The organism is Parabacteroides timonensis (assembly GCF_900128505.1).
Taxonomy (GTDB): domain Bacteria; phylum Bacteroidota; class Bacteroidia; order Bacteroidales; family Tannerellaceae; genus Parabacteroides; species Parabacteroides timonensis.
Genome location: NZ_LT669941.1, coordinates 2,229,441 through 2,287,111 on the forward strand (window position 1 = coordinate 2,229,441; position 57,671 = coordinate 2,287,111).

Sequence of the window (57,671 nt, forward strand, 5' to 3'; positions counted from 1 at the left end):
TATAAAAGAAGTTTACGAACCATAGATCCTTCATCCTTCACGCGACTTGGCTGGTTCAGGCTCTCGCCCATTGACCAATATTCCTCACTGCTGCCTCCCGTAGGAGTCTGGTCCGTGTCTCAGTACCAGTGTGGGGGACCTTCCTCTCAGAACCCCTATCCATCGCAGACTTGGTGAGCCGTTACCTCACCAACTATCTAATGGAACGCATGCCCATCTATCAGCAATAAATCTTTAACAAATATTCCCATGCGGGACCCCTGTTTTATGCGGTATTAGTCCGACTTTCGCCGGGTTATTCCCCTCTGATAGGTAGGTTGCATACGCGTTACTCACCCGTGCGCCGGTCGTCATCTCTGTATTGCTACATCATGTTACCCCTCGACTTGCATGTGTTAAGCCTGTCGCTAGCGTTCATCCTGAGCCAGGATCAAACTCTTCGTTGTTTAAATTGTTTTGTCTTGCTCAGAATTCGTCTTTATTTTCAAGTTTTTGACGGTATTAATTTTTAATACTTGTACTACTTGTTGATATGTAAATCTTTCAAAGAACTCTTGTTGTTACACTCGCTAGTTTTTTAGCGAACGTGGATGCAAAGATAAGAACTTTTATTTCATACTTCCAAATGTTTTAGGAAGTTTTTCTAAAAGTTTTTTTCATCATGTTTTGCAGTGCCGTTCTCTCTCGAATGCGGATGCAAAAGTAGTGCTTTACAACATACACTCCAAACTTTTCTTACTTTATTTTTTACTTAAAATCGTAGCAGAACCATTACACTTCTGAACGACTGAATGTTACAGTTGAAAAAAAAATGAGCCAAGTCTAATAACACAACGCCCCTTCAATTTCAGCCGCTATCGAATCACCAGCCACATCAAAAGCCTTTTTTCTATACATATTATATGAGAAAGGCCAGTTGGTACAACAAAGCCTTTCTCTTTCTTGTTTTAGTAGAAAAGTAAGGAGATTATTTATGACAGTAAAAAAAATAGAAAATATCATAGCCCCACCTGCTCCGCATATGGTTGGAGACGGATTCAGAGTACATAACTTCATACCACATCTGGAACAATTAAATAGAGAACGTATGAATCCATTCATCTTGTTAGATTACAATGCTAAAATGGAATTCTCACCGCGCAAAGAACCTAGAGGTGTCGGAGTGCATCCTCATCGCGGATTTGAAACTGTCACAATCGTATATAAAGGGAAAGTTGCCCATCATGACAGCAGAGGTAATAGCGGCGTGATCGGTCCGGGTGATATTCAATGGATGACAGCTGCCTCCGGGGTACTTCACAAGGAATACCATGAAGAAAGCTTCAGTCAGAAAGGAGGTGAATTCCATATTGTACAATTATGGATCAACCTTCCTGCCAAGGATAAAAAAGCTGATCCTAAATATCAGTCTATTGTAAACAGCCAGATTCCGAAAGTCGAACTGCCTGATAATGCCGGTCAGATCGAGGTCATTGCCGGTAAATACCTAGAGACAGACGGAATAGCATCCACCTTTACTCCTATGCATTTATTAAATGTCCAATTAAATAAAGGAGGAAGCACTGAATTCTCATTCCCGGCAGAATATAACACAGCAGCTTTAGTCGTTGAAGGTTCTGTAAAGATCAATAATAATGAACTGGTTCCGACCGACTATTTCGCGTTATTCGAAAATAAAGGAGAAACTTTCACCATCCAGGCAGTAAATAAGGCAACCGTACTTATCTTGAGTGGTGAACCGATCAAAGAACCTATTGCTGCATACGGCCCGTTCGTTATGAACAATGTGGCAGAGTTAAAACAAGCTTATATTGACCTGGGAGCAGGTAAGTTCGGTAAACTGGACGATTAAACCACTACAATCCTATAGCAGAAAAGCATTATCAGTTTTGAAACCATAAATATCATATTTATAAGTTTCAGGAACTGATAATGCTTTACTTTTGAAACCCTATTACAATTAATAACCTAAAGAAAAACTATCATGAGCACAAACAGGATTGTACTAAATGAGACCTCTTATTTCGGTCCGGGATCAAGAAGCGTTATTCCCGAAGAAGTTAAAAGGAGAAATCTAAAGAAAGCATTTATTGTTACAGACAATGATTTAGTGAAGTTCGGAGTTGTAAAACAAGTTACCGACGTATTGGATCAGGCTTCTATCCCTTACATCACTTTTGCAGAAGTAAAACAAAATCCAACTGTAACAAACGTAAAAGTAGGTGTAAAAGCATATGCAGCTTCCGGTGCCGATTTCATAATAGCTATCGGAGGCGGTTCTCCTACGGATACTGCCAAAGCCATAGGAATTATCACCAATAACCCAGAATTCTCTGATGTTGTTTCATTGGAAGGCGTTGCCAATACAAAAAACAAATCAGTTCCGGTAATTGCATTACCTACCACCGCCGGAACAGCAGCAGAAGTCACCATCAATTACGTAATTACCGACGAAGAAAATGTCAAGAAAATGGTCTGTGTAGACCCGAATGACATTCCAGTTTTAGCAATTGTCGATGCAGAACTAATGAGCTCCATGCCTAAATCGCTCACTGCCGCAACCGGAATGGATGCCCTGACTCATGCAATCGAAGGATATATCACCAAAGGTACCTGGGAAATGTCGGACATGTTCGAATTAAAAGCCATCGAAATGATTGCCCGTTATCTGCCTGCTGCCGTTGCCAACGGTCATGATATTGAAGCACGTAACGGTATGGCTGTAGCTCAATACATCGCAGGAATGGGGTTTAGCAATGTCGGATTAGGAGCCGTACACGGAATGGCCCATCCTTTGGGAGCTTTCTACAACATCCCCCACGGAGTTGCAAATGCCCTGTTGCTTCCTTATGTAATGGAGTACAACATGCCATCTTCCATCAAGAAATACAAACGTATAGCAGAAGCTATGGGATGTAACACCCAGGATATGAGTGACGAAACAGCTGCAATTGCCGCAGTGGAAGCAGTCAAACAACTCTCTCTGAAAATCGGTATACCCCAAAAACTAAGTGAAATCGGAGTAAAAGAAGAAGACCTGGAGCAACTGGCACGTTCTGCATATGCTGATGTCTGTACCCCGGGTAATCCAAGAGATACCACTGTTGAAGATCTTCTGACCCTCTACCGGAAAGCGTATATCTAACAGAATTGAAAAAATAATAAATAACTGTTTCAATTTAGTTTAGTATGAACAAACCCCCAGCAGCATTGTTTGAACAATACAAACGAGCATTATACTAAACTAAATTTTACAGTTATGGCAAAAGAAAGTGTTAAGATTCTACAGAAAAAACTAGATGTAGAAAGTTTATTATCACAGCTTAACGCTGCATTATCAGAAGAATGGTTAGCATACTATCAATATTGGGTAGGCGCTTTGGTTGCAGAAGGTGCTATGCGTGCAAACGTACAGGCTGAATTTGAAGAACATGCCAACGAAGAATTAGGCCACGCCAAGTTACTGGCCGACCGTATTATCGAATTGGAAGGCGTTCCTGTACTCGCCCCTAAGAAATGGTTCGAACTGGCAAGATGCAAATATGACGTACCTAACGATTTTGACGTAGTCAGCCTGTTGAACCAGAACGTTGCTTCCGAACGTTGTGCTATCGTCAGATACCAGCAAATCGCCGAATTCACAGATGGTAAAGACTTCACAACTTGCGAAATAGCAAAACACATCCTGAGTATGGAAGAAGAACATGAACAGGATTTGCAAGACTACCTGACAGATATTGCCAGAATGAAAAGTTCTTTTTTAAACAAGTAATACCCACTCCGGTATAAATTACTTAGAAAATAAGCCCACTCTCTTCTAAGGAGTGGGTTTATTTTATTATTGCGCCATCTGCTTAAGAATCTGCATATTACGAACTTTTACAACTTTTCGGTCGATGGATATAACACCCTCTTGCTCCATTTCTGCCAAAGCTCGTGCCAGAGAAGGACGGGTCACTCCAAACGAGTCGGCTATCTCCTGCTGAGTTTCAGTCAGATGAATAACATCTGCCGATGGCTCCGGTAATTTACGAAGCAAATAATCTGCAATCTTATTCTTTATATTCTTTAGTGATAAGAACATGATTTTATCGCTCAGGAAATGACTTCTGCCGGATATCAGCATCAGGAAGTTCTGAAGAAGCTGCTTGTTCAGCTGCATCCATTGGGTAAAATCATCCCGGTGAATAAATAATATCTCCGAAGGCTCCATTGCCAGAATGTTTACCGGAAGATTATTTTTCGGAGCATACAGGAAAGCCGGTGCCAATAACTGGGAGGCTTGTAACTCTTCAATAACAACAAGTTTACCGGCATCATTCACCATCTGCCCTTGTAGAAGCCCACTCAATACAATCATTAGATGATTGCATGGTGCTCCCTGAAGAGCGACAATATCTTTCGGACGATAAGCCACCACCCTGTAAGCTGCTGTTTCCAGCAATTCTGAAATCTCTGCATCAGAGATATTTCTAAACAGTACGGATTTAGAAAGTATTGCTATCATAGTCATTTATATATAAGGCAAATATAAGAAAAGAAACGACCGCATCTATCTAAAAATATTTGCGTTTGTAACATTTGGTACAATATAAGAAACCGGTCTGTCCTACTTTTGTTTTCAAAATAATATAAACCAATAAAATAATAGAATAGTATGGATGCAAAAATGTTTTGTTTTCAGTGTCAGGAAGCTGCGAAAGGAACCGGCTGTACGATTAAAGGAGTCTGTGGAAAAGACGATGAGACTGCTAACCGGATGGACTTGTTGTTATTCATCACCAAAGGAGTATCTGTTGTTGCCACTCAACTACGAAATGCGGGGGTAGAAATACCTGCACATATCAATCATTTCGTTGTGGATGCCCTTTTCTCTACAATCACGAATGCTAACTTCGATATAGAAAGTATTACCCGACGCATTGTCAAAGGTATAGAATTAAGAGATCAGTTAAAAGACCAAGCCGGTAAACGAGGTATTGAACTGCCCGTCATCGACGAACTGGTGTGGAAAGGCGATGAAAGTACTTTCGAAGGGAAAGCCCTGACGGTCGGTGTATTGCGCGAAGCAAATCCCGACATCCGTTCTTTGAAGGAACTGATCATTTACGGACTGAAAGGGATGGCCGCTTATGTGGAACATGCCGGAAACCTGGGATTTGAAGAAGCAGACCTACACCGGTTTATTCAGTTTGCGTTGGCAGAGACCTTACGGAAAGACCTTTCGGCTGAACAGTTAACGGCATTAGTGCTGGAAACCGGAAGCTACGGGGTGAAAGCAATGGCATTGCTGGATAAGGCAAATACAAATAGCTATGGCAATCCGGAGATCACGCAGGTAAATATCGGTGTACGCAACAATCCGGCCATTCTGATCAGCGGTCACGACCTGAAAGATATGGAAGAACTGCTTGCACAGACAGATGGAACCGGAGTAGATGTATATACACATAGCGAAATGTTACCCGCCAACTATTATCCGGCCTTCAAGAAATACAAACATTTCGTCGGCAACTATGGGAACGCCTGGTGGCAACAACGGGAAGAGTTCGAGAGCTTTAACGGTCCGATCCTGTTCACGACAAACTGTATCGTTCCGCCATTGGAAGGTGCTTCATACAAGGATCGCGTTTATACAACCAACTCGACCGGTTTTCCAGGATGGAAACATATCCCGTCAAGAGAAGACGGCAAGACCAAAGATTATTCAGAGATCATAGCCCATGCCAAACGCTGTGCCGCCCCGAAAGAGATAGAACACGGACAAATCACCGGAGGATTCGCTCATAATCAGGTAATGGCCTTAGCTGATAAAGTGGTCGATGCAGTAAAAAGCGGTGCCATCCGCAAATTCGTAGTGATGGCCGGATGCGACGGACGTATGAAAAGTCGTAACTATTATACGGAGTTCGCCAGCGAATTGCCATCCGATTGCGTTATCCTGACGGCCGGTTGTGCAAAATACCGTTACAACAAACTGCCGCTCGGTGATATAGGAGGCATTCCCCGCGTATTGGATGCCGGACAATGTAATGACAGTTATTCCCTGGCAGTGATCGCCATGAAGTTGCAGGAAGCATTCGGGTTGGAAGATATCAACCAGTTACCGATTGTCTACAATATTGCATGGTATGAACAGAAGGCAGTCATCGTCCTGTTGGCTCTATTGAGCCTTGGTGTTAAAAACATCCATCTAGGCCCGACATTACCGGCTTTCCTTTCGCCGAATGTTGCACAGGTATTGGTTGAAAACTTTGGGATAGGAACGATCAGCACACCGGACGAAGATATTGAAAAGTTAATTCTTGCCTGATTTTTAACAAAACATTGTATATTCGCAACCAAATACAAACGATTACGGTTATATCATAAAAAAGGCGAATATATATGGGGAAATTTTTACAAGAATTTAAGCAGTTTGCCATGCGCGGCAACGTTGTCGACATGGCTGTCGGTATCATCATCGGTGGTGCTTTCGGTAAGATAGTATCATCAGTCGTTGGCGATATCATTATGCCGGCAGTCGGATTACTGGTCGGCGGAGTGAACTTTACAGATTTGAAAATCGTATTGAAACACGCAGTGATGGAAGGTGACAAAGTGATTACCCCTGCCGTTACGATCAACTACGGGAATTTCTTACAGGTAACATTAGATTTCATCATCATTGCTTTTGCTATCTTTATGATGATAAAAGGAATGAATGCTCTGAATAAGAAAAAGACAGAGGAAGCCCCGGCTACACCTCCTGCTCCACCTGCCGATGTTCAATTATTGACTGAGATACGTGATTTACTGAAAGACAAAAAGTAAGAAACCAGAGATAAGTGTCAGTATCGACTGCTTTAAAAAGCAGTCGATACTGACTTTTTTGTGTCCATACACGAAGAGAACAATCGGTTGTTTAAAGCCTGCAAAGCCCTTACCTTATCCTCCGCTTTCATCACCAAAGAAACATTACTGCTACTTCCTCCGTATGAGATCATCCGGACAGGTATATCCTTCAATGCATTGACTATCTGAGCCTCAAACCCGACATTCTGCCACTCGAGGTCACCTACGACACATATTATCACCATGTTTCTTTCCACACAGATCGTTGCATATTCTTCCAAACATGAAATAATTTCGGACAGATGCTCAGGATTATCGGTTGTTACCGAAACACCCACATCAGAAGTCGTTACCATATCGACTGCCGTCTTATACGTTTCGAAAGTATTAAACACCAAGCTCAAAAACTTATGGGCAGGAAGAAGGTTCAACGATTTGATCTTAATATAAATGATATTATCCTTGGCTGCGACAGCTTTTATCCTTCCTTTTTCCGCCGTATTGGAAATCAATGTACCCGGTGCAGAAGGTTGCAACGAATTAAGTAAACGGACGGGGATATTGCTCTCTTTTGCCGGGCGGATACAACAGGGGTGAAGTATCTTTGCACCAAAATAGGCCAGCTTGGCAGCTTCTTCAAAATTCAACTGCCGCACGGGGACGGTATGATCGACTATACGAGGATCGTTATTATGCATTCCGTCGATGTCAGTCCATATCTGAATTTCCTCGGCAGAAATTGCCGCTCCTATCAGAGAAGCACTGAAATCACTACCTCCGCGTTGCAGGTTATCGATCTTGCCATAGGCATTCCGACAAATAAATCCCTGCGTGATAAACAGGTCGGCATTCGGATAAGAAGCAAGCTGTGCATACAACTTCTCCTTTATATACGACAAGTCCGGCTCCTGTTCTGCCGTGATACGCATAAAATCTAATGCCGGAAGTAAAACAGAGTTAACACCTTTTTCCTTCAGATAAAGATCCATCATTCCGGTGGAGATCAGTTCACCCTGAGCCAACACCACTTTTTCATCAAACGGAGTGAATGGAGCCTCCGCGAATGACCAGATATAACGAAAGCGGTCAGCCACCAATTCCAAAGCCTGTTCCTTATAAAGATCAGACTCATATAAACCATCGATACATACAGCATATACCTGCTCCAACCGACTGATTATCTTATTAACCTCATCTGTTTCTTTTCGATGAAAAGATCCGGAAATATCAACCAGTGCATTTGTCGTACCCGACATAGCGGACAAGACCACAATATTCTGTTCTCCATTACAGATAATGGACGCAACGTTCTTCATCCGCTGGGCTGAGCCAACGGATGTACCACCAAATTTCAATACTTTCATGATTATATTATACTATTCTTTTTATACGTTAAACCGGATAACAAATGTACTTCCTTTACCGATCTCGCTCTCCACATGAATCGTTCCACCGTGGGCTTCAACAAAGTCTTTACTGATCGCCAACCCGAGGCCGCTACCCTGCACTTTCGTACCGGGAACACGGAAATAACGATCGAAGATACTTTGGTGATAACGTGGGTCAATACCCTTACCAAAGTCTTTCACAAATATTTCCACGGTTTTATCTATCTGTCGGGCCCCAATAATGATACGCCCATTCTCCGGTGTGTAATGGATAGCGTTCGACAATAGGTTGGTCAACACCCAGGCTATCTTTTCACTGTCGACAAACAGCTTCGATATCTTTTCCGGATATTCGACTTCGACATGGCAACCGAAACGTTCGGCCTGCACACGGTTGGCCTTGATGGCATAGTCGATCAGTTCGACCGGTTTAGTGATCTTCGGGTTCAGTTGCAGTTTGCCCGTTTCCACCTGCGTCATTTTCAGGAGTTCGCCGGTGATATCCAATAAACGGTCGCTGCTATCTTTGATACTTTGTGACAGCGCCTTTTGCTCATCGTTCATTTCGCCTACCCGTTTATCTTCCAGAAGCTTCAGGCTCATCATAATGGCTGAGATCGGTGTCTTCAGTTCGTGGGAGATTGTAGAGATAAATGTAGTCTTAGCCGAGTCCAGCTCTTTAAACTCCGTAATATTCTTCAACAGGATCACATCGCCGACATACTGGTTCTCCTGCCCGTTCTCATCCGTCACACGGATCGGGATATATTTTGCCTGGAAATAACTTTCCTTATTATCAGCATATATTTTCAACGGTTCCTTTTTCTCGTCCGGTTGGATCAGTTCACGCACCAGACGACGAAGCAAGTCATTCTTTAAAGCCAGTTCGGCCGCAGATTTACCGATCACGACATCCCGTTTCAGGTTCAGGATAGTAAGAGCCTCATCATTGGCAAAAAGGATCGAACGATCGCCATCGAGACCGATAATGGGCTCCGTGATACTGTTGACAATCGCTTCAATATACTTTTTAGCCTGGATGATATCGGCCAAGGTACTTTTACGGTACTCGGTGAGCCGTTCAGCCATCCGGTTGAAAGAGTTCGCTACGGCCGAGAACTCCTGGTAATCCCCTAAGTCAAGCCGCTTCTCATAGTTATGGTTGGCAATCTCCATGATACCGTCGGTCAGCTTCCTTATCGGCGTATTGATCGAACGGGGCAAACGGATCAGGAAAGCAAAAGCAGTCAAAATACAGATAACAGCTATTATGCAGATCCACAACAATGCCTGGTCTGCCGTATGTCCGGCGATCTGGCTTTTGCGGTATATGGTAGCCATATTCAGGCTCATGATATCGTTGAGAGCCATGCGCACTCGTTGGATCGTCGTATCGTTCAGCTCTTTATGCATCGCTTCATATTGGGTAGCCAGATGAGTCGTAGCCACGTTCTCGTCCACTTCCGTGATATTCTTCTTCTGCAATTCGAGGTTTTTATCGAACTCCGCCTGCGCTACGGGGTCAGTCTTGATGCGTTCAAGGGCATTCAACATTCTTCTTGAATAAAGAAGAGAATTGTAATTATCCGCCAGGATATTCTGAGTGTCGACAGACATATTGTGGATATTCTTTACAGCCAGTCCTCCCAGCAACACAATCATAACGAACAACAAACCTATCCCATAGATAAGCTTCGTTTTAATCTTCAGACTAACAGACTTACTCATATCATGCTATTATTATTAAATCAATATTCAACTGCGACAAACTATTCAGTAATTTCCGGTAACGATACGAAGAAAACAACAAAGTACGCAAACTAAAGGAAGGCTTACCGATACAAAGCGTCGTTATCATTTTCTCCTTACACACCTGAACGATACTATCCGTCACCGACTCAGACTGTACCTGTATCACCTCTCCTCCCAGTTCTGTTGCCAGTTTGAAATGATTGGACAGATAACGCTGGTTGGCCAACGGTATCCGGTCGATGCTCTCCCGTGGAGTCTGCACATACAAAACAAAGAACTTCGTATTATAACGGGTAGCCAGACGGGCTGCTTTCCGGATCACCTTCCGCGGCGTACGCTCATTACTGCTAATGCAGGCTAGGAACTTCTCATGCCGAACACCGGCATTGACCGGAACCGAATTCTCCACCTTCTTCTCTACCCTCAAAGCCACTTCCTTCAAGGCCAGCTCGCGCAGCTGAAGGATGTTTTCCGACTTAAAGAAGTTATTCAGAGCGGTTTCCACCTTCTCCGGACGGTATATCTTTCCGGCTTTCAGGCGCTTCACCAGTTCGTCGGCAGTCAGGTCGATATTGACCACCTCATCGGCCTGTTCCAGCACGCTGTCCGGAATCCTTTCTTTCACTTCTATTCCGGCTATATCCTGCACCTCTTCGTTCAACCCTTCCAGATGCTGGATATTGACTGCCGTGATTACGCTGATGCCCGCTTCGAGGATATCCATTACATCCTGCCAGCGTTTTTCGTTCTTACTGCCTTCTACATTGGAATGGGCCAGCTCATCGACAATGACCACTTCGGGATGGACACTCAGGATGGCCTGCAAATCCATTTCCTCCACCTCTTTCCCTTTATAAAAGGATTTCCGGCGCGGAACCTGGGGCAATCCCTCCACCAACGCTTCCGTTTCGAGCCTGCCGTGTGTCTCTATATAGCCGATTTGTATATCGATGCCACTACGAAGCAACTCGTGTGCCTCCTGAAGCATACGGTACGATTTACCTACACCGGCAATCATACCGATGTAGATCTTGAAGTTACCACGGCGGGACTTTTTCAGTAAGTCCAAAAAGTGCTGTACACTCTGTTCTCTGTCCATCCGACTATCTATATTACGGTTTCAAAGTGAATCCGAAAACCAAATGAGCATCTTCGAGGCGAGGATTCCAAATGGCTTGTGCAAAAATAGGCAAAGAAAACGAATCGCTGAACTTTATTGCGGTCGTTCCTTTGAGCGCCACGTTCGTTACGGCAAAACTATTTGTCAGATACTGCGGCGCATTCCAAGGAGTGAAGCCACAGGTCACATTCAGGTCTACCATTTTAACACTGAACGGATAATTCATTTCCACATACGTAGAGTATGCCTGCTCATCATGGCTATTCTTATCCAGGCCGGCAAACATTGTGTACCAGGCAATTGATAAAGGAAACTTTTCTACCGGCAATGAATAAGCAATAGCACCTTCAAAATGATGAGCAGTTTCATGACTCTTAAAATTAAAATACTTTCCGGCTCCCTGTCCGGCCCACCACAGGTCGGCAACCGACAATGTCAATCCGGAGTTTCCGAATGTATAAGCCGCTGTCAAGTCGATCTCTTTAGCCCCCTGTCCGGAATTCTCGTTTACACCAGTAAAGTCGGTCGAACCCCAGGCAGTCAGAGAGAAGCCCCCTACGCTCAGGCCGAAAGTCGGCTGAAAGCTGGCACTCGTCTGATACATTCCACGCCATACATAAGAACTCACCAGGTCGCCCTGTACCGTAAACTTTACGCCAGCCTCATCCTCCTGGGCTTGCATTACAGAGAAAGAAGAGGCAGAGAAGATCATTGCCACAGCGGCAATCTTTTTAAGTATCGATTTCATATTATTGTTATATTGTTATATCGTTATTTGCTTGTTTAGTAAACTTGTTTAATCAATTATTTATCCAGGGCCTTTTCCACAGCCACATTCAATTTCAGGACATTCACCTTTTCCGTTCCGAAAAGTCCCAACAACGGTTTCTCTACATTGGCATTTACGATAGCCATCAATCTTTCCGGAGACACACCACGCGCTGCTGCCACCCGCTGTACCTGTACGTAAGCAGCCTTCGGTGAGATATGCGGATCGAGCCCGGAACCACTGGCGGTAACGATCTCGGCCGGAACCTCTTCGCGTTTCAGATACGGATGATGTACGAGGAAGGTATCGATACGCGCCTGCAAATCAGCCAGATACTCTTCATTGGATGGTCCCTTGTTGCTACCTGCGGAACTAGATGCATCATATCCGTCGCCTGCACAGGAAGGACGACCCCAGAAATAAATATCCTGCGTAAAGGATTGGCCTACATTAGCCGCTCCCACTACTTTTCCATTCAATTCCACTACTGCGGCATTCCCACTATTCGGAGTGGCAACCTGAGCAAAAGCCCATAAAACAAATATGTAACAAACACTGAACAATACACAGAAGGCTATTGTCAACTTTAACGATTTAATTAGATTTGATATCATGATTTCTATACTTTTAATTGATTACATAAACAAACTGACAACCAGGTCGATTAACTTGATCCCGACGAACGGTGCCACTATACCGCCTACTCCATAGATCAACAAGTTGCGGCGCAATAACGCGGAAGCTCCGATCGGCTTATAAGCAACCCCTTTCAATGCCAACGGAATCAGGATCGGAATAATGATCGCATTGAAAATAATCGCACTCAATATAGCACTTTCAGGACTATGCAGATGCATGATATTCAGTGTACCCAGTTGTGGAATAGCCACCATAAACAAAGCCGGGACAATAGCAAAATATTTAGCCACATCATTCGCAATACTGAACGTAGTCAACGTTCCGCGCGTCATCAATAACTGCTTACCGATCTCCACGATCTCGATCAGCTTGGTCGGGTCGTTATCGAGATCCACCATATTACCGGCTTCCTTAGCCGCCTGCGTACCGCTGTTCATAGCAACCCCGACGTTTGCCTGGGCCAGTGCCGGAGCATCGTTCGTACCGTCACCCATCATCGCAACCAGCTTACCGCTGTCCTGTTCCTTCTTGATATAGTTCATCTTATCTTCCGGCTTAGCTTCGGCGATATAATCGTCTACACCGGCTTTCTCGGCAATATATTTGGCAGTCAGCGGATTATCACCCGTTACCATTACTGTCTTTACACCCATCTTACGGAGACGTTCGAAACGTTCCTGGATACCCGGCTTGATAATATCCTGCAATTCAATCACACCGATAATAAAGTCATCCTGCGAAACCACCAGCGGCGTCCCCCCGTTACTCGTGATCTTCTGTACCAGGTCGGCCACCTCTTCCGGATATTTATTCCCGGCAGCCTCACTCATCTTGCGAATCGCATCGAAAGCCCCTTTACGGATACGGATACCGTCTTTCAGGTCGACACCCGAACATTTGGTTTCTGCGGTAAACTTAATCATCTTCGAACCCGAAGTACTCAGGTCGCGGATACGGATACCCCGTTCACGTCCCAGTTCGACAATCGATTTACCTTCAGGCGTTTCATCCGACAGGGAAGCCAACAGGCAAGCCTGCACGAATGCTTGTTCCTCGATACCGGATACCGGATAGAACTGCGTAGCTTTACGGTTACCGATCGTTATCGTTCCGGTTTTATCCAGTAATAAAGTATCTATATCACCGGCCGTTTCCACCGCCTTACCCGATTTGGTAATCACATTGGCACGCAAGGCACGATCCATACCGGCAATACCGATCGCCGACAGCAGACCGCCGATCGTTGTCGGGATCAGGCAGACAAACAAAGAAATGAAAGCCGCAATCGTGATCTGCGTATTCGAATAGTCGGCCATCGGTTTCAACGTACCGCAAACAACCACGAATACCAATGTAAAACCGGCTAGCAGGATCGTCAACGCGATCTCATTCGGTGTCTTTTTCCTTGAAGCACCTTCTACCAGAGCAATCATCTTATCGAGGAAGCTCTCGCCCGGCTGTGTGGTCACCACCACACGGATCTGGTCGGAAAGTACCTTCGTACCGCCGGTTACGGAACTCTTGTCGCCACCCGCTTCGCGGATCACCGGGGCCGACTCACCTGTAATGGCACTTTCGTCGATAGAGGCAAGCCCTTCGATGATCTCACCGTCGGACGGGATCGTATCACCGGCTTCACAAATAAAGACATCGCCTTTTTTCAACTTCGAACTGCTTACCGATGTGATAGAACCGCCAGCACCAATCAACTTGGCCGGTGTCTCTTCACGGGTTTTGCGCAAGCTGTCCGCCTGGGCTTTGCCACGTGCCTCGGCAATAGCTTCGGCAAAGTTGGCAAAGAGCAGGGTGAGAAACAACACAACAAAAACAAACAAGTTATATCCGAACGTTCCCTGGTTTTGCGCTCCGGTAGCGGCAGCCCAAATCGTAACGATCAACATCACAAACGTCACTATCTCGACAATGAACATGATCGGATTGCGAAACATCGTACGCGGGTCCAGTTTTGCGAACGACTGTTTCATGCTTTCTATGACAAGCTCCTTTGGAAACAAAGAAGCGGATTTATTCTCTTTCATCTTATTTCTTTCTTAACTATCAGCTAATTAGTAAATGCTAAAATATTCGGCAATCGGTCCCAGCGTCAGTGCGGGGAAGAAGGACAAGGCGGCAACGATAAAGATCACACTGAATGTCATTACAGCAAACGTCACCGTGTCGGTCTTCAATGTCCCTGCGCTTTCGGGGATAAACTTCTTCTGTGCCAGCAATCCTGCGATGGCCACCTGTCCCACGATCGGGAGGTAACGCGAAATAATCAATGCCAAGCCTGTCGTAAAGTTCCAGAACCAGGTATTATCTCCCAGTCCCTCGAAACCCGAACCGTTATTGGCTGAAGCAGAGGTATATTCGTAAAGCATTTCACTGAAACCATGGAAACCCGGATTATTCAACCATCCCCCTTCGCCCTCCACAAAGGCAGGGTGATAAACATAAATATAATTTGCAATAGCCGTAAAGATCAGGATCACGAACGGATGCGTCAGCGCCACGATCGTAGCGATCTTCATTTCACGCGCCTCCACTTTCTTTCCGAGGAATTCCGGCGTACGTCCAACCATCAGCCCGCTGATAAAGACAGCTATAATAAGGAAAGCATAATAGTTCATAAAACCGACTCCCACACCGCCGAACCAGGTATTGATCTGCATATTCAACATTTCCATCATGCCTGAAAGCGGCATCGTACTGTCGTGCATACCATTCACCGAACCGTTGGAAGTCACCGTTGTCGTACAACTCCAGAGTGCGGTAGCAGCCGGCCCCAGGCGCGTTTCCTTACCTTCCATCGCCCCACATGCCTGGTCGATACCCATTTCGGTAATTTTCGGGTTACCGTTCATTTCATAATACGTATTGATCGCCACGCTTGCCAGGTAAGCAAACAGCATCACGCCGAAAATCGTATACCCCAACTTCTTACGTTTCAGATAGAAGCCCAGTGCAAAAATCATCGCCATCGGCAGGATCAGGATCGACCAGCATTCCACCATATTGGACAGGTAAGTCGGGTTTTCCAGCGGATGCGAAGAGTTTACGCCGAAGTAACCTCCACCATTGGTTCCCAATTGTTTAATAGGAACGATAGCAGCTGTAGGTCCTTGCGAAACCATCTGTTCGGTACCTTCCATAGTGGTTACGGCCATCTTGCCGTCGAAGCCCATCGGGACACCTTGCAGGATAAGGATAAAACCTACCACGAGCGACAAAGGCAACAGGATACGTGTACAACTCTTTACCAGGTAATTCCAGAAGTTACCGATCGTCGTGGTGCTCTTTGCAGCCATCGCTTTGAAGATTCCGGCCAGTGCCGCCATACCGGTAGCCGCCGTAATAAACTGGAACAGCATGATAACAAACAACTGCGTGAAATAAGTCAACCCGCTCTCGCCGCTATAATGTTGCAGGTTACAGTTCACCATAAAACTGATACATGTATTGAATGCCAGGTCGGGGCTCTGGTTTGCATTACCGTCCGGGTTCAACGGCAAATACGCCTGTGTACAGAGGAGGATCATCCCCCAGAAAAACCAAAAAACATTGACAGTAAGAAGTGCTTTCAGGAAGCTCTTCCAACCCATTTCTTCTTTCGGATTAATACCGCAGAGTTTGTAAATCCATCTTTCAACCGGAGCCATGAAGTCTAACCAAGTCTTCTCCTCCTTATATACCTTCGCAATGTACATCCCCAGTGGGTAGGCCAAAACGACCATCAATACGATTTGCGCAATACTACCTATTAATTCAGTATTCATCTTTTCACCTTAAATTTACGATTAAAACTTCTCGGGTTTGATCAATACATACATCAGATACCCGAAGATCACTACGCAGAGTATAAATAAAGCTACAAACATATTTTCTCTCCTTTCTTAAATCTTTTCAAACCAATCCACACACTTAAAGAAAAACCAGTAGCAGGCCGCTCCCACCACACATAAAAATCCAAATCCTACAAATACGTTGTCTAACATACCTTTGTTTATTTAATAGTTAATACTAATCGTTTCGCTATTCTATATGCCAAAGGCGTGCCAAAAAAACGCACAGGATTGTTCTTAACTGAAATACAGCACTTTAATAAAGCCAGAAAGAAAACAGCTCCGGCAACAACCCTTCCATTTTGAAAAGGTTGCCTTTCCAAAACGACAATATCTTTCAAAATGAAAAGGTGAAGAAAAAAGAATCTGATAGGGCTGAATTGGAAAATATGAAGGAAATTAATCAACATGAAGGAAAGTCCTTTAATTTTTGCTTTTTTATTCATCTGTAAGGTTATCTGTTAGCTCATTTTATTCTAACACGCGACCTATCACCTTTTAACTCTGTTGTCCTATCTTTTTTTCCGTTTGTCAGTTATCGAACACTTGTTTGACATTTGTCAAACGCTTGTAGCACAGATATCGAATAAGCGTTTGACAGATGACAAACAATAAAAAGATTATAACTTTCGGAATTAGAAGTAATTGGTTAATCTATTATAGGCTTATTATTTAAGTTTTTACTTTGTACTGAAAGAGTAAGCCCAAACTTATTTCAGCTTTAAGAAGGAATATGAAGTAATTTTCCGGAAATAAGACTGTTTCCTTCATTCGATAAAAAATCATTCATATGTATATAGCAGTTAACCAGCGAATTATATCAGACATGAAGGAATGAAGGAATTATTTATGAAAACTTTTGTTGAGATTCATGCCTGATCTTCTTTTTAAAGATATTCTATGTAAACGAAATAGTTATCTTTGCAGCCTATCAATAATATTTAGTTTATATGGATACGCAACCTGTTTTTCCCAAGGGACACCTCATTAATTTTGAGAACTGGGAACGGAAAGACAATTACAATTTCTTTCGTGACTTTGAAAATCCAAGTATATCTATTACCTCCGAAGTGGAGTGCGCCGGAGCAAAAGAACGGGCAAAAAAGAACGGACAGTCCTTCTTTCTCCATTATCTGTATGCCATCCTGCGAGCGGCAAATGAAATAAAGGAGCTGCGTTTCAGGATAAAAAACAGCGGGGAGATAGTTTGTTATGAGACAGTCGATGTATTGTGTCCGATACGCATGCATCAAAACGGGAAGTTCTTTACGGTAAGGATACCGTGGATTGAAGATTTCGAAGCCTTTTACAAGGAAGCCCGCCATATCATCGACTCAATACCGGAAGACGGCAATCCGTACGAATCTGAAAATATAGCGACGGAAGACAGCCGGTACAGTGTTATACTCGTAAGTGCAACACCTGATCTTTATTTCACATCGATCACATATACGCAGGAACGGAAGAGCGGTTCGAGTTATCCCCTGCTGAATGTCGGGAAAGCTGTGACACGGGAAGGCCGGTTAGTTATGCCGGTTGCCATTTATGTGCATCATGGTTTTGTGGATGGGGCACACATCTCCGACTTTTTTCGGAAAACGGAGGAATATTTAAAGTAAAAGTCTGCATAAAAAGGAGAAGCTGTTTCAAAAGTAAAAAATAACTTTAGAAACAGCTTCTTCTAATCTAAATCCTCAACAGTAAACCTATTGCCGGATCATTCTAAAAAGGCTTCCGCTCTTCCCGGAGAGAACAATTCCCACAGAGAAGCAACTGTCCATCCGGGAGCAAAGATGTCATTATAATATCCCTTGCCATTCTTTCCGTAATCCCAATTGGTATGTTGTACAACTTCCGGATAATATCCCTTCTTGGCAACCCCACACATATGTCCTTCGTAAGGTAACAACTGGCGCATGGAGGTGCTGATTACCTCTGCGAAGGTGGAGAATCGATCTTCTTTATACTCTTTTGATAACCAATGGAGAACGTCTACAAAATCGAAAATAAAGACATCGATATGGTTGTTTTCGACAGAAACATTTCCCCATCCGCGGGTTTGCAGTCCTATGTCACCTAACATTTGTCCGGGAGCAAAAGGCACATCCCAGGTATAATACCATGACAGGGCGAAGTAAGCGGCTTTCTTTGCTAATCCTGCGTAATGAGCACGTTCAGCTCCTTTGGTAGCCAAGGCTAAGTAGTAAGCAGCCGTAGAAGCATACAGGGAAGCCTCTTTATCTTCACAATTGGCATCCAGCGTAGAAGAGAAATAATCAGACTTTGAGATCAGTTCATTTTCCAGATAATTGACTGAACGTTTGGCTGCTTCCAGATAACGTTTGTCTTTAAAGTATTTAGAAGCCATTACCAATGGTAAAGTAGCTGACGGCGTACTTCCACCACTTTTATCGACGAGGGAGAAATCATCTTTGAATTTGCGAGGGAAGCTACCGTCCTCGTTCTGCAAACGCAGGAAGCTGTCCAGCATACCTTTGATACGTTGCTCCCATTGCGGATGCTTACGACCCCGCTCTCTTTCGTAATTAAGATAATAAAGCACGGCGTATACTCCTTCCGACTGGCGACGGATACTATGCGTACCTTCTACTTCATCGCGTTGGTAATAGATAACCTCGTTAAAAAGTCCAGCATCGGAAAAGCCGTTGGTCAAGTATGTGTCAAAGATAGCGTTAGCGCTTTTAACCAATTCGGGACGCTGTTGTTGCTCGCCGTATTCAAGGGCATTAAATGCATTGAGCAGGGTACGGCCGACGAAACCGACTTCGGCAGTTCCGGTATTCTTGCAGGTAGCAGTTTCCATATGCACGCCGGAATAATAATGTGTCGGCTTATCGCTCACATAGCTTTCCACAAAAAAGTTACTCATTACCTCTTTCATTTTTTCGGGAGAATAGGCAATCTCCACCGGTTGCGGACAGTTAGTGTCGAAACTGTATTCCCAAGCCTGGCGAACGCATTCGGAAAAGTCGGAAGCGGCGAATTCGTTTACTTCCCAGGTCAACGAGATGCTTTCATCTTTACGGAGGAGCTGGAAGGCTTCTACTTCAGGAGCAAGGGTCAACTTACGGATGTATGTTTTCGGTGCTTCCCGGTATGGGAAACCGAAAGAGAGGGAAGCTATTCCTGATACATTTTCAAAACCGGTGAAACCAATCGATGTATTTCCGGAAAGGATCACTTCACCTTCTTTATGAGTCGTCAGAGCATCTGTTTCGAAATCATCGAGACGAATAACAGAGATCGTTTTCTGGTTACGGGCATCGAAGATGGCTGTGAGAGGTGTACTCAGACGGTCTTCCCGTACGATCCAACTATCGGATGTATGGAAAGAAGGCGCTTTCTCCGGTGAACGCAGGTTACGACGATACCAGAACCCCGGGAGATAGAACTGACAGTCATCGTGGTTGAACCCTGTCTTGATCTGTTCTGCATAGTTAAACCAAATGTCTTCAAATGCGGTGATACAAACTGTTATTTGTTGTTTGCCATCCTTATTCTCTACTTTCTGATAAATCGAAAGCGGAAGTTTACCAGCCGGAAGCAGTTGGTAATCGAAATAGTTATTTTGTAACTTCTGTAAAGTCAACGGATATTGTTCAGCATCATTTCCGGGGACTTTGAGAGCAATCGACGCTTTCACATTTTCCGGTGAGTAATTCACCGCCCCTCCACTGATCGTGCCGATCAGGAGCAGTAGGCAACAGGTTAGATTTTTAATCTTCATAATTATATTTATAAAAGTTATAATACAGTTTTTTGAGAATATATTTCTTATTGCATGGTATTAGGTTTCTGCCTGAAACTTTCGGTTACAAATGTATTTCTATCTATTAAAAAGAACTGCAACAATCTTTCCAATTAATGCAATTATATAATCAAAACCGCCCCAGAAAGAGTTATGGAGGTAGTTATTTCACAAAATCCTTAGGTAGAATACCAAACTGTTTCTGGAAACACTTGGCGAAATAAGAGGGGGTATTGAAGCCTACCATATAACATATCTCGTTCACTTTACATTCCCCCTCCTTCAATAATTGAGCTGCTTTTTTCAGTCGTTCCAAACGGATATAATCATTAGGAGTCATATCCAATAATCCTTTTATCTTACGGTTCAGACTTGAACGGCTCATGTTCAACAAACCTGCCATATCGTCCAGGCTAAAGTCCGGATTCTGCATATTAGCGAGAACAATATCATTCAAAGATTTCAGAAAAGCTTCGTCTGCCTTTGTCATCGCCATCGTATTTATCTGAACAAACGGAGACTGGGCAAATGCGGCATGCAGTTTTTCCCTATTTAACAGCAGGTTAGAGATGCAGACTTTCAGATATTCCACAGAAAAAGGTTTATCTATATAAGCATCTGCACCGGATTTCAGACCTTCTATTTTCGATTGCATAGTCGTCTTTGCCGTCAATAGGATAATAGGGATATGACTGTAACTCAAATTGGATTTGATATGATCACATAGCTCCAGACCATCCATTTCCGGCATCATTATATCTGAGACAATCAGACTTACAGCATTGTTTTCCAGGATCTTCAAGGCCTGCACTCCATTAGACGCTGTTAACACTGAGTATGTAGAAGATAATTGTTTTGTAACAAATGACAACATCTCCTGGTTATCTTCCACTATCAATACAGTGTAACGGTTTTGTTTGTTAGTTTGTAGAAGATCATCGCTTGAAGACTCTTTATTTTCCAGGTCATTATTTAATATAGCAATCGTTTGCTTCTGATTGGCCGGTAAAGTCAAAAGAAAACAGTTATGCTCCGTAGAATCATCCATACGTAATGTCCCATCGTGGAACTCAGCCAGTGAGCGTGCCAAAGCCAAGCCAATACCTGTACCTGACGCCATACGCGACATTCCATCTTTATACTGAACAAAAGGCTCAAAAATCTTTTCCCGCATTTCCTCAGGGATTACATCACCATCATTACAAACAGATAATACAAATATTCTATCTGTTTCATTCTCCGACAACTTAACGTGAATATACGTATCGGCATATTTTACCGCATTCGTAAGCAAATTACTTATTATTTTCGTCAATCCTTCACGATCTACCGAAGCATATAGTTTATCGGGGCTATCGATTGTAAATTCCAATCCTCTCTGACGGGCTAAAGGTGTAAAACGAGTATAAGTTTGCTGCAAAATATCCGAGACATTACAATCGACAAAGTTCAGTTTAAACCCTTGAGTTTCTGTTTTCCTGAAATCAAGCAGCTGATTAACCAGATCCAACAGGCGATTTGTGTTCAAGTCCATAATTTCCAGATCATCACGGATCTCACCAGATACATTCGGAGAGAATAAGACATTTTCTAACGGACTTTTTATTAATGTCAAAGGTGTACGAATCTCATGGGCTACATTTGTGAAAAAGTCGATCTTGGCAGTATATAACTCCCGTTCCTTTTCCCGCTCAAACTTTTCCATAGCTTGCTGATGCTTCTGTCGATTCCTTTTCCTGAAATACCTGATAATTCCTGCGACAGAAAAAAAGAACAATAACAAATATAATAGGTACGCCCAGGTTGATAAATAAAAAGGAGGCGATATATGAATCTTTAATACGCGCTCAGTTTCATTCCACAAGCCGTCACTATTCGATCCTTTCAGTCTAAACGTATAAGTTCCATAAGGCAAATTTGAATAATTGATCAATGCATTCCGTTCCACCGTGTACCACTCTTTATCAAATCCGTCCAATTTATAATGTAATTGGTTCATTTCAGGCGCCTGATAACTCAATGCCGCCACATGAAACGAGAATGAATTCTGGTCGGCATCCAGCTCAATCTTTTCTAAACAAGTGATACTTTTTTCTAAAGGAGAAGCATCACGGTTTACAGGTAGCCGCTTATTAAACAAAAAGAAATCTGTAATAACAACCGGTGGAATTATTTTATTCTCAGCAAATGTTGTCGGGTTAAATGTTATAAATCCATTTATACTACCGAAATAAAGATGTCCTTTCTCATCTTTATAACCGGACTGGTAATTGAACTGGTTGCTAAGCAAACCGTTCGATGTAGTATAAGTCCGCATATAATTTGTATCCGGATTAAAACAGATCAGTCCATTATTGGTTGTTAACCACAAATTTCCCTGATTATCTTCCAACATCTTATAGATAATATTGCAAGGAAAGCCTTTCGACATATCATAACGGGTAAAGTTTTCCGTTTGCGGATTGAAACAACAGAAGCCGGCTCCCTGAGTCATAAACCATAAACGTTTCTGGCTATCTTCATAAATATCGATAACCTTGTCATATGGTAAAGATGTTGTATCAGCACTGTTATTTATAAAGTTCTTCCATTCTTTCCGATTGATATCGTAACGGAAAACACCATTTGAATAAGTTGCCAACCATAAGTTTCCATGAAAATCTTCCTGGATCTTATAAACAAACACATTGGATAATTCGGGGATACGTGTGAAATTGTCTGTCGTTCGATTGTATTTTAATAACCCAGAGGTAGTACCGATCCATAAATTGCCGGTGGTAGCTCTACAAATAGAAAAAATATTATTTGCATCCAATGAGTATTCTTCAGTGCCTCTTTGATAATGTTTTAGCTGCTTCGTTTTCAGGTCTATACGATTTAAACCACCGGAAAAGGTTCCTACCCATAAGTAATCGCCATCCAGACATAACCCATGGATATTATTACAAATCAAAGGATGCAGAAACGGTTGTATAGATCCTGTTGCCGGATCGAAATTAAACAATCCCTTATCTTCCGTTCCAATCCATAAAGAACCATCATTGCTTCTACAAAACTCCCGAACACGACGTCCAAACGTCTTTAGACCTTCCCGCGGATAAAACTTTTCAAAATAAGTTCGCTGATAAGGATAATAATTGACTCCACCAAAAAAAGAGCCAATCCACATTCCTCCCTCATTATCGCGACATAAAGAATAAATCGCATTGTCGGCTAAAGCGTAAGTATCATTCTCTTCAGATGCAGCCAAATGAATTTCAGTTTCATTCTCCAGATCATAAATATATAAACCGGATTCTGTTCCTACCCACAATTCCCTATCCGATTTGAACTCTAAATCCCGAACGTAATATGACAATAGGCGACGTACTTTACCTGTAGTCATATTTATCTCTGTCAATCCATTAGAAGAACCGACGTATATACAGTTATGAGGACCAACCACCTGGGTATTAATTATATCTCCCTTAAACGGTTCATTACCATCTGTATCTTTAAAAGGTATAAGCTCCGTTTTAAAATTATTATCTGTATAATATAGGTTATCGTCGTATAAACCAACCCAACAAGTGTTTCCATTAAACCAGAAACGGGTTACATTAGGCAGCTTATTCTCATGTTTATCCTTTTGAAGGTAATTTGTCAGTTGTTTATGGCTGTAACAGAACAAGCCCTGATAATCGACGGAAATCCAGATTGCATTATTCTCATCCTCCGTAATCATCGTCACTGCCCGTTCAATGATATTCCCGGTATCGCTTATTACATCAAAATGAGTAAAAGCCTCCGATACCGGATCATATACAAATACACCGGCATCGGTTCCCACCCAAATGGAACCCTCCTTATCTTCATAAAGTGCCGTTATAAAATTATTTCCCAGATCGGACTCTTCCTTCTTGAATATACGAAAAGACAAACCATCAAAACGGTTTAAGCCGTCTTTAGTTCCAAACCACAAAAAACCCTGCTTATCCTGTAAAATAGCATTTACTGTATTTTGTGAAAGACCATCCTTTATATCTAATGTTTTAAAGTAATAGTTTATATTGTTCTGGGCATGAAGAGTAAAAACACACAGAATACACATATAAAAAATCAGCTTTAAAACAGAAGATATCCTCATACTATCATATTGGAATTAAATTTACAATTTGTATTCTTCTATCTTACGATACAAAGTTGTCAGACCAATTCCCAACAGACGGGATGTTTCGGTTTTGTTGCCATTTGTGTATTTCAAAACCTTTTGGATATGCACTTTTTCAACTCCACTCAAGTCGAAACCGGAATAAGAACCGGTACTTGTGATTTCAGGATGTTGCAAATTCAACGGGAGAGAGTCGGGCGTAAGCATATTGCCATCGGCGATAATCAAACTGCGTTCCACTACGTTGCGGAGTTCGCGCACATTACCTTTCCAGCTATGTTGCTTCAGGATATTAATATATTCCGGCGAAATCGTTTGAATCGCTTTTCCCATTTTCGTTGAAAGAGAATCTACAAACGATTTTATATGAAGTGGTATGTCTTCAATATGTTCACGGAGCGGTGGCAGGTGAATCTGAAAGACTGACAAACGATAGAATAAATCTTCACGGAAATGTCCTTCGGCAATCTCCTTTGACAAATCCCGGTTGGTAGCTGCTATTATACGTACATTTACCTTGATAGGACGCGTATCTCCTATTTTTATGAACTCACCGGTTTCGAGTATACGCAGTAACTTCGCCTGCAAATCGAAAGCCATTTCACCTATTTCATCCAAAAAGATCGTTCCGTTGTTCGCTTCTTCAAATAACCCTTTTGTATCCTTCATAGCACCGGTAAATGCTCCTGCTTTATGGCCAAACATTTCACTCTCCAATAAATCACGACTGAAAGATGAACAGTTGATTGCCACAAACGCTTTCCCCTGTCGACTGCTAGCCTGATGGATGGATTGTGCAAAGACTTCTTTACCAGTACCTGTTTCGCCAGTCAGCAAAACGGGAACATCGGTCTGAGCTACTTTTTGGGCTAATGCAATCGCTTCCTGAATAGCCGGAGACTTTCCAACAATTGTATTAAACGAATACTGTTGACCTACAGGGGATTTTGATACTTTTGCCAGACAATAGGCAGCCGTTGCTTTTTCCGTTGCCTTAGCGATCAAAGGAAGAATTTTATTATTGTCGTCGCCTTTAGTTATATAATCAAAAGCTCCGTTCTTTATGGCTTGCACGCCATCCGGTATATTTCCGTGTGCAGTCAATAAGATCACTTCGGAAAGAGGGCGCAACTTCTTCAATTCTGTAACCAACTCCACGCCACTTCCGTCGGGTAGTCGAACGTCACACAATACGACTTCCGGACTATACTGTTCCAGTTGTTTTAATCCTGCTTTGCAACAGGAAGCCTGAAGGACTTCATAACCCTCCAGTTCAATAATACGTGACAGTAAATTTAAAATCTGTTTCTCGTCGTCAATGATCAATACTTTTCCCATCTCGCTTAGTTTCTGAAAACAACGGCAAATGTACAATATTATTCGTTTCTGCAAGAAAGCTACATATATAATATGAAATCTAAAGCAGGCTGATCAAGGCTTGTTTATTCAATATTTTTACTTTTCCACGGGAAATACTGATAAAGTTACTATCGACCAGTTTACCTATTTCTTTGGATAGAGCCGGCCGCGTTACACCGAAATATTCAGCTAACTGCACTTGGTTGTGTTCCATATCCACTATATCTTCTCCCTCTTTCAGGTGATCCAATAAATAATAGATATAGCGGCTGCGGATTCCACGGAAAGACAAGACACGGAGACGAGTCATAGTACATTTATTACAACTCGTGCTTACACATAGGAAGTTATGGAGCAATAGAGGCATTGAATGCATCATCTTAAAAAAAGAGTCTTTGGCTATCTTCATCAGTACGACATCTTCCTCCACTGAGAATGTGGCAGGAAAGAGATTCTTTTCAGAAAAGACATGCGGTGTTGCAAAGGTTCGTGGGGCCTGGATCACCTCTACCCGAACTTCTACTCCGGACACATCGACAACATCAACGTTCAGTTTACCTTCCAGCAATACATGTATAGCCTGGCAGGGAGATCCCTGATGGATAATAGTTTTTCCTTTTGGGTAATTTTCCAGCGTATACTCAAGATTTTCAAGGAAGTCTTCCTGCATCTTCTGCGTAAAGTTCCTGAAGAGCGGTATTTTAAAGATATCGGTTATGTTCATTCAGCATCGATTTAGTGTCGGAAATGTTTACACAAAGTTAAGAACATTTCCGACACTGACAAATCACCATTTCGCCATAAATATGCGTGGGTTTATGTTTAATGACAACCAACCCCAGTCTTGCCAACTGTCTTTGCTGCCACCTTTAACAACTTCCATTGTTGAAGTTCCGAACATTGTTGAATATCCGGCGGATAGTTTGACATCTTTCATGATCTGCCAATCTACCTGAAGATCGATTTCAGAACCCAGACCACGATCCAACTTTACTTCATGATTTGTTAGAATATCGCTGGTAATTGAAAAATAATGATAAGCCAGTGATAAGTTTACTTTCGGAGAGGCTTTAAAGGCTGCTTTTATTTGATTATCCCACAGACCCGGATTAAGTCCATTTATAAAACCGGAAGCATAGAAATAGTCCATTGCACCATAGAATTTATGATGAGTTCCATACAACGGGTCGAAAGCTTTGTATTTGCTATCGGCTCCTGATGCATTGCTTTCACCGCTTAAGTAGTCACTTCCAATGCCAACACTCCAACGAGAGTCGATTTTATAAGCAGCATTTAATGCCCAAAGGAAGGCTGAGACATCACGGTCGGCTTTATTCTTTCCGAATTCATAGTAGAATGTACCGCCAAAAGTCCAGTCACCCGGTGTATAATACAGGTTTGTACCTAATAGCTGCATGTATTTTGTATCAGACTTTTGGGTTTTCTGATCGCCCGCTTCCAGTCCTAAGTTCATGAACATAAAAGAAGCGTTGAAGGCTTTGCTGCAAGTGTGTTGATACCACAGGGTTTGCATGTTCTTATAAGGTTGTCCTCCATCAGCATAGTACGTTCCGCCGATCGTTTTCTCATCATTCTGATTGAAGGCCAGGATCAAATGAAGTTTGTTCTGTTTATTTTCATATCCCAGTTTCAATGCATCATGATAACGGCCAGCAACGTTCCAGTCTAATCCTCCCAGAATACGCTCGTCGTCATAGATCAATGATTGGCGACCAAGTTTTGCAAAAATGCCGTAACCAAAATCAAGCTGAGCCCAGGCTTCATTCAATATAAAACGTCCATTCTTATCAATCTGAGGATCTTGTCCCCATACGCCGACATGTTGTGCGGAAAGACCGATCGACAAGCGTTCGCGTTCATAATTCATCGACAGACGGGCACGGTTATTGATAAACCCTGCTGCTTCCGCCCCTTCACTACGAGGGAATAAGACACCATTCCGATATTCTGCCCGTGGACGTATCTGGGCACTCATGGAGAATGTGTTCTCCTTATCTTTAGCTGTTTCATTTTCGTCAGCCTTCATCCATACCGAACCCAGTAATAGTAATCCGGACAATACAATCATGTGTGTTTTCATATTGATTATACTTTAAGTTTTTATAAGTTCAATATTATACTAATATACTTTTATTCCATATTATAGACATGTACACTGTTACCCTGTGCCGAAGGGAGGTAGTTCACGCCGAACCAACAAACTTGCAGCAGGACAAATGCAAATACCAATAATCCGAGAGCCGCCTTATATCGTGTATGCCGATGAAGCCGGAAATGAATGTATAATAGATTTCCCAGCCACGTAGCAGCAGCCCATGTTTCTTTCGGGTCCCAGCCCCAGTAATGTCCCCAAGCCTCTTTGGCCCAGAGCGCCCCGAAGAGCATTCCGATAGTAAGGAAAGCGGTTCCTACATATACCAGGTTATCGCATAGGCTCATCACATTCGGATCGATCGCAGTCTTCCTTGAACGAACCAATAAATAAATGGCAACGACAGCCGCAGCCCCTAGCATCGCATATGCAAACATATAGACAATAACGTGTGGAGCAAACCACGGACTTTGCAAAGCAGGCATCAACGTCTTGTTATGTATCTCCGGTTTAAAGATATTGATACAGATAAATACAAATGACAAAACCGTACTAAACGATAAAATCCATTTATACCGCCAACGTATATACGTTATGATCCCGGCTACCGGCAGAAAGAAAGAATACCATAAGCGCGTCTCCCCCATTGTACGGAGCGGTGGACGTTCGAGCGACAACCACATTCCGACAATAAATGTCATAAAGATTGCCAGCCCCAGGATTGTCCACAGAAGCACCAGCCCGGATCTATTCGGACGATATGCCATCGCTGCCCCTATCGACCAGCAAGCCACGGCGGGCAAAGCGAAATATATAAAATGACTCCATTCCATAATCACACAGTTTTTGTATCGTTAGCGGCCATTTTCCCCAGTTTGTTCCCGGGGGCTAAAACAAAGAGACAGACAGAACCAAGTAACATCATCAGGATACCGGCGTATACAACCGGAAGCCACGGGTCCCTGACCAGTTCGAAGATGCTCGTACGGCTCCATTTTCCTTTAGCCTCGTCATAACTAAGCTGATAGATTTTCCACCCTTCCATACTTAACGGCTTGTTCACTTCGATAAGTGCATCTGTCCGTTCCCCGCTTTGGGTATAAACAGTCACTTCGGAAGCAAAACGCTTGGGCTCGCGTTCCGGCATCACCAGGCTTACAGAATCACTTAAGGGCAGGGAAACATACGGAAACATGAAACTACCACAACTGACCCACCCGCTTTTCTCCGTTCCGTCCACCCTATTCCGGGCTTTTACCATTAAAGCAGTAGTAGCACCTTCGGAGTGGAAAGCGACAAAGTTTAAGGTATCGATACTACGTACACAAGCAGCCATCGGTAGCGAATGAGTGACTTCAATCTCCCAATCGAGTAAACTGCCGGAGAAGGGAGCATTTTCCACCAATACGTTTTCCGGATTGTTTTCCGGCAAGGCTTTACCTGTCGTATTATCTATCGCTAATAGTTTGGGAGGGTATTCGTCGATCGTAAATGACTTCAATTCGATAGCCAGAGGAAGTTCCACCATTTCGCCGGTTTCGTCGGTAGCTCGCCATTCGGGGCCATCGAGGGAGGCCGTCATGCGGAGACGTTGCAGGTCACCGTTACCGAGGATAGCAGCCAACAGCGTGATGAAGAGGCCGGCATGATTCAATATAAAGGGGGTATCTTTCCAACGGAAACGGCTGATCTTATGGATCGTGACCAGTCCCAATACAGACAGGAAATAAAGGAACAGCAACATAAAAGGCCATGAAACCGTCATTTGCATGAAACCCAACCCTGACAGTAGTCCTCCGTGAGTAACCGTTGCGGAAGGAGCCATCTGTCGGGTCAGTCCCATGATGATAACCAAAATCATCCAGGCCGTCAAAGACGTAATACTCGCCGTTAAGCTGTAAAACCATTGCAAGGCAACGGCTTTACGGCTCACGACATAAACCATTATCAAGAAAAACAAATACACTCCACCCGTTAAGGCATTGAGGGGATACTGGAAAAGCGTCGCATCCACCTTCCCGGTCGTCAGTTGCAGAACGACACCGGTAATAAACAGGCCGATACTAATAGCCCACCCTTCGGTATATCCCCACGGTTGTTTCCACATAATCAGCTCTTATCTGCTAAACGTTTGTTTGCTTTTGCTTCTTTAATCCATTCGGGCACGACAGTGTTCAGAAACTTTTCTTTTGCCTCGCGTTCGGCAGGGATATCCAAGCCGATATATTTCTGTGCCAACTCTTTTGTTGAGATGTCCGGCATAGGAACTTCATCCGTATAGCCTAATTTAGCCAATACTTTGGAAACTGCCAGACGAGCCTGCATCGTTCTATCCAGACCATTGCCCAGAATACGTTGTATTTCCTGCGGAGCATGGAAAGAAGCGCCGTGAGAAGCCACTCCGAAATCCCAACGCCATTGAGCCTGGCGGATCAACTGCAAGACAGGGGCCATTTGTGCTTCGGTAGCTCCCTTGTCCCAGGCAAACTTCGCTTCGATATGTGCTTTGGCTAGTTCTGCCTCCAGACGGTTACGCATTTCGTTTGCCTTGTTCTGCCGTTCGTAAACGTTGTTGCGCAAAGTCTCTTCACTTTCGCGGTGGCAAACCTGACAAGTACGGTCTATCATGGCAAGCGGGCTCATGATATGATGGTCGCTGTATTTCACACCACCTTCACTCTTGTACGGCATATGACAATCGGCACAGGATACACCACGCTGTCCGTGGATACCCATCATCGACAGTTCGTAATCAGGATGCTGTGCCTTCAGGATCGGCGCTTTGCTCAGTTTATGCGTATAATCGGCAAAGCCTTCTGCATCGTAATAAGCTTCCATATCTTCCACCGTGAAACCTTTATCCCAGGGGAAAGTCAGATATTTACCATCACCCTTGAAATAATATTCCACGTGGCACTGTGCACAAACCAACGAGCGCATTTCCTGCTGGGTCGCTTTGGTGATATCGCGTCCCTGCCGCTGGAAAGCTTCGATCAAAGCCGGACGGCTGATCTGCAGGTTCATTGTAGTCGGTTCGTGGCAATCGGCACAACCGATCGGGTTCACGATCTCGTCACCCATAGCAGCCCATTTCGCCTTATAGAAATTATCCACACCTACGGCCTGCATCATGCGGGGAACATCCGGGCTCTTACAAGTCCAGCAAGTTGCCGGCTGAGGGCCTTCGTCGGGTGTCATCGGGGAACCTACACGCAGTGTATGACGCATATCGTCGATAGCATGCATGTGTCCGCGGGGAGAAGAATAGTCCTTGGAGAAAGCATATCCGGCCCACAGGATCACCATTTCAGGACGTGCGGCCAGTACATCAACTGCCTGGTTACCGTTGTATTTACTCTGGAAAGACGTATCCATCGTCTGCGTCCATGTCTCGTATTCGCGCGGATAGTTCGGCTGGAACTTTTCGTTGACCGCCTCGATACCTTCTATCTCCACTTTCTTATTATTCATTACACTGGTGATTTCTGCCCTTCGTTCGTTGATGGAAGCAGCCAGTACACCCAGTACAAAAACGACAGCCATTGTCCCGATAAACAACACCCATCCTTGCCATGATTTAAGTTTCTTTTCCATATTCGTCGATTTTTTATTATTCGTCTTTATTTAAGCATGTCTTTCAGCCATTGCGGCGTGTTCGATTTAGGATAAGGCACGATGGCCGAGGGAGTCGACGAGAGGCTGTTAAGCCCTCCGTGAGGCACTTCCCGGTGACAGTCCCAGCAGGCTTTCCCTTCACCGGCCATAGCCATTTCGTGATCGATACGGCCGGTGTTCACAAATTCCGTATTCAGTTGCGTATGGCAACGGATACAATTGTTCATTATCACTTCCGCGCTTTCGTCTATCGCCTTAATCACCTGCGGTTCCCCTCGCACCATGAATACGGTGGCGTGCCGCATGCCGTCCATGCCTTTGAAGAACCATTTCTTGGCAGCATTTTCGTGTGGTACATGGCAATCGTTACAGGTGGCGTTCCGGCTATGCGAGCTATGACTCCAGGTGGCATAGTAAGGCCCCATGATATGGCAGTTCACACAGGTAGACGGCTCATCGGACAAGTAACTCCAGGCCCTCGACACATAGAATGTGTAAAAGCCCAAACCACAGATGGCTCCCCCGGCGATAATAGCAAACAGCTTGTGTCGTTTCGTGGGGAGAATCGTGTTTATGATCTCTTTTATCTTCATACAGCCTTAATTATAGTTTAATTCTTCGCAAATATCTTAATTCGGATACAAGTAAAGTGTAATATATATTACATTGCACAAAAATTATTTGTCAAATGAGAAAGTTGATATTCATAGCAGTCTCCGCACTGCTGATTTGCACATCATGTGTAACGAAAAAGAAATACTTAGAGGCTGAAAATGGGCGGCTGGAAGCCATCGGCCGCGGGAATGCTTTGCAGGAACAGCTTGTCGACTGCAAAGATACCGGTGACAAACTGAATGAACGGTTGGCCGCACTGCAACGGGACACGGCTCGGCTGGGTACCAACATCCGCAATTACCAGACGATGCTGAACTCGAACATGACGCAGCAGGACAAACTGAACAGTCTGCTAAGTCAGAAAATGGAGGAGTTGAACGAACGGGAACGGACGATCAACGAATTGCAGGATATGATTAATGCGCAGAATGAGAAGGTGCAGCGGTTATTAAGCAGTGTAAAGGATGCATTGTTAGGTTTCAGCAGCGACGAGTTGACGGTGACGGAAAAAGACGGCAAGGTATATGTCGCCATGTCCGACAAGCTATTGTTCGAATCGGGCAGCGCGCGTGTAGACAAGCGTGGCAAGGAAGCGCTGGCAAAGTTGGCGGAAGTCCTCAACAAGCAGTCGGATATAGACGTATATATCGAAGGGCATACGGACAGCAAGCCGATCAATACGGCACAGTTCAAGGACAACTGGGATTTGAGCGTGATACGTGCGACATCAGTAGTTCGTATCCTGACCAAAGACTATGGTGTGAACCCGTTGCAGATACAGCCTAGCGGACGCGGCGAGTATATGCCTGTTGCCGACAACGAATCTGCCGAAGGCCGCAGCAAGAACCGCCGTACGGAAATCATCATGGCTCCGAAGCTCGACAAGTTGTATCAGATGTTACAGTAATATATATTAATTAGACACTATATATATATAGATAGATAGATAGACGTATTGTAACTCATCCACATTATTCAAAATCAGCAAAGTCATCCGAAAATTCGGACACTTTGCTGATTTTTGTTTTAGTTATTATCAGAAATACCTATTTCAATATAATCTTTTGTCCGCATTGACCTTCCAACACAAGAAAATAAACACCGGAAGCAAAGCCTTCGATATAGGTATCGCCTGCCGGAAGCTGCCGGCTGAGAAGCAGGCGGCCGACAGTATCGGTCAGGTACAGGCGGGTAGCATGCGGCACTGTCACGCGAAAGACACCGTTTGTTATCGAGATACTGAAGCCCGAAGGTAACGGCATATTATCGGTTGCCTGATCTTTAACGATACCGGAGATTTCGATATTTATATCCTCACGAATATACTGAATGATATATTTTCCGTCAGACACACGTGGCGTTATCACATCACCATCAGCAGTTACTACCGGTACAGAGCTTTCGCGATAACCATCCTCTATTGCAAGATAGAAACCGAAGTCATCTCTTTCTTTTACCTCATGGCGACCGGCTGAAGGATTGGTTATTGCACCTTCAATAGCTGGAAGAGTAATGGTATAATAGACCGGAGTTGGATCAACGGGCTTTTCTTTAAACGTAGCTGTTACCGTTACATCACTTTCAGGCATAACGAATCTTTTATTAGCGATGGGAATAGTTGCTCCATCAGACAACTGAGCATAAGACAAAGACTCGAGTTCGTATCCACTAGCAGGATTAACCTTTAAGATAATGGTTTCTCCTTCGGTCGCTTTCTCTTTATCCGCTGTGACTGTACCGTTTACTATCGAAGAAGCGATAGTTATATTATGTAGCTCTTTGATGCTGAATGTCCAATCAGGATCGGTCAAGTCAGAACTTTTTATAGCATAGTTTGTAGAATAAATACTAATTGATACTGTATATGTTCCTAAATCTTTGGGTAAACCATATAGATTATTTTTATCAATATCATAATAAGTGATATAAATATAAACATTAGCCATATTTTTATCCCTCAATTCTACTTTAGCCTCTTTTCCCTCACCATCATAAATCAGATTTTCCGGAGGTATGAATATAAAATCCTTTGCATCTAAATAAGCTTTTTCTACATTTGGCCAAATATTTCTTATTACTTGATGTAGACTTTCATTATAGCCATTTATGTAGCTCCAATCATAATTTATATAATCTTTTATTTCATAATAAGCCGGATATCCATCCCAAGACCAAACTTCCGGTAGGGTATTTCCATCTTTCCACTTCCATCCATCAGTAATTTTTATCTCAGATAGCTTTACGCCATAGGTCACTGGCTCGGGCGATATAACTTTTGGGTCATCCAACTTGCTTACAAGTAAAGGATTCACAGTTACGGATAGATTTTTTGAAACCACCTTATAGTTCCTTATATCCGCAGGTGTAAAGATTGCGGCAAATGTATTCACTCCAACAGAGCCTACCTCTATCTCCGTGTCTGATTCATTCCATACCCAGCCCGTAGGTAATTGAATATCACTTAATTTATCTTTATAAGTCGCCGTTGGATCAGGATCTGTATATTCGGGAGCTTTAGTTCCTTCAGCCGGAATAATAGTCAATGGTACATCAACTTTGTCAGATGTCTTACTCTCACTACTTCCTCCATACTGAGCAGTTAATGTATAAGTACCTGCATTGAGTTTTTTTGTATCAAACTCAAATTCATATTCACCATCTGCAGTAACTTCTTTCTGATCAGACAATAAAACATTATTCTCTTTATCAGTTAACACCAGTTGCACGCTGTTCATAGCGGCACTACGGGTTCTTATTGCTTTATTTTTCACCGTTAATGTTACTTTTAGCTTATATGTGCCATAAATTATGTCATAATTGGATAAATTAAAAGCAACAGAAGAGTTATCAGTGGGTGTTGTTGAGGAACCGATATTAAATGTAAAATATCCTTTATTAGTTCCGTCGTTATCTACACCGTGCAATACATAAGTCGCGTTATAAGTCATAACATTACCATCACTTGTACGCACAGTTACAGTATGTCCAATTCCTGTCATATATAAATAAAGATTATCATCCTCATCTATATTCCGATCAATATAATAAGATTTACCATCTACTGAAACATCAGTTACATTTTGAACCTCCAATTTACCTAAATAAACAGGTTGATCATCAGTTGTTATTGGCTGACCACCAATAGTTCCTTTAATGGAACCTCCATATATTCTAGTTGTGCCATGATTATCTTGAAGACCACCACCGCCTCCTCTTCCTCCACCAATACCATGCCAGCCAGTAGCAACAACAGTTCCTCCATAAATTATTGTTGTACCCCCTTGACCACCCCAAGAATACCCATCTCCGCCACCGATACCGGCTCCCAAACTACCATTTGCAATAACATATCCTCCATATATTGTAACGTTATTTCCTCTTTGTGTATTATTTCCTCCAATGCCGGCGCTGTTTTGTCCACCAAAAGCTTTAACAATTCCTCCATAAATATAAACATTGGTACTGTTAATTGCTGTAATAAACTTAGTTGGTTCAAAAGTCCAATTACCATCATATATATAACAATCTGAACCTTTTATAAATGATGTACCGATAGATGAGCCATTATGTAAAAAGACTTTTCCATCAAAGATGCAATCATTAAATGTTCCATTTTTAACTGTTATCTCTCCAGTGAAAGTACAGTTTGTGAAGGTGCCACTTTTAATAATTACCTCCCTTCCAAAAGTACAGTCTGTTATTGTTACATCTTTAACTGTTACATTTCCGGTTATGTCAACTCCACTTCCTTTACCTTTAGCCGTTACACTTCCTCCCTTTATATGAACAATACCATTTATTCCATTTCCTCCATTATCTCCATTAGCCACTACACTCCCCCCGGAAATGTCAATCGTTAAATGACTCAATCCTTCTTTTGCATTTTTACCAATGCCATCACTAGGTTTACCAAACATTGCAGACGCTTCCCCACCATTGGCCATCACATTACCACCTTCTATCTTTAGTGTCGCATTGCCTTCTTCCTGAGGATTTCTACCGATACCGGCACCGGCATAGCCTTCCCAATCACTATTATCTCCCCCAGTCACCGTCAGCGAATGTCCATCCGATTCTGCTGTTATTATCAAATTACTACCATTCGATAGATGAATACCGGCTACTGCCTTTCCGCTGGTAAGTATACTTGTACCGGCAAGCGTCAAATTAAGCGTTGCATTTTCTTTCAGATCAATAGCTGATTTACCATCTACATTCGACAGGTTTATATTTATACTATTTAATACAATATTTGCCGTCACCCCTTTCTTTACAATAATATTATTCGTTGTAGTAGTCCCGGAGATTGTTAATTTTGTACTTGTCAGGATAGTACATGTGTTATTCTCATACTTGTAATCAGTTGCGGACGTTCCCCCTTCAATAGTAAAATCAGTCCCTCCTGCCGACAGAGATAGGGGCAGAAACAGGATTGTGAAACATAAAATAATCAATTTCATAATATTAAAGTATATAAAATAAAGTTCTTTCTATTTGTGTAACCGGATTGCCTTTTTTGTTGGAATGATAGCCACGGACAGCTTATTTCAACAAGATCTTCTTACCTTTCTGACCTTCAAAGATGATGACATAAACACCAACTGCAAACCCTTCAATATAAGTATCTCCTACCGAAAGCTGCCGGCTGAGAAGCAGGCGCCCAACAGTATCAGTCAGATACATGCGCGTTGCATACGGCACCGTCACACAAAGGATACCGTCGGATGTTGAAATACCGAAGCCTGAAGACAGTGAAGCATTCGCGGTATCATTATCTGGAATGATACCGGAGATTTCGATATTTATATCCTCACGAATATACTGAATGATATATTTTCCGTCAGACATACGCGGCGTTATCACATCACCATCAGCTGTAACTACCGGTACAGAGCTTTCGCGATAACCATCCTCTATTGCAAGATAGAAACCGAAGTCATCTCTTTCTTTTACCTCATGGCGATCAGCCGGAGGATTGGTTATTGCACCTTCAATAGCTGGAAGAGTAATGGTATAATAGACCGGAGTTGGATCAACAGACTTTTCTTTAAACATAGCTGTTACCGTTACATCACTTTCAGGCATAACGAATCTTTTATTAGTGATGGGAATAGTTGCTCCATCAGACAACTGAGTATAAAACAAAGACTCGAGTTCGTATCCACTAGCAGGATTAACCTTTAAGATAATGGTTTCTCCTTCGGTCGCTTTCTCTTTATCCGCTGTGACTGTACCGTTTACTATCGAAGAAGCGATAGTTATATTATGTTGCTCTTTGATGCTGAATGTCCAATCAGGATCGGTCAAGTCAGAACTTCTTATAGCATAGTTTAGAGAATAAAAACTAATTGATACTGTATATGTTCCCAAATCTTTGGGTAAACCATATACAGTATTTTTATCAATATCATAATAAGTGATATAAATATCAACATTAGCCATATTTTTATTCCTCACTTCTACTTTAGCCTCTTTTCCCTCACCATCATAAATCAGATTTTCCGGAGGTGTGAATATAAAATCCTTTGCATCTAAATAAGCTTTTTCTACATTTGGCCTAATATTTCTTATTACTTGATGTAGACTTTCATTATAGCCACTTATGTTGCTCCAATCATAATTTATATAATCTTTTATTTCATAATAAGCCGGATATCCATCCCAAAACCAAACTTCCGGTAGGGTATTTCCATCTTTCCACTCCCACCCATCAGTAATTTTTATCTCAGATAGCTTTACGCCATAAGTCACTAGCTCGGGCGATATCACTTTTGGGTCATCCAACTTACTTACAAGTAAAGGATTCACAGTTACGGATAGATTTTTTGAAACCACCTTATAGTTACTTATATCCGCAGGTGTAAAGATTGCGGCAAATGTATTCACACCGACAGAGCCTACCTCTATCTCTATGTCTGATTCATTCCATGTCCATCCCGTAGGTAATTGAATATCACTTAATTTATCTTTATAAGTCGCCGTTGGATCAGGATCTGTATATTCGGGAGCTTTAGTTCCTTCAGCCGGAATAATAGTCAATGGTACATCAACTTTGTCAGATGTCTTACTCTCACTACTTCCTCCATACTGAGCAGTTAATGTATAAGTACCTACATTGAGTTTATTTGCATCAAACACAAATTCATATTCACCATCTGCGATAACGTCTTTCTCGTCAGACAATAAAACAGTCTTCTCTTCATCTATTAATGTCAGTTGCACGCTGTTCATAGCGGCACTACGGGTTTTTGTTGCTTTATTTGTCACCGTTAATATTACTGTTAGATTGTCTGTACCGTAAATCATTTCATAATTAGATGAATTAAAAGCAACAGAAGAGTTCTTGTCGGGTGTTGATAAAGAACCACTATCAAATATAAAATATCCTTTACCAGCTCCATCGCCATCTACACCATCCGATTTATAAGTCGCTTGATAAGTCGTAATATTATTATCACTTGTACGCACTGTTATTGTATGATCTTCTCCTGTCATATAAAGATATAACTTATTATATCCATCATGATTTCCACTAATATAATAAGGTTTGCCATCTACCGAAACATCGGTTGCATTCGCAATATCAGGAGTTATGCCTAGAAGAACTCCATTTTCAATCGTTGCATTGATATCTCCACTTGTATATAATGATCCTCCTGCAATATTTAATGTTCCATTATTCTCATTCGCATATCCTCCACCTATTGAAGAACTTCCACCACTAGGTCCTTTTATTACTTTTATAGTACCCCCTTTAATAATAACAGTTCCACAGTCATTCTCTTTTCTTCCACCAATACCTGCACAATCTCTACCTCCTTCTATACATAAATATCCTCCTGTAATAGTCAGCGTATTATTTTTATGAACTTTAATACCTGCGCCTCCATTTGCATTATCGGGGTCTGAGCCTCCTTTAACATTAATATTTCCACCACTAATTAAAATATTTTCTCCTTCAATTGCAGAAGTTGTATTATTCTTTTGTGGTAGTTGAATCTCTATAGTTCCTCCTTGAATAGTTATATTTTTTGCTGATATATTATTTCCATCTGTATTATTAATCGTTCCTTTATTCATTAAAAAGCTCTTTCCGGAGAAAGTACTGTTTGTAAATGTTCCATCCAGAACAGTTGTCTCTCCACCAAAATAACTGTTTGTGAATGTTCCACTTTTAATAATTGCAACCCTTTCAAAACGACACTTTGTGAATGTTCCACCTTGAACAGTTGTCTCTCCATAGAAAGTACAGTTTGTGAATGTTCCGCTTTTAATAATTACCTCTACTCTAAAAACACAGTCTGTTATTGTTCCACCTTCAATCGTTACATTTCCGGTTATGTCAAATCCAGAGGATTTACCTCGAGCCGTTACACTTCCTCCCTTTATCCGAACAATACCATTTATTCCATTTCCTCCATAGCTAGTCCACAAACTATACCCTCCATTAGCTACTACACTTCCCCCGGTAATATCAATCGTTAAATGACTTAATCCTTCTTTTACATTTTTGCCAATACCATCACCTGATGTTCCCCTGTATCCTCTCGCTTCGCCTCCATTAGCTGTCACATTACCACCTTCTATTTTTAGGGTCGCATTACCTTCTTCCTGAGGATTTTTACCGATACCGGCACCGGAATAGCCATTATTATTACTATTATTTCCCCCAGTCACCGTCAGCGAATGTCCATCCGATTCTGCTGTTATTATCAAATTACTACCATTCGATAGATGAATACCGGCTACTGCATTTCCGCTGGTAAGTGTACTTGTACCGGTAAGCGTCAAATTAAGTGTTGCATTTTCTTTCAGATCAATGGCTGATTTACCATCCACATTCGACAGGCTTATATTTATACTATTTAATACTATATTTGCCGTAACCCCTTTCTTTATAATAATATTATCCGTTGTAGTCGTCCCGGAGATTGTTAATTTAGTACTTGTCAGGATAGTGCATGTGTCATTCTTATATTCGTAATCGCTTACGGGCGTTCCCCCTTCAATAGTAAAATCCGTTCCTTCTGCCGACAGTGATAACGGAAGAAACAAGATAGTGAAACATAAAATAATCAATTTCATAATATAAAGTATATAAAATAAAGTTCTTTCTATTTGTGTAGCTGAATAGACAAATGTAATGATTAAATAGGTTTTGGTTCGTGACAAATCGTATTCATTTTGTGACAAATCGTCACAGCCGTTGAATTATCATATTTAACAGAATGTCAAATTATTACGTTATAAATGTTTGATATCTATAAAGTCCAGTAACTTGAAGCATAAAATATGCGTTGCGTTAATAGTGGTACTGGATATTTTTTCGTCCTGGGCGGAGATAAATTACTCTTTATTTGTGTCGAACAATCGGCATTTCCAATAAATATCTTCCGGGGGATAAGGTAGCCACAAATTCATTTCTTCTCCTCCGACTTCTTTTGTTACATTGACGAAATAGGTCGAGACATTTCCGTATCTTTTATTTTCTGTTACATATCCCGACTGGATACATCCTTTTCCTGACAGTTCGGGATCTTTATATCCTTCCATCTCTGTATTCAGCGGGGAGGAAAAAAGGCAATCTTCTCCTAAAATTTCGGATGATTCGACAACAACCTTATAGATGATGTAAATATATTTCTTATCCAATCCAAATTCGGCGGCGATGGAATCCGGTAATTTACCTTTATGTTTATTGACAGAGGTACAGGTATTATATCCTTTAATATATAAGGTATCACCGTCTGTCGAAAATGTAATTTCCGGATTCGATTTGTAGATAATGTGTTCCTTTAATTCATCATCATCATTTGAACATGCTATTAATAGGAACATAAACAATAGGCTGAATACTAAAGATTTATTTTTCATATAATTTTTTTACTTAATAGTTATAGACAAGACTTTGAGTTATCCTGTTTTTTATTGCTTTTCTATCTGATTCTTATCCCATAAGTAAAATTTTAAAGAAAATTCCTCCGGTGGACATGGTATCCAACGGTCTTGTTCTCCGTCGGAACTATCTATGATGTGAATGAAATAGGAATATAACCGATAATAAGATATTCCATCTCTTACCGAAGGAGTTGACATGATTACTGACCTAGTTGATAATTCAAGATCATTATATCCTTGTTCTCCTGTATTTTCAGGAAAACTGCATAAATAATTTGATTCAATAGCAAATACTACCGAAACCTGATTAATCGTATAGACATACGTACCTTCAAGACCAAGGTCTTTAACCACATTCTCCGGGAAAGCTCCCCGATATTCATCCGTTGTATAATAGGTGTTGTATCCTTTGACATACAAACTATCATTCCTCGCCGATCTCGTAACGACCGGTTTCGACTCATTCACAACTCGCTCTTTCGGATCGTCATCATTTGAACATGAGGCTAAAGCAAATATCAATAACAGGCTAAACACAAAACAATGATTCTTCATATAATTTTTATCTATCGGTATTTTATAAAAAAACGTCAGACCTTATTTTATATTGTACGGATGAAATTTATTCTATATATTGACGTCTCAGCTTCTACCCTATTACTGACTTTTGATAGTAAAAGAAAAAATCTGCGCCCCCTGCCCCATAAGGAGTAGAGAAAAAGGTTTTAGTTAAGGGGCAGGGATAGGGCATGCGGCTCGCTTGCCGTCAGTACACTCCTTAGTCAGCGCAGATATGTATTTAGAACCTTCATTAAGGCCTTTATGTCAATAGGTTTCGACAAATGGTTGTTCATCCCGGCTTTGACGGCATGTAAAATGTCTTCCGAGAAAGCGTTCGCAGTCATAGCGACGATGGGAATACGAGTCATATTCAGGTGCGGAAGGAGACGGATCCTCCGTGTTGCCTCATAACCATCCATCACTGGCATCTGGATATCCATAAAGATCAGGTTGTAGTAGTCGATAGAGACATTGATCATTATTTCTAGCGCTTCGAGTCCATTCGTGGCGGTATCGACCGTAGCACCGGTAGACGAGAGGATCTCGACAGCTATCTCACGGTTCAACTCGTTATCTTCGACTAACAGGATACGCTTGCCGGAATAGTCGGCATCAGACAGTTTGAATACGTTATCCGGTGTCCCTTCCTTTTTCCTTTCGTGGGTAAAAGACTTTAATATACGGACCAACTTCGATTTATAGACCGGCTTTGTCATACAGACATCGACCTTCATGGCGCGTGCTTCTTCCTCATACTCTTCGATATCGTAGGAGGAAAGGATGATGATCGGGATATGTATTCCCGATATATGCCATATACGCCGGATTGTTTCCAGACCGTTCATGCCTGGCATTTTCAGATCGACAATGATAGCAAAATAATCTTTATCTTCCAGACAGTTCTGTTCGAGCTTTTCCAAAGCCTCGGGGCCGGAACAGACATATTCGCAGGGGACACCTATCTCGTCAAGATAGTGGCAGGTGGTGATACAAGCTAATTCATCATTGTCGATCACAAGGATACTTTTGTTGTTGGTATCGATCCATTCATCGGCTATCTGTTCCCTGTAAGATAAAGGAATACTGATCGTAAAACGCGATCCTTTACCGTATTCGCTTTCTATCTCTATATCTCCGCCCATCATTTTTATGATTTTGTAGCTGATAGACATCCCCAGGCCGGTACCCTGGATATTTGCAATTTTGTCATCGTTGGCGCGTTCGAAAGGGAGGAATATTTTGTCGAGAAATTCAGGCTTCATACCGATACCGTTGTCTTCAAAAATGAATTTGTACATTCCGGTTTTCCCATTCAGTTCCTCTTCCTCTACCATTATATTTATCAGGCCGTTTTCCGGAGTATATTTAATAGCGTTGGAGAGTATATTCATCAATATCTGGTTGATACGTTGCAAATCGCCCCACACATTTTCATGTTTAAAATGTTGCATATAGATATGCAGGGAATGCTGTTTGCTTCGGATTTGCGGCTGCATCATAACAATCAAATCCTCGAGCAAGACGCCGATATTGATATCCTGTTTCGACAATACCAGTTTACCACTTTCTATCTTCGACATATCCAGTACCTCGTTGATCAGGCTCAGAAGCAGTTTCGACGAACTTTCTATCTTACCCAGACAGTCGAGAACCTTTTCCCGATTGTTTATATGGGCTTTTGCAATCATTGTCATTCCCATGATCGCATTCATCGGAGTACGGATATCATGACTCATGTTGGAGAGGAAATCCGATTTGGTATTGTTGGCCTTCTCGGCCTGCCTCAACGCTTCCTGCAATTGTATAGATTGCAGTTTGAGCTGTTTCTGCAACTCAAACTGCTCCGTGATGTCGATGTAGACGAAGAGGTAAACAGGTTCGTCGCCTTCCCACCGGATACATCTTCCGTTGATCTGCATACAGGCTTTCATGCCATTCTTATCTTTCGTGTGAAACGTAAAGTAGACGGGCTCGCCTTGCTGCATGCGAAGGATATTTTGATTGAGTATGCTCTTCTCATCGTCCGATATGGAGGAAAAAGGGACGTAAGAGGTCACTGTCCTTTCATCCAGGCCGACGAAATCGGCAAACTTCTTGTTTGCTTCGAGCAGTACCAGACGTCCGTCGCGGCAGATTTTCTGTTGGGAAACAAATCCGGGAATACTTTCATAAGTGATCGATTTGATAAGTTGTTCCTGCATACTAGAGTCAATGTCGGTCATGACCGTATAGGCTATATTAGCACCGTCGACAAGCTGATCGGTGAACGTTGTGGCTATCTTTACCCATTTCATGCCGCCTTTTACCGGCATACGGACTACTACCTCGTAACCATTCGTCTGGTTTTCAATAGCATTGTAAATTTTATCGGTTATCATTTTAGCCGTTTCCGGACAATCAGCCAGATATAAATCCGGCTGATTGTGAAAAAGCGCTTCATATTCTTCTTTAGGGTATCCTATCAGTTTGTAATAGGAATCGTTTGCCCAAAGAAGGGTAAGATGTATATCCAGTAAATGAATACTTACGCTTACTCCCATCAATTTTGTCAATAGGGTATATTCTAATTCTGTGTTAGGTTGTAAATAGCTCATCCTCTATTTTTATATTATTATTTGCATTTATTTTTTGATTATCAATCGTTTTATTCTATTACGGGGCGGTCGTCGTCGCCACTGCCACTACCGGGAAATGGGATGTTGCTTTTACCTCCATCGAGTGTGCCTCCGGCGTTCTTGCCGTAACGGTCGGATAGCTTGATACGGTATTCATCAATCATGGCGTTCCACCAGACGAAGAGATTGAAATATTTGTCGTTGCCATTGCGGCGAGTGTAAGAATTTAGTTCGTCCACCAATTCCTCGTATGCCTTGCAGAGATCGATACGGGTAAGTTCCGGCTTGCGGGGACGGTTCCTTAACCCGGCCTGTGTGATCTTTTTATTGACAAATTCCGCACTTTCGGTATTGATTGTTTTAAGGGAGCCCAACTGATCGGTAAGTCCGAGTAGCGATACTTTTTCTTTATAGATATCCGATTCAAGCAGTTGAATGAAAAGATCGGTATCCTGCATCAGATGTTCGATTGAGAGATTACGGCATTTCCTAAAACCGCTGATTGCTGCCCACAAAGAAATTGCTGCCCTGCGTTTTTCGTCGATACGTGATTTTTTGTAACCGTCTACAACACGAAAAATGACGCTCCGGTTATCCACATTCTCACTTTTCAACTTCTTGACTTCTGCGGTATATTCATTTATAGAACGTTTGACGATGCTATATGCAAAATCATCCGTACAGGTACTAAAAACATCGAAAAACGATTTAACCGGCTCAACGACTCCGTCAGTATTATTCATTTTCAGAATGATTGCTTTTGCTGCATCTAATAATTCGCCGTTTCTTAAACGTGATTTCGGGAAAGACTGAATCTTAGCCATAATTGTATTCTTTTTAAGATTAATAAAATTGGTTATATGTGTTTCTCCGTAATATTACGGTTCAACTAATTTTGGTGAAAATTGCCGTCGTAGGGATACGAAGTAGCAAAAAAGATGGAATTGGCCATTTTGTACATCTACGGAGAGGCAAAAAATGCTGTTTAATACATTCCATAGGTCTACAGGAAAGCGAAAAATGCCGTTGAACATATTCCATATACCTACGGAACTGCAAAAATATGTTTTTAGCTTCGTCGTAGGCATACGATGAATATTTTATAATAAAACGACCATATCCGTAGAGGTTTGGCGAGCAATTTGGGGATAGATCAATTTCGTTGATCGACTTTTTCGCAAGATTATCATCGCGTAACTTCTGACCGTAGAACTTCGGCGAATATTGACTTAGGGTTGCAGCGGGATTTGCAAGGCGAAGGAATATTTGTTTTTGTGTTCTCTTTTGGTTGTTTATGTCGCTTATTTTCATCAGAGAGTTGTTAAATTGTCTTTACTGAGCCGGTGAAAAAATGGCGAGTAAAAACGGTCGTTTTTTTTAGTCATTCTAAGGGGAGTACAGGCGATGAAAATTTGAACGAAATTTCAAGCCCGAAAAAATTGATTATCAAGGATTATTTTTTCTTTAAAGCTATTGTATTTTAAAAGTTTCTCACTAGCTTTGCAGTGACTAAAAAAAACGACCCTTATTTTTAGTCATGCCAATTAACATTCGTGCCTTTTATTTTTCAAGTCACAAAGTACAATTTATCCACTATTTTTTAACAATTGTTTTTTTCTTTCTCCGGAGAATTGGAAAAAGAATGTTAAGGTTTTGATTCTCTATTTGGGACGTACCATATTGTATAAATTTATTTGCATTTAATAGCAAAATAAAGAATATAAAGGAAAGCAACCAGCGGTACAAAGAAACCGATTGCCATATTTTCCGCTCCAATATACCCCATCAACATAGGACTGAATGCGCCACCGGCAACTCCCATCACGATATAAGAAGAAGCCTTCTTGGTGTAGCCACCCATACCTTCCAGACCCAATGCGAAGATGGTCGGGAACATGATCGACATAAAGAAGAAAGAAAGATAAAGCGCATACAAAGAAACCGTTCCGGCCGAGACAACCACGAGGGCCATACAAACGGCATCCGCCAAAGCGAACCAGGTCAATAGCTTACCGGGCGACATCCATTTCATCGTGAAGCTACCCGACAGGCGACCGATCATAAACAACGCCATACCACCGAAAGCCAGGATACGTGAGGCCTCGATATTCGTCATTTGCGGGTCGAGCTCCGTTACATAGTTAATGAAGAAACTGAAAATCCCGGTCTGCGCCGCACAGTAGCAGAACTGGGCAACGACCGCACGCACGAACTGGCGGTGTTTCCAAATGCTGGTGGCAGGCAATTTCACATCCGCCGGGGTTTCTTCCTGATCCTCCGATTTCACTTCCGGCAGGCGGGTAAAGAAGAAGAGGACGGCAACCAGTAACACGATACTTCCTACGAGTATATAAGGCTTTGTCAATGCAAAAGCATCGCCCTCAGCACCTCCGAAGATTAATGCCCCGCCGACCAACGGCCCGAGTATCCACCCCAATCCGTTGAACGACTGCGAGAGGTTCAGACGCTGTGCGCCCGACTCCGACGGCCCCAGAATCGTGGAGTACGGATTTGCTGCCGTCTCCAATATACACAGTCCGCAGGCGATGATGAACAGCGCGACCAGGAAAGGCGTAGCCGAATGCAGGAACGCTGCCGGGATGAAAGCGAACGCGCCGGCTGCAAACAACAACAGGCCGAGGATGATACCTTTCTTATATCCGTAGCGTTTCATAAACATTCCCGCAGGAAGAGCCATCAGGAAATAGGCGATATAAGTAGAGAATTGCACCAATCCGCTTTCGGCCTTCGTCATGGTGAATGCGCCCTGGAAATGCTTGTTCAGTACGTCGAGCAATCCGTGAGCGAATCCCCACAAAAGGAACAGGCTGGTGATAAGTATAAAAGGCAGTAGATATGATTTACCGTTCGGGGCGGCGAATAAGCTTTGTTTGTTTTTCTTTTCCATCTGATTGTTTTTATTCGGGAAGTTTGAATATGCGATCCATAAGTTGCCATTTCTCGGCCGACGAAGCACCGGGGGCAACCTGCTGGTAACGGGCTACAAAGTCCTCCCATTCGGCCTGCCGGTCGAGAGTTGCGAGGCGGGCGAAGGCGGTGTCCCAGTCGAAGTCGTCGGGGGTTTCAAGGATCATGAACAAGCGGTTACCGAGGCGGTAAATCTGCATATCCAGTATGCCTACTTCGCGGATACCCTGGCCGATCTCCGGCCAAAAATTCTCAGGCGAGTGCCAATACATGTATTCCTGTATCAGTTTTTCGTCGTCTTTCAAGTCTAGTGTCTGACAATATCTCTTCATAACTATAATATTAAGGAAATGCAAAGGTACTATTTTCTGTTAATAAATGAATGCATAATCAAGGCGTCCGGAAATGCCGGACGCCTGACGGGTTATTTCTTTTGAAGGTAACAGGCCGGGGTCATGTAGGAAACCCGATAGGCCGAATCGGGCGAAGAGCGGTAGAGGCTGATCGTCTGGAAAACGAGCTTTGCCGAATCCATATCAAACTCAAGAAGAATGGGGAAAGCCTCTTCGGGAATGGTGTCGCCGGGCTGGATGCTTGCTTTGGAGAGCTGGTTATTCCAGAAGGTGGAGATATCTTCGCTGTAAATAGTCTCTTCTGCCTTGTTAAAAATATAAAATGTATCCCGCTCGATGGTCGTCCACATACTATTGGAACTTCTGTACCCGCTGATAGGTATCAATGTCCGGTAACCGGAAATATCGACTGGGGCATTGCCGTCGATCTCTATGAAGGAGCGGAAATCGTAGGTCGTTTCCTTCGGGGGATAATTGCCGCGCCGGGTTTGTGAGATCCGTTCGATATCTTCTGCCGTGATACCGGGTATATAGGTCACAGCAGACAGGAAAACGATAGCCAGGCATGCTGCATACAGGTAACGCCCCCACTGCCGGGTGAAAAACAGTGCGACAAGGCCGGTCAGGATGCCTCCGACCGCCACCAGGTAAACGCGCGGCTCCGTGAATCCGTACTGGTTGATGCGGTAGTAGACGCCGATCCAGTACATCACCAGTGCGGGCAGTACGGCAAAGCTGGCATAGCGGTAAAACCAGTCGTAATACCGTTTCGAAAGAAAGACCTGACATCCCTTCAAAATAAAGGTAGCCGAAACGAAGCTGACAACAATATAGGCAACCGCCCCTTTCGGTAGCGACCAGAGGATAGCAACCTTGATGAAGTAAAGATATAGGATCACCGCGTAAATCAACAGAGCCGGCGAAAGTACATAGTTCAGTAAAACCTCGAACAGGCGGTTGCGGCTCTCCTCCCCTTCCTCTTTCGCCTGGTTGAACATCAGGAACAACAGGGGCATGGCGCACATATATATAATGTAGGCGGCTTCGGTATAGAAACGCCGGTCGCTTCCCTGCCATATCTCGAAGATATATTGTATGGAGACGTAGATCGAAATAGCCAACAAGTATGCGATACCCGCTAACAGTCCGGCCGACAGCATCGCTTTCATATACCGGAGGGCGACGCGCACGAATTCATCATTCTCTTTCTTCCAGCCGCTCACTAGGTAGACAAGTTGCACGACGACAAGCGATACGAGGTACTGGGGCGTCCATATCCTCTCCATCGTCCACAAGAAAAAAGGCAGGCAGAAGAGGGCGGACAGGTAATAGATCCAGCGGTAAGATGTCCGCGAGAAGAGTCCGTTCAACATATATGTCGCCAGGAACAGGATGGGGAAATAGGCCAGTGGGGTTTCCAGAAACTTATATTCGTATCCGCTCTCGAAATGGAAACATCCCAACAGTGCGAAGGCAACCGATAGCAGTACCTCCACCGGATGTAAACGGATGGCCAGCCGTAACCGGGCTATCAGTATTTCTATTTTCTTTTTCATATACGATATATTTAGTTATAAAACGAAGATAAGGATTTCTTATTACATTAATATAAAGGATAATATATATCCGGTGCAACAAATCGTATTCTACCCGAACAAATTCGGAAGCTGTTTGTTTTATAAGTAAAACTATAAACATATATAAAACATACAGCTATGACTTTAAGTAGAAAATTATCCGATGCTCTTAACGAGCAGATCCTTGCAGAGATGTGGTCTTCCAACCTTTATCTGTCGATGTCCATTCATTTTGCCCAGTTGGGTTTGGACGGTTGCGCGCACTGGATGAAAAAGCAGTCGCAGGAAGAGTTGGAACATGCGTATTCGATGATAGATTATTCAATCAAACGGGGCGGACAGGTTAAACTGGACCAGATCAATGTGGTTCCGACAGCCTTCGGTACGCCTCAGGAAATATTCGAACATGTATATCAGCATGAAGTACATGTATCCGAGTTGATCGACAAACTGGTAGACGTGGCCGCAGCCGAGAAGGACAAGGCTACCCAGGATTTCCTGTGGGGTTTTGTGCGTGAACAGGTTGAAGAAGAAGCAACAGCCAAGAATATTGTAGAGAAGCTCAAGATGTATGGCGAACATCACATCGCCATTATGGATCATCACTTGGGTAAAAGATAAATATGGGCTATTAGTTATTATTGATTTTTTCTGTCAAAATCCGGCGTGTTGCTTTTCTGCCATTAAGCAGCATCCGGTAAAAATAAAAAATCCATCCGGAAGAGATTCGTTTCCCATCCGGATGGATATTTTTTGCCCATAGGCATTTCCTGATTAACCTATTCTCTATTCTAATGCTTTCATGATCGCTTTTCCCCAAAGCTGTCCTAAAACGGCTGCTCCCTTCTCATTGGGGTGAAGGTAGAAAGTTCCGGCATTCCCGTCTTCGGGGAAAAGATCGGTTTGATAATTCTCTTTGAAATAATCGAAGCCATCGGTATCTCCCATGAAAACCTGGCCGGGGAAACGTTTGCCGTAGTCCGCCACCAGCGATTGCAATACGGGATAATAGTTCTGCAAACGGTTCAATCCCTCTTTCAGGTACATCGCCCCGTTATAGGTGTTCGGGCTATACCATACCGGACGATGCAGGACAATCTTGCAATTCGGATATAACGCCAGCAACTGGTCGATGATCGCCTTCATGTTCTCTCCATATTTTTCCGGGGAAGCCGGGGCACCGTTCGGGCCGGTAATTGCGCTGTCGTTCGTTCCGAGCATAATGGAGAAGACCAGAGTGGCCCATGTTTCGTCTGCGAACTTGTCGGCGGCCGCTTTTGCTCTCGGGAAAAGTTTTTCCGTCCGGGGTAGGTAGTCGGTAGTCGTACAGCCGCTCACACCCTGGTTCGAATACTTTACCGAAGTGACGGAGGGTTGTTTGGTCAGGTACAAGGCAGCCTTGACGGGGGGAGCATCGTGCGTAGGTTTTTTGATCAACGCTCCCTCCGTTATACTGTTTCCTATAAATACGACATTCAGATTTTTCATATTCTCTCCTTTTATAAAAGGATTACCGATTGCCAGTGCCAGCAACAGGCATGTTATTTTCCCGATCAGTTTCATATTCGTTTTGCAGAGTTAATTGATTTGTTTGCGAAGATAAAAATAAATCAACTATTTCCGGATGCTTTTTCAACCAAACTTTCGCTCCTTCCAATTCGCGCATCGGATACTGTTCCATGATGTCCATAAGCTCACTCAACTGGTCGCCGGTGAACTTGAAGTTACGGAAGAACCGAGCCACGTCGGGATGTGTTTGTGAGAAGCCTTTGGTGGCAACGGCTGCAATATGTTCGGCATCCCCGTAAATTCCTTTGCTGTCTTCCAGAAACTTCAAATTATACCGCGAAAACATCCAATGGGGCATCCAGCCGGTGACGACGATCCATTCATTATGTTCGACCGACTTCTGCAAAAAAGCGGTCATGGTCGGCCCGCTCGACGGCATCAGCTTCAACGACAGGTCATATTCTTTGACGACCTCTTCCGTCAGGTTCATCAGGCTGGCACCGATATCGATACCGATAATTTCGTTGTTGAAACGTTCCTTATTCGTCTCCAATTCCTCTATCGTATTGATTGTTACGTAAGAAGGAACAGCCAAACCCAGACGGGCATTGTCGAACGGTACACCGACTGTTTCCAACCGGTCGCCGTATTGCCGCATGTAGTCGACATGCGTATTCGGAAGCCAGGCATCCAGGAAAAGGTCTACTTTTCCCGCAGCGACTGAAGTAAAGATAGGCGCGATGTCTGCATTTTTCAACGTGACTTTGTATCCCTGCTCCTCCAACATCGCTTTAGCCAGGTAGCTCATAGCAATCCCTTCCGACCAGTTCACGTAGCCGATCGAAATCTCTTTCGGACCTTTCTCCCGGCTACATCCGGACAGGAACATAATGACTGCCAAAAGCAGGACTAAACTGATAAGTATAACTAATCTTCTCATAAAAATTTCTTTTTTGTTAATCACTCGGAATTATCTCTTACGGACAAATCCTTGGGTTATACGATCGAGCACGATAGCCAGAATCACAACGGCTATACCTCCTTCGAAACCGAGCCCGATCTTCATCTGGGTAATTCCTTTCAATACGATCTCGCCCAAACCTCCGGCAGAAATCATCGCTGCGATCACTACCATCGACAAGGCCATCATGATCGTCTGGTTAACCCCGGTCATAATCGTCGGTAATGCCAGCGGCAACTGCACCTTAAACAACAACTGTCGCGAAGTCGCCCCAAACGACCGGGTCGCCTCCACAATATCCTCCGGAACCTGACGGATGCCCAGGTCTGTCAGGCGGACTACCGGCGGCATCGCAAAGATCACCGTAGCAAAAGCTCCAGGTACAGGCCCCAGCCCGAAGAACAATACAGCAGGAATCAGATAAACGAAGGCAGGCATTGTCTGCATCAAATCCATTAGCGGACGGATTATTTTGGCGGCAATGTTGTTGCGTGCCGTCCAGATCCCCAACGGTACACCCAAAACCAGGGCGATAACCGTAGAGGATAAGACCAGTGCTACCGTTTGCATCGTTTGTTCCCAGAAGCCCATCCCATAGATCAGGAATAGCCCCAGCAGGGTAAGTACCGCCGTACCTTTTCCCGCTTTAAACCAGGCTAAAACGGTCAGTGCCAGAATCATCACATAAAACGGTATCCATAATAAGCCGTGTTGGAAGCCGTCGATAAAGCTACCGATGCCATTATTTATTATATCAAAGAAAGGGGCCCAATGTTCTGTCAGCCAGTTGATGGCTATTTCTATATATTGTCCGATATTAATCATAAGTCTATTGCGTTTTGAATTATTTCTTCTATTTCTTTCTGGTCTTTCCCGGTCATTTCAATGATGATGGCGGAGGGGGAGACAACTCCGATCAGCCGGTTCTCGCCGTCGACAACAGGTAAAGCTTGCCGTACTTTCGGTAGTAACGGAAGCATATCCTCCACCGTCGTATTCTCCAATACAGAAGGAACTTCCTTGAGGACAATGGAAGCAACATCTTTACTTCCCTCTTTTCGCAACTTCAGGACATCCTTATATTGTATTTCACCGATGAACTGATCCTCATTTCCTATTACCGGCAAGGCATATAAACGTTTCTCGCGCATCTTGCGCAGGATAGTCTCAGGTCCTTCTTTCCGAAGCCTGACTACGACCGGCTGTTTCAACATGATCGAAGAAGCAGTGACGATACGTCCCCGATCTACGCTTTCTGTAAAACGAGTGACATAGGCGTTGGCCGGATCTGTAAGGATCTCTTCGGGGGTACCGATCTGTACGATCTCGCCGTCTTTCATAATTGCGATACGATCGCCGAGCTTGATCGCTTCGTCCAGGTCGTGGGTAATGAAGACGATCGTCCTTTTCATCTTTTCCTGCAACAGGAGCAACTCGTCCTGCATCTGTTCGCGGATAAGCGGGTCAAGGGCAGAGAAGGCTTCATCCATCAGAAGTACCTCCGGGTTGTTTGCCAGTGCACGAGCCAGTCCGACACGCTGTTGCATACCTCCCGATAATTCGTCTACCCGCTGCTTTTCGTATCCTTTCAGGCCGACAAGCAAAACACTTTCCTGTGCTTTCTTCTCCCGTTCTTCTTTAGGAACACCCTGCAACTCCAGGCCAAACGACACATTACTCAACACCGTACGGTGGGGTAACAGTCCAAAATGCTGGAAAACCATAGCCAGTTCTTTCCTGCGTATTTGTAATAACTCTTTATCGGATGAACGGGTGATATCGACGCCGTCCAGACGGATCTCCCCCATCGAAGGTTCGTTCAGCCGGTTAATGCATCTCAGTAATGTCGATTTTCCGCTACCGGACAATCCCATGATTACGAACATCTCTCCTTCTTCTATCTCCAGGTTGGCGTTACGTACAGCTACGGTACATCCTGTTGCCTTGAGGATTTCCTGTTTACTTTTTCCTTTTAAGATCATCTTTTTCGCTTTGGCCTTCTCAGGTCCGAAAAGGATGGATAAGTTTTTTATTTCAATTTTTGCCATATATATTTTTGGTTTATGATACAACGATCTTAGCTCCCCGAACGCATCGTTCAGACAAGTATTATTCTGTGCCGGATTCATCGTGTGAGTCCGGCAAATTTCTAACCGTAAAATTTTGAATTATTTTATCTCAGGCGGTGGCTTTTACCCTATGCCACATTAATAAAACAAGCAAACGTTGATTTAGTTCATTTAAAACGCATTTATAAATAAAAAGTTCTTATTGCATACTCTTTCAAATGCCACCAGGCAAATTGTATATTTCCACTAAATATCCAATACCAGACCAATAAAGGGTTTGCATTCGGATGGTTCTTTTCGGGGCAAATATCTATTAATTTCCAGTCCGAAGTGTTACCGGATAATAAATAAACATACCCATTTCTTAATAAGACTTCTAAACTACCTTGAAATTCAAGAATATGAATGACATCTGAAAAATATATGATATTTTTGCGGGAAGAAGTCTCCTGCAGGTTCGGGGTTATAGAATCGGAATAAAGAACCAGCCGGGAAGTCTCCGGCAAGATCAATGCAGTATCTGTGAAGTGTATCTGATGTATTGCTGCATAGGTCTGAACCTGCCAGCAAATTTCAAAAGGGCTAATCGGCTCCAGCTGTTTCAAAAAGTAAAGGGTTAATTTATCTTTGAGATCTTTTTTCAGAAACATACCATACATGATTCAAAGCTAACAAACTATCCATCAATTCCCCGACTGGATAAAACAAAAAAAGAAGCGTGGAAACTGTTTATATATAGACATTGAGGCTCTCGACAGGCCCCCCAACAATATATATAACAGTACCACGCTCTTATCCATATACACGAATCAATTTTAAACAATCCTATATTGTGCATAGATAGACAAGAACATCTGCATTTACTGCCTATTATTTGTTGGGAATGAAATTGTCGAGATTTCAATGCCAAATAATATTTAAAACGCTTATGTCCAATAAAAAGTGATGCGCATTGCAACTCCTTGCATTTCATGCGCGGGACAAAGATAAGCAGAAGATTTAAATAATCAATAGCTATCTATTCGGTAATTTGGAGATAAACATGTACATTTGCAATTTAAAGTATAAAATTAAATCTGTATCACAATGAAGACGCAATTATGCCAGAAATTGGTGGCTCTATTTCTTATAAGTATTTTTGTCAGTGGTTGTAATATCGGGACAAAAAAGACAGCGGATAATGATATAAAGTTCGACTCGATCAGTGTGGATAAAACCTATCACCTGCTTGAAAATCCGGAGAACCCGAATTGTAACCTTCAAATAAATTTCACCTATCCTGCCAAATACGACGATAAAGAGATCTTGAAAAAGATACAGCAGCAATTTGTGTCTGCATTCTTCGGGGACAGTTACGAAAAGTTATCTCCGGAAGAAGCAGTTGCCAAGTACACGGAGGATTATCTGAATAATTATAAAGACTTGGAAAACGAATATAAAGAAGAAGTAGCAAAAGCCGACGAAACGCCGGTCGGAGCCTGGTTCTCTTATTACGAAATGTCTGCCAACGATATCGCCTATAACCAGAACGATATCCTCAGTTACTCGGTCTACACTGATAATTATACCGGAGGGGCGCATGGTTCCCATGCAAGCGCCAACCATGTCATCAACATGAAAACGGGTACTCCGATTACGGAATCCGATATTTTTATCGAAGATTTCCAGGACGACCTGGCTCAGATTCTTGTAGACCGGATCGCCAAACAGAACAGCGTAGAGAACGCTAAAGACCTGGAAAGCATCGGCTTCTTCAGCATCGACGAGATTTTCCCAAACAATAACTTCCTGGTCGACGGAAATGGGATTACCTATACATTTAATGAATATGAGATCGCAGCCTATGTAGTCGGTGCAACGAATGTACATCTTCCGTATGAAGAAATACAATACCTGCTCAAAAAAGATAGTCCGATCGCTCATCTGGCATTTTAAAAACAATCTATGGAACTTATAAAAACTTATTTTCTGGAGCTAAGTGAAAAGCAACTGACACAGTACGAAGCTCTGTATGATTTATATACTGATTGGAATTCAAAGATCAACGTCATATCCCGTAAAGATATAGAGAATCTGTATCCGCATCATGTGCTCCATTCACTGGGGTTAACTAAAATGATGAAGTTCAAAAACGGCTCTACCGTAATGGATATAGGTACAGGAGGCGGATTTCCGGGAATTCCCCTGGCAATCTTCTTTCCGGAAGTGCAGTTCCACCTGGTCGACAGCATTGGAAAAAAGATCAAGGTCGGACAGGCAGTAGCGGAAGCTATCGGTCTGAAAAACGTAACTTTCCGTCATTGCCGTGCCGAAGAAGAAAAACAACAATTCGACTTTGTTGTCAGCCGGGCCGTTATGCCATTAGGCGATCTGATCAAAATTTCCCGTAAAAACATCAAAAAGGAACAGCAGAACGCACTTCCCAACGGACTGATCTGCCTGAAAGGAGGCGAACTCCAACATGAGATACATGCTTACCAGAAACAAGCGATCGTTATCGAACTGGGGGAGCATTTCAAAGAAGAATTTTTCCAAACTAAAAAAGTAGTATACGTACCGCTATGATTACAATACAAGCATTTCAATTTAATTACTTTCAGGAAAACACCTTCGTATTGTATGACGATACGAAAGAAGCAGTCATTATCGACTGTGGTTGCTGCCGTAAGGAAGAAGAAAAAGCACTGAGTGACTTTATCTCTGAAAATAAGCTGATAGTAAAGCATTTACTTTGCACTCATCTTCATCTGGATCATGTTTTCGGCAATCCGTTTGTGTATAAGACGTATGGCCTGAAACCGGAGGCAAACAAGGCGGATGTTGAACAGCTTCCTGCTCCTGAAGAACAAGCGAGACTATTCGGCGTTCCCGGTAAAATGGAAAATATTCCGGTTGGGAAATACCTGGCAGGTAATGAAGTGGTCAAATTCGGGCATTCCGAATTGGTGGTACTGACTGTTCCCGGACATTCACCCGGCAGTGTAGCGTTCTATAATAAAAAAAACGGCTTTGTCATTGTGGGCGATGCCTTGTTTGCAAACAGTATCGGACGTACAGACCTGTGGGGCGGAAACCAGGAAGTCCTGATAGCCGCAATTAACGATAAGCTGTTATCTCTTCCGGACGAAACAGTCGTTTATCCCGGTCACGGTCCGGAAACAACAATCATCGACGAAAAATTAAACAATCCTTATTTATAAACACATTAAATACTATGGACACAAATAAATTTGTAAACCGTCATGTCGGCATTGCAAAGGAAGATATTCCGGCTATGCTTGAAGCTATCGGTGTTAAATCGGTTGACGAACTGATTGACCAGACCATTCCGGCCAATATCCGTCTGAAAGAACCTCTGAATCTTCCGGAACCGATGACGGAACGGGAATATGCTGAACATATCTCTGAACTGGCATCCAAGAACGAAGTATTTACATCCTATATCGGCATGGGCTGGTACGATACCATCTGTCCTGCCCCTATTCAGCGGAACGTATTCGAAAATCCTGCATGGTATACTTCCTATACACCGTACCAGGCAGAAGTATCTCAGGGACGTCTGGAAGCTTTGCTTAATTTCCAGACAGTGATCAGCGAACTGACAGCATTGCCGCTTACCAACTGTTCCCTGCTGGATGAAGCAACTGCTGCAGCCGAAGCTGCTACCATGTTCTACGGTAGCCGAAGCCGTGCACAGGCTAAAGCCGGAGCCAATACATTATTTGTAGATGAGAATGTATTCGCCTCTACACTTGCAGTTATCAATACCCGTATGATCCCGCAAGGCATCAAGGTGGTAACAGGTGACTACAAGACATTCGAATTCACTCCTGATGTATTCGGTGCAATCGTTCAATATCCGAATGCGAGCGGTTCGATTGAAGATTATAAAGAATTTGTAGCCAAAGCTAACGCTAACGAAACCCGTGTAGCTGTAGCAGCCGACCTGATGAGCCTGGTATTATTGACTCCTCCGGGAGAATGGGGAGCAGATGTCGTATTCGGTAGTAGCCAGCGTTTTGGTATCCCGATGTTCTACGGTGGTCCGTCTGCTGCATTCTTTGCAACAAAAGACGAATATAAACGTGCTATTCCGGGACGTATCATCGGTATTTCGAAAGATGCTTACGGACATCCGGCTTATCGCCTGGCTTTGCAGACTCGCGAACAACACATCAAACGTGAAAAAGCGACATCTAATATCTGTACCGCACAGGCTCTACTTGCTACAATGG

Annotated in this window: 45 protein-coding genes and 1 other annotated feature (1 of these 46 only partly in view); of the genes, 12 read left to right on the forward strand and 33 right to left on the reverse strand. The window is 43.0% G+C overall.

All coding sequences use genetic code 11. The features are described from left to right. Nucleotides 1-41: 41 nt before the first annotated feature. Nucleotides 42-408: a sequence feature (16S ribosomal RNA rRNA prediction is too short), on the reverse strand. Nucleotides 409-973: 565 nt separating this feature from the next. The 3 genes from BQ7394_RS16560 (at nucleotide 974) to BQ7394_RS16570 (ending at nucleotide 3,772) form a co-directional block, all read left to right on the forward strand. Beyond that, nucleotides 974-1,852, forward strand: coding sequence for a pirin family protein (locus BQ7394_RS16560; RefSeq protein WP_075558438.1), 879 nt, complete (start codon nucleotides 974-976; stop codon nucleotides 1,850-1,852). A 132-nt stretch (nucleotides 1,853-1,984) separates the two neighbouring features. Beyond that, nucleotides 1,985-3,145 carry a lactaldehyde reductase gene (gene fucO, locus BQ7394_RS16565; protein ID WP_075558439.1) on the forward strand — a complete coding sequence of 387 codons (1,161 nt, stop codon included), beginning with the start codon at nucleotides 1,985-1,987 and terminating at the stop codon, nucleotides 3,143-3,145. Nucleotides 3,146-3,259: 114 nt separating this feature from the next. Then, the gene (locus BQ7394_RS16570) at nucleotides 3,260-3,772 is read left to right on the forward strand and encodes a ferritin-like domain-containing protein (RefSeq protein ID WP_075560082.1); all 513 of its coding nucleotides are present in this window, start codon (nucleotides 3,260-3,262) and stop codon (nucleotides 3,770-3,772) included. A 66-nt stretch (nucleotides 3,773-3,838) separates the two neighbouring features. Here the strand turns inward: BQ7394_RS16570 and BQ7394_RS16575 are convergent, their stop codons facing one another. Next, nucleotides 3,839-4,507: a Crp/Fnr family transcriptional regulator gene (locus BQ7394_RS16575; protein WP_075558440.1), complete on the reverse strand. Its 669-nt coding sequence runs from the start codon at nucleotides 4,505-4,507 to the stop codon at nucleotides 3,839-3,841. Nucleotides 4,508-4,657: 150 nt separating this feature from the next. Here BQ7394_RS16575 and hcp point away from each other — a divergent pair, with 150 nt between their 5' ends. Together hcp and mscL are read left to right on the forward strand one after the other, a co-directional pair. Next, nucleotides 4,658-6,313: a hydroxylamine reductase gene (hcp, locus tag BQ7394_RS16580; RefSeq protein ID WP_075558441.1), complete on the forward strand. Its 1,656-nt coding sequence runs from the start codon at nucleotides 4,658-4,660 to the stop codon at nucleotides 6,311-6,313. Between the two features lie 74 nt (nucleotides 6,314-6,387). Next, entirely contained in the window at nucleotides 6,388-6,813 is a 426-nt protein-coding gene (gene mscL, locus BQ7394_RS16585; protein ID WP_075558442.1) for a large-conductance mechanosensitive channel protein MscL, read from the forward strand. A gap of 32 nt (nucleotides 6,814-6,845) precedes the next feature. Here mscL and BQ7394_RS16590 read toward each other — a convergent pair whose 3' ends face one another. The 9 genes from BQ7394_RS16590 to BQ7394_RS16630 all read right to left on the reverse strand — a co-directional run bounded on the left by BQ7394_RS16590 (nucleotide 6,846) and on the right by BQ7394_RS16630 (nucleotide 16,790). After that, nucleotides 6,846-8,198: an aspartate kinase gene (locus tag BQ7394_RS16590; protein WP_075558443.1), complete on the reverse strand. Its 1,353-nt coding sequence runs from the start codon at nucleotides 8,196-8,198 to the stop codon at nucleotides 6,846-6,848. Between the two features lie 21 nt (nucleotides 8,199-8,219). Then, nucleotides 8,220-9,950: an ATP-binding protein gene (locus tag BQ7394_RS16595; RefSeq protein WP_075558444.1), complete on the reverse strand. Its 1,731-nt coding sequence runs from the start codon at nucleotides 9,948-9,950 to the stop codon at nucleotides 8,220-8,222. A gap of 1 nt (nucleotide 9,951) precedes the next feature. Beyond that, nucleotides 9,952-11,073, reverse strand: coding sequence for a sensor protein KdpD (locus BQ7394_RS16600; protein WP_075558445.1), 1,122 nt, complete (start codon nucleotides 11,071-11,073; stop codon nucleotides 9,952-9,954). 13 nt (nucleotides 11,074-11,086) lie between these two features. Then, nucleotides 11,087-11,842 (reverse strand): TorF family putative porin, encoded by a 756-nt coding sequence (locus BQ7394_RS16605; RefSeq protein ID WP_075558446.1) that lies wholly within the window; start codon nucleotides 11,840-11,842, stop codon nucleotides 11,087-11,089. Between the two features lie 56 nt (nucleotides 11,843-11,898). Beyond that, on the reverse strand, nucleotides 11,899-12,477 hold the full coding sequence (locus tag BQ7394_RS16610) for a K(+)-transporting ATPase subunit C (RefSeq protein ID WP_075558447.1): 579 nt from the start codon (nucleotides 12,475-12,477) through the stop codon (nucleotides 11,899-11,901). A 21-nt stretch (nucleotides 12,478-12,498) separates the two neighbouring features. Further along, on the reverse strand, nucleotides 12,499-14,541 hold the full coding sequence (gene kdpB, locus BQ7394_RS16615; protein ID WP_075558448.1) for a potassium-transporting ATPase subunit KdpB: 2,043 nt from the start codon (nucleotides 14,539-14,541) through the stop codon (nucleotides 12,499-12,501). 27 nt (nucleotides 14,542-14,568) lie between these two features. Continuing rightward, on the reverse strand, nucleotides 14,569-16,278 hold the full coding sequence (gene kdpA, locus BQ7394_RS16620; protein ID WP_075558449.1) for a potassium-transporting ATPase subunit KdpA: 1,710 nt from the start codon (nucleotides 16,276-16,278) through the stop codon (nucleotides 14,569-14,571). Nucleotides 16,279-16,299: 21 nt separating this feature from the next. Then, complete coding sequence (locus BQ7394_RS26655) at nucleotides 16,300-16,380, reverse strand: potassium-transporting ATPase subunit F (protein ID WP_075558450.1); 81 nt, start codon at nucleotides 16,378-16,380, stop codon at nucleotides 16,300-16,302. Nucleotides 16,381-16,505: 125 nt separating this feature from the next. Beyond that, nucleotides 16,506-16,790 (reverse strand): hypothetical protein, encoded by a 285-nt coding sequence (locus BQ7394_RS16630; RefSeq protein WP_075558451.1) that lies wholly within the window; start codon nucleotides 16,788-16,790, stop codon nucleotides 16,506-16,508. Between the two features lie 504 nt (nucleotides 16,791-17,294). Here BQ7394_RS16630 and BQ7394_RS16635 point away from each other — a divergent pair. After that, entirely contained in the window at nucleotides 17,295-17,963 is a 669-nt protein-coding gene (locus tag BQ7394_RS16635) for a chloramphenicol acetyltransferase (protein ID WP_075558452.1), read from the forward strand. Nucleotides 17,964-18,061: 98 nt separating this feature from the next. On the opposite strand, the gene BQ7394_RS16640 is transcribed toward BQ7394_RS16635, so the two are convergent. The 9 genes from BQ7394_RS16640 to nrfH all read right to left on the reverse strand — a co-directional run bounded on the left by BQ7394_RS16640 (nucleotide 18,062) and on the right by nrfH (nucleotide 31,943). Continuing rightward, nucleotides 18,062-20,092 carry a hypothetical protein gene (locus BQ7394_RS16640; RefSeq protein ID WP_075558453.1) on the reverse strand — a complete coding sequence of 677 codons (2,031 nt, stop codon included), beginning with the start codon at nucleotides 20,090-20,092 and terminating at the stop codon, nucleotides 18,062-18,064. A gap of 184 nt (nucleotides 20,093-20,276) precedes the next feature. Further along, a complete protein-coding gene (locus tag BQ7394_RS16645) occupies nucleotides 20,277-24,203 on the reverse strand; it encodes a hybrid sensor histidine kinase/response regulator transcription factor (RefSeq protein WP_235848764.1) in 3,927 nt (1,308 codons plus the stop codon). Between the two features lie 57 nt (nucleotides 24,204-24,260). Further along, nucleotides 24,261-25,601, reverse strand: coding sequence for a sigma-54-dependent transcriptional regulator (locus tag BQ7394_RS16650; protein ID WP_075558455.1), 1,341 nt, complete (start codon nucleotides 25,599-25,601; stop codon nucleotides 24,261-24,263). Between the two features lie 79 nt (nucleotides 25,602-25,680). Further along, entirely contained in the window at nucleotides 25,681-26,346 is a 666-nt protein-coding gene (locus BQ7394_RS16655) for a Crp/Fnr family transcriptional regulator (protein WP_075558456.1), read from the reverse strand. Between the two features lie 63 nt (nucleotides 26,347-26,409). Continuing rightward, entirely contained in the window at nucleotides 26,410-27,723 is a 1,314-nt protein-coding gene (locus BQ7394_RS16660) for an alginate export family protein (RefSeq protein WP_075558457.1), read from the reverse strand. Between the two features lie 50 nt (nucleotides 27,724-27,773). After that, nucleotides 27,774-28,568 (reverse strand): cytochrome c biogenesis protein CcsA, encoded by a 795-nt coding sequence (gene ccsA / locus BQ7394_RS16665; protein ID WP_075558458.1) that lies wholly within the window; start codon nucleotides 28,566-28,568, stop codon nucleotides 27,774-27,776. Between the two features lie 2 nt (nucleotides 28,569-28,570). Then, nucleotides 28,571-29,842: a cytochrome c biogenesis ResB family protein gene (locus BQ7394_RS16670; protein WP_075558459.1), complete on the reverse strand. Its 1,272-nt coding sequence runs from the start codon at nucleotides 29,840-29,842 to the stop codon at nucleotides 28,571-28,573. 2 nt (nucleotides 29,843-29,844) lie between these two features. After that, on the reverse strand, nucleotides 29,845-31,329 hold the full coding sequence (gene nrfA / locus BQ7394_RS16675; protein ID WP_075558460.1) for an ammonia-forming cytochrome c nitrite reductase: 1,485 nt from the start codon (nucleotides 31,327-31,329) through the stop codon (nucleotides 29,845-29,847). Nucleotides 31,330-31,355: 26 nt separating this feature from the next. After that, on the reverse strand, nucleotides 31,356-31,943 hold the full coding sequence (gene nrfH / locus BQ7394_RS16680; protein WP_075558461.1) for a cytochrome c nitrite reductase small subunit: 588 nt from the start codon (nucleotides 31,941-31,943) through the stop codon (nucleotides 31,356-31,358). A gap of 95 nt (nucleotides 31,944-32,038) precedes the next feature. Between nrfH and BQ7394_RS16685 the strand changes: the two genes are divergently transcribed. Continuing rightward, on the forward strand, nucleotides 32,039-32,872 hold the full coding sequence (locus BQ7394_RS16685; protein WP_075558462.1) for an OmpA family protein: 834 nt from the start codon (nucleotides 32,039-32,041) through the stop codon (nucleotides 32,870-32,872). A gap of 139 nt (nucleotides 32,873-33,011) precedes the next feature. On the opposite strand, the gene BQ7394_RS16690 is transcribed toward BQ7394_RS16685, so the two are convergent. The 9 genes from BQ7394_RS16690 to BQ7394_RS16735 all read right to left on the reverse strand — a co-directional run bounded on the left by BQ7394_RS16690 (nucleotide 33,012) and on the right by BQ7394_RS16735 (nucleotide 48,876). Continuing rightward, nucleotides 33,012-36,425 (reverse strand): InlB B-repeat-containing protein, encoded by a 3,414-nt coding sequence (locus BQ7394_RS16690; protein WP_075558463.1) that lies wholly within the window; start codon nucleotides 36,423-36,425, stop codon nucleotides 33,012-33,014. 82 nt (nucleotides 36,426-36,507) lie between these two features. Then, nucleotides 36,508-40,050 carry an InlB B-repeat-containing protein gene (locus tag BQ7394_RS16695; RefSeq protein WP_075558464.1) on the reverse strand — a complete coding sequence of 1,181 codons (3,543 nt, stop codon included), beginning with the start codon at nucleotides 40,048-40,050 and terminating at the stop codon, nucleotides 36,508-36,510. Between the two features lie 261 nt (nucleotides 40,051-40,311). Then, entirely contained in the window at nucleotides 40,312-40,839 is a 528-nt protein-coding gene (locus BQ7394_RS16700) for a hypothetical protein (RefSeq protein WP_075558465.1), read from the reverse strand. Between the two features lie 51 nt (nucleotides 40,840-40,890). Further along, entirely contained in the window at nucleotides 40,891-41,418 is a 528-nt protein-coding gene (locus BQ7394_RS16705) for a hypothetical protein (RefSeq protein WP_075558466.1), read from the reverse strand. A 227-nt stretch (nucleotides 41,419-41,645) separates the two neighbouring features. Continuing rightward, nucleotides 41,646-44,018 carry a response regulator gene (locus BQ7394_RS16710; protein WP_075558467.1) on the reverse strand — a complete coding sequence of 791 codons (2,373 nt, stop codon included), beginning with the start codon at nucleotides 44,016-44,018 and terminating at the stop codon, nucleotides 41,646-41,648. Between the two features lie 50 nt (nucleotides 44,019-44,068). After that, nucleotides 44,069-44,863, reverse strand: a complete 795-nt coding sequence (locus tag BQ7394_RS16715; RefSeq protein ID WP_075558468.1) for a DUF6261 family protein — start codon at nucleotides 44,861-44,863, stop codon at nucleotides 44,069-44,071. 866 nt (nucleotides 44,864-45,729) lie between these two features. After that, a complete protein-coding gene (locus BQ7394_RS16725) occupies nucleotides 45,730-46,947 on the reverse strand; it encodes a sugar MFS transporter (protein WP_075558470.1) in 1,218 nt (405 codons plus the stop codon). Nucleotides 46,948-46,957: 10 nt separating this feature from the next. Next, nucleotides 46,958-47,299 carry an L-rhamnose mutarotase gene (locus BQ7394_RS16730; RefSeq protein WP_075558471.1) on the reverse strand — a complete coding sequence of 114 codons (342 nt, stop codon included), beginning with the start codon at nucleotides 47,297-47,299 and terminating at the stop codon, nucleotides 46,958-46,960. 92 nt (nucleotides 47,300-47,391) lie between these two features. Continuing rightward, the gene (locus BQ7394_RS16735; RefSeq protein ID WP_075558472.1) at nucleotides 47,392-48,876 is read right to left on the reverse strand and encodes a DUF4153 domain-containing protein; all 1,485 of its coding nucleotides are present in this window, start codon (nucleotides 48,874-48,876) and stop codon (nucleotides 47,392-47,394) included. Between the two features lie 159 nt (nucleotides 48,877-49,035). Here BQ7394_RS16735 and BQ7394_RS16740 point away from each other — a divergent pair, with 159 nt between their 5' ends. Beyond that, nucleotides 49,036-49,518: a ferritin gene (locus BQ7394_RS16740; RefSeq protein ID WP_075558473.1), complete on the forward strand. Its 483-nt coding sequence runs from the start codon at nucleotides 49,036-49,038 to the stop codon at nucleotides 49,516-49,518. A 165-nt stretch (nucleotides 49,519-49,683) separates the two neighbouring features. Here BQ7394_RS16740 and BQ7394_RS16745 read toward each other — a convergent pair whose 3' ends face one another. The 5 genes from BQ7394_RS16745 to BQ7394_RS16765 all read right to left on the reverse strand — a co-directional run bounded on the left by BQ7394_RS16745 (nucleotide 49,684) and on the right by BQ7394_RS16765 (nucleotide 54,086). Further along, a complete protein-coding gene (locus BQ7394_RS16745; protein WP_075558474.1) occupies nucleotides 49,684-50,460 on the reverse strand; it encodes a GDSL-type esterase/lipase family protein in 777 nt (258 codons plus the stop codon). Next, nucleotides 50,408-51,346, reverse strand: coding sequence for a glycine betaine ABC transporter substrate-binding protein (locus tag BQ7394_RS16750; RefSeq protein WP_075558475.1), 939 nt, complete (start codon nucleotides 51,344-51,346; stop codon nucleotides 50,408-50,410). The genes BQ7394_RS16745 and BQ7394_RS16750 overlap by 53 nt, the downstream gene beginning before the upstream one ends. Nucleotides 51,347-51,376: 30 nt before the next feature. Further along, on the reverse strand, nucleotides 51,377-52,192 hold the full coding sequence (locus tag BQ7394_RS16755) for an ABC transporter permease (protein ID WP_075558476.1): 816 nt from the start codon (nucleotides 52,190-52,192) through the stop codon (nucleotides 51,377-51,379). Further along, entirely contained in the window at nucleotides 52,189-53,415 is a 1,227-nt protein-coding gene (locus tag BQ7394_RS16760; protein WP_075558477.1) for a quaternary amine ABC transporter ATP-binding protein, read from the reverse strand. The genes BQ7394_RS16755 and BQ7394_RS16760 overlap by 4 nt, the downstream gene beginning before the upstream one ends. Before the next feature lie 203 nt (nucleotides 53,416-53,618). After that, on the reverse strand, nucleotides 53,619-54,086 hold the full coding sequence (locus BQ7394_RS16765; RefSeq protein WP_075558478.1) for a hypothetical protein: 468 nt from the start codon (nucleotides 54,084-54,086) through the stop codon (nucleotides 53,619-53,621). Nucleotides 54,087-54,522: 436 nt separating this feature from the next. On the opposite strand from BQ7394_RS16765, the gene BQ7394_RS16770 reads away from it, so the two are divergent. The 4 genes in view from BQ7394_RS16770 to gcvP are tightly spaced (at most 14 nt apart) and all read left to right on the forward strand, a layout consistent with a single transcriptional unit that may run on beyond the window. Next, nucleotides 54,523-55,371, forward strand: a complete 849-nt coding sequence (locus BQ7394_RS16770; protein WP_075558479.1) for a DUF3298 and DUF4163 domain-containing protein — start codon at nucleotides 54,523-54,525, stop codon at nucleotides 55,369-55,371. Between the two features lie 9 nt (nucleotides 55,372-55,380). Next, nucleotides 55,381-56,001 carry a 16S rRNA (guanine(527)-N(7))-methyltransferase RsmG gene (gene rsmG / locus BQ7394_RS16775; protein WP_075558480.1) on the forward strand — a complete coding sequence of 207 codons (621 nt, stop codon included), beginning with the start codon at nucleotides 55,381-55,383 and terminating at the stop codon, nucleotides 55,999-56,001. After that, nucleotides 55,998-56,636 carry an MBL fold metallo-hydrolase gene (locus BQ7394_RS16780; RefSeq protein ID WP_075558481.1) on the forward strand — a complete coding sequence of 213 codons (639 nt, stop codon included), beginning with the start codon at nucleotides 55,998-56,000 and terminating at the stop codon, nucleotides 56,634-56,636. The genes rsmG and BQ7394_RS16780 overlap by 4 nt, the downstream gene beginning before the upstream one ends. Before the next feature lie 14 nt (nucleotides 56,637-56,650). Continuing rightward, nucleotides 56,651-57,671, forward strand: the 5' portion of a protein-coding gene (gene gcvP / locus BQ7394_RS16785) for an aminomethyl-transferring glycine dehydrogenase (RefSeq protein ID WP_075558482.1). 1,832 nt of this gene lie beyond the right edge of the window; the window shows 1,021 of its 2,853 coding nt (coding positions 1-1,021); its start codon is at nucleotides 56,651-56,653; the stop codon falls past the right edge of the window.

What these genes read in the sequence shown, in the direction of transcription:
- BQ7394_RS16560 (WP_075558438.1), top strand. Translation starts at nt 974, where the DNA reads ATGACAGTAAAAAAAATAGAAAATATCATAGCCCCACCTGCTCCGCAT.
- fucO (WP_075558439.1), top strand. Translation starts at nt 1,985, where the DNA reads ATGAGCACAAACAGGATTGTACTAAATGAGACCTCTTATTTCGGTCCG.
- BQ7394_RS16570 (WP_075560082.1), top strand. Translation starts at nt 3,260, where the DNA reads ATGGCAAAAGAAAGTGTTAAGATTCTACAGAAAAAACTAGATGTAGAA.
- BQ7394_RS16575 (WP_075558440.1), bottom strand. Translation starts at nt 4,507, where the DNA reads ATGATAGCAATACTTTCTAAATCCGTACTGTTTAGAAATATCTCTGAT.
- hcp (WP_075558441.1), top strand. Translation starts at nt 4,658, where the DNA reads ATGGATGCAAAAATGTTTTGTTTTCAGTGTCAGGAAGCTGCGAAAGGA.
- mscL (WP_075558442.1), top strand. Translation starts at nt 6,388, where the DNA reads ATGGGGAAATTTTTACAAGAATTTAAGCAGTTTGCCATGCGCGGCAAC.
- BQ7394_RS16590 (WP_075558443.1), bottom strand. Translation starts at nt 8,198, where the DNA reads ATGAAAGTATTGAAATTTGGTGGTACATCCGTTGGCTCAGCCCAGCGG.
- BQ7394_RS16595 (WP_075558444.1), bottom strand. Translation starts at nt 9,950, where the DNA reads ATGAGTAAGTCTGTTAGTCTGAAGATTAAAACGAAGCTTATCTATGGG.
- BQ7394_RS16600 (WP_075558445.1), bottom strand. Translation starts at nt 11,073, where the DNA reads ATGGACAGAGAACAGAGTGTACAGCACTTTTTGGACTTACTGAAAAAG.
- BQ7394_RS16605 (WP_075558446.1), bottom strand. Translation starts at nt 11,842, where the DNA reads ATGAAATCGATACTTAAAAAGATTGCCGCTGTGGCAATGATCTTCTCT.
- BQ7394_RS16610 (WP_075558447.1), bottom strand. Translation starts at nt 12,477, where the DNA reads ATGATATCAAATCTAATTAAATCGTTAAAGTTGACAATAGCCTTCTGT.
- kdpB (WP_075558448.1), bottom strand. Translation starts at nt 14,541, where the DNA reads ATGAAAGAGAATAAATCCGCTTCTTTGTTTCCAAAGGAGCTTGTCATA.
- kdpA (WP_075558449.1), bottom strand. Translation starts at nt 16,278, where the DNA reads ATGAATACTGAATTAATAGGTAGTATTGCGCAAATCGTATTGATGGTC.
- BQ7394_RS26655 (WP_075558450.1), bottom strand. Translation starts at nt 16,380, where the DNA reads ATGTTTGTAGCTTTATTTATACTCTGCGTAGTGATCTTCGGGTATCTG.
- BQ7394_RS16630 (WP_075558451.1), bottom strand. Translation starts at nt 16,790, where the DNA reads ATGAATAAAAAAGCAAAAATTAAAGGACTTTCCTTCATGTTGATTAAT.
- BQ7394_RS16635 (WP_075558452.1), top strand. Translation starts at nt 17,295, where the DNA reads ATGGATACGCAACCTGTTTTTCCCAAGGGACACCTCATTAATTTTGAG.
- BQ7394_RS16640 (WP_075558453.1), bottom strand. Translation starts at nt 20,092, where the DNA reads ATGAAGATTAAAAATCTAACCTGTTGCCTACTGCTCCTGATCGGCACG.
- BQ7394_RS16645 (WP_235848764.1), bottom strand. Translation starts at nt 24,203, where the DNA reads ATGTGTATTCTGTGTGTTTTTACTCTTCATGCCCAGAACAATATAAAC.
- BQ7394_RS16650 (WP_075558455.1), bottom strand. Translation starts at nt 25,601, where the DNA reads ATGGGAAAAGTATTGATCATTGACGACGAGAAACAGATTTTAAATTTA.
- BQ7394_RS16655 (WP_075558456.1), bottom strand. Translation starts at nt 26,346, where the DNA reads ATGAACATAACCGATATCTTTAAAATACCGCTCTTCAGGAACTTTACG.
- BQ7394_RS16660 (WP_075558457.1), bottom strand. Translation starts at nt 27,723, where the DNA reads ATGAAAACACACATGATTGTATTGTCCGGATTACTATTACTGGGTTCG.
- ccsA (WP_075558458.1), bottom strand. Translation starts at nt 28,568, where the DNA reads ATGGAATGGAGTCATTTTATATATTTCGCTTTGCCCGCCGTGGCTTGC.
- BQ7394_RS16670 (WP_075558459.1), bottom strand. Translation starts at nt 29,842, where the DNA reads ATGTGGAAACAACCGTGGGGATATACCGAAGGGTGGGCTATTAGTATC.
- nrfA (WP_075558460.1), bottom strand. Translation starts at nt 31,329, where the DNA reads ATGGAAAAGAAACTTAAATCATGGCAAGGATGGGTGTTGTTTATCGGG.
- nrfH (WP_075558461.1), bottom strand. Translation starts at nt 31,943, where the DNA reads ATGAAGATAAAAGAGATCATAAACACGATTCTCCCCACGAAACGACAC.
- BQ7394_RS16685 (WP_075558462.1), top strand. Translation starts at nt 32,039, where the DNA reads ATGAGAAAGTTGATATTCATAGCAGTCTCCGCACTGCTGATTTGCACA.
- BQ7394_RS16690 (WP_075558463.1), bottom strand. Translation starts at nt 36,425, where the DNA reads ATGAAATTGATTATTTTATGTTTCACAATCCTGTTTCTGCCCCTATCT.
- BQ7394_RS16695 (WP_075558464.1), bottom strand. Translation starts at nt 40,050, where the DNA reads ATGAAATTGATTATTTTATGTTTCACTATCTTGTTTCTTCCGTTATCA.
- BQ7394_RS16700 (WP_075558465.1), bottom strand. Translation starts at nt 40,839, where the DNA reads ATGAAAAATAAATCTTTAGTATTCAGCCTATTGTTTATGTTCCTATTA.
- BQ7394_RS16705 (WP_075558466.1), bottom strand. Translation starts at nt 41,418, where the DNA reads ATGAAGAATCATTGTTTTGTGTTTAGCCTGTTATTGATATTTGCTTTA.
- BQ7394_RS16710 (WP_075558467.1), bottom strand. Translation starts at nt 44,018, where the DNA reads ATGAGCTATTTACAACCTAACACAGAATTAGAATATACCCTATTGACA.
- BQ7394_RS16715 (WP_075558468.1), bottom strand. Translation starts at nt 44,863, where the DNA reads ATGGCTAAGATTCAGTCTTTCCCGAAATCACGTTTAAGAAACGGCGAA.
- BQ7394_RS16725 (WP_075558470.1), bottom strand. Translation starts at nt 46,947, where the DNA reads ATGGAAAAGAAAAACAAACAAAGCTTATTCGCCGCCCCGAACGGTAAA.
- BQ7394_RS16730 (WP_075558471.1), bottom strand. Translation starts at nt 47,299, where the DNA reads ATGAAGAGATATTGTCAGACACTAGACTTGAAAGACGACGAAAAACTG.
- BQ7394_RS16735 (WP_075558472.1), bottom strand. Translation starts at nt 48,876, where the DNA reads ATGAAAAAGAAAATAGAAATACTGATAGCCCGGTTACGGCTGGCCATC.
- BQ7394_RS16740 (WP_075558473.1), top strand. Translation starts at nt 49,036, where the DNA reads ATGACTTTAAGTAGAAAATTATCCGATGCTCTTAACGAGCAGATCCTT.
- BQ7394_RS16745 (WP_075558474.1), bottom strand. Translation starts at nt 50,460, where the DNA reads ATGAAACTGATCGGGAAAATAACATGCCTGTTGCTGGCACTGGCAATC.
- BQ7394_RS16750 (WP_075558475.1), bottom strand. Translation starts at nt 51,346, where the DNA reads ATGAGAAGATTAGTTATACTTATCAGTTTAGTCCTGCTTTTGGCAGTC.
- BQ7394_RS16755 (WP_075558476.1), bottom strand. Translation starts at nt 52,192, where the DNA reads ATGATTAATATCGGACAATATATAGAAATAGCCATCAACTGGCTGACA.
- BQ7394_RS16760 (WP_075558477.1), bottom strand. Translation starts at nt 53,415, where the DNA reads ATGGCAAAAATTGAAATAAAAAACTTATCCATCCTTTTCGGACCTGAG.
- BQ7394_RS16765 (WP_075558478.1), bottom strand. Translation starts at nt 54,086, where the DNA reads ATGTTTCTGAAAAAAGATCTCAAAGATAAATTAACCCTTTACTTTTTG.
- BQ7394_RS16770 (WP_075558479.1), top strand. Translation starts at nt 54,523, where the DNA reads ATGAAGACGCAATTATGCCAGAAATTGGTGGCTCTATTTCTTATAAGT.
- rsmG (WP_075558480.1), top strand. Translation starts at nt 55,381, where the DNA reads ATGGAACTTATAAAAACTTATTTTCTGGAGCTAAGTGAAAAGCAACTG.
- BQ7394_RS16780 (WP_075558481.1), top strand. Translation starts at nt 55,998, where the DNA reads ATGATTACAATACAAGCATTTCAATTTAATTACTTTCAGGAAAACACC.